The 57,671-nt window shown below is 28.2% G+C and carries 57 protein-coding genes, 1 pseudogene and 3 other annotated features (1 of these 61 only partly in view); of the genes and pseudogenes, 7 read left to right on the top strand and 51 right to left on the bottom strand.

Annotated elements, in window-relative coordinates; all coding sequences use genetic code 11:
* Positions 1-131: 131 nt before the first annotated feature.
* Positions 132-338, bottom strand: coding sequence for a helix-turn-helix domain-containing protein (locus tag IC175_RS03135; RefSeq protein ID WP_227433028.1), 207 nt, complete (start codon positions 336-338; stop codon positions 132-134).
* A gap of 158 nt (positions 339-496) precedes the next feature.
* Between IC175_RS03135 and IC175_RS03140 the strand changes: the two genes are divergently transcribed.
* From IC175_RS03140 to IC175_RS03150, 3 genes are all read left to right on the top strand, one after another.
* Entirely contained in the window at positions 497-715 is a 219-nt protein-coding gene (locus tag IC175_RS03140; protein ID WP_227851092.1) for a hypothetical protein, read from the top strand.
* 578 nt (positions 716-1,293) lie between these two features.
* Entirely contained in the window at positions 1,294-2,262 is a 969-nt protein-coding gene (locus tag IC175_RS03145; RefSeq protein ID WP_227482384.1) for a CPBP family intramembrane glutamic endopeptidase, read from the top strand.
* Between the two features lie 31 nt (positions 2,263-2,293).
* Entirely contained in the window at positions 2,294-2,611 is a 318-nt protein-coding gene (locus IC175_RS03150) for a hypothetical protein (RefSeq protein WP_227836074.1), read from the top strand.
* 84 nt (positions 2,612-2,695) lie between these two features.
* Here the strand turns inward: IC175_RS03150 and IC175_RS03155 are convergent, their stop codons facing one another.
* The 27 genes and pseudogenes from IC175_RS03155 to IC175_RS03285 all read right to left on the bottom strand — a co-directional run bounded on the left by IC175_RS03155 (position 2,696) and on the right by IC175_RS03285 (position 29,750).
* Positions 2,696-3,349, bottom strand: a complete 654-nt coding sequence (locus tag IC175_RS03155; protein WP_227851093.1) for a hypothetical protein — start codon at positions 3,347-3,349, stop codon at positions 2,696-2,698.
* Positions 3,350-3,448: 99 nt separating this feature from the next.
* Positions 3,449-3,691: a hypothetical protein gene (locus IC175_RS03160; protein ID WP_227836072.1), complete on the bottom strand. Its 243-nt coding sequence runs from the start codon at positions 3,689-3,691 to the stop codon at positions 3,449-3,451.
* Positions 3,692-3,894: 203 nt separating this feature from the next.
* Positions 3,895-4,005 (bottom strand): annotated as a pseudogene (locus tag IC175_RS03165) (cell wall hydrolase); the annotation flags it as partial.
* Between the two features lie 109 nt (positions 4,006-4,114).
* A complete protein-coding gene (gene epsC / locus IC175_RS03170) occupies positions 4,115-4,705 on the bottom strand; it encodes a serine O-acetyltransferase EpsC (protein WP_227834567.1) in 591 nt (196 codons plus the stop codon).
* Between the two features lie 26 nt (positions 4,706-4,731).
* Positions 4,732-5,640 (bottom strand): cysteine synthase A, encoded by a 909-nt coding sequence (gene cysK, locus IC175_RS03175; protein ID WP_227433021.1) that lies wholly within the window; start codon positions 5,638-5,640, stop codon positions 4,732-4,734.
* A gap of 237 nt (positions 5,641-5,877) precedes the next feature.
* On the bottom strand, positions 5,878-6,504 hold the full coding sequence (locus IC175_RS03180; RefSeq protein WP_227433020.1) for a K(+)-transporting ATPase subunit C: 627 nt from the start codon (positions 6,502-6,504) through the stop codon (positions 5,878-5,880).
* 18 nt (positions 6,505-6,522) lie between these two features.
* On the bottom strand, positions 6,523-8,580 hold the full coding sequence (gene kdpB / locus IC175_RS03185; RefSeq protein ID WP_227845866.1) for a potassium-transporting ATPase subunit KdpB: 2,058 nt from the start codon (positions 8,578-8,580) through the stop codon (positions 6,523-6,525).
* A gap of 24 nt (positions 8,581-8,604) precedes the next feature.
* Positions 8,605-10,281: a potassium-transporting ATPase subunit KdpA gene (kdpA, locus tag IC175_RS03190; RefSeq protein WP_255615799.1), complete on the bottom strand. Its 1,677-nt coding sequence runs from the start codon at positions 10,279-10,281 to the stop codon at positions 8,605-8,607.
* A gap of 45 nt (positions 10,282-10,326) precedes the next feature.
* A complete protein-coding gene (gene kdpF / locus IC175_RS19575; RefSeq protein ID WP_413926919.1) occupies positions 10,327-10,419 on the bottom strand; it encodes a K(+)-transporting ATPase subunit F in 93 nt (30 codons plus the stop codon).
* An 8-nt stretch (positions 10,420-10,427) separates the two neighbouring features.
* The gene (locus IC175_RS03200; protein ID WP_227823772.1) at positions 10,428-10,571 is read right to left on the bottom strand and encodes a hypothetical protein; all 144 of its coding nucleotides are present in this window, start codon (positions 10,569-10,571) and stop codon (positions 10,428-10,430) included.
* Positions 10,572-10,739: 168 nt separating this feature from the next.
* Positions 10,740-11,384: a YitT family protein gene (locus IC175_RS03205; RefSeq protein WP_227823771.1), complete on the bottom strand. Its 645-nt coding sequence runs from the start codon at positions 11,382-11,384 to the stop codon at positions 10,740-10,742.
* 368 nt (positions 11,385-11,752) lie between these two features.
* Complete coding sequence (locus tag IC175_RS03210; protein WP_227845867.1) at positions 11,753-12,715, bottom strand: sugar ABC transporter substrate-binding protein; 963 nt, start codon at positions 12,713-12,715, stop codon at positions 11,753-11,755.
* Positions 12,716-12,738: 23 nt separating this feature from the next.
* Positions 12,739-13,689 carry an ABC transporter permease gene (locus IC175_RS03215; protein ID WP_227433013.1) on the bottom strand — a complete coding sequence of 317 codons (951 nt, stop codon included), beginning with the start codon at positions 13,687-13,689 and terminating at the stop codon, positions 12,739-12,741.
* A 24-nt stretch (positions 13,690-13,713) separates the two neighbouring features.
* Entirely contained in the window at positions 13,714-15,210 is a 1,497-nt protein-coding gene (locus IC175_RS03220; RefSeq protein WP_227851094.1) for a sugar ABC transporter ATP-binding protein, read from the bottom strand.
* Between the two features lie 12 nt (positions 15,211-15,222).
* The gene (locus IC175_RS03225) at positions 15,223-16,407 is read right to left on the bottom strand and encodes a hypothetical protein (protein ID WP_227851095.1); all 1,185 of its coding nucleotides are present in this window, start codon (positions 16,405-16,407) and stop codon (positions 15,223-15,225) included.
* The gene (locus IC175_RS03230) at positions 16,400-17,350 is read right to left on the bottom strand and encodes an N-acetylglucosamine kinase (RefSeq protein WP_227823768.1); all 951 of its coding nucleotides are present in this window, start codon (positions 17,348-17,350) and stop codon (positions 16,400-16,402) included. The genes IC175_RS03225 and IC175_RS03230 overlap by 8 nt, the downstream gene beginning before the upstream one ends.
* Before the next feature lies 1 nt (position 17,351).
* Positions 17,352-18,446 carry an ROK family protein gene (locus tag IC175_RS03235; protein WP_227823767.1) on the bottom strand — a complete coding sequence of 365 codons (1,095 nt, stop codon included), beginning with the start codon at positions 18,444-18,446 and terminating at the stop codon, positions 17,352-17,354.
* Positions 18,447-18,664: 218 nt separating this feature from the next.
* Positions 18,665-19,930, bottom strand: coding sequence for a histidinol dehydrogenase (gene hisD / locus IC175_RS03240; RefSeq protein WP_227823766.1), 1,266 nt, complete (start codon positions 19,928-19,930; stop codon positions 18,665-18,667).
* Between the two features lie 223 nt (positions 19,931-20,153).
* Positions 20,154-20,762: a hypothetical protein gene (locus IC175_RS03245; RefSeq protein WP_227851096.1), complete on the bottom strand. Its 609-nt coding sequence runs from the start codon at positions 20,760-20,762 to the stop codon at positions 20,154-20,156.
* Positions 20,763-20,875: 113 nt separating this feature from the next.
* Positions 20,876-22,093: a homoserine dehydrogenase gene (locus IC175_RS03250; RefSeq protein ID WP_227433002.1), complete on the bottom strand. Its 1,218-nt coding sequence runs from the start codon at positions 22,091-22,093 to the stop codon at positions 20,876-20,878.
* A gap of 84 nt (positions 22,094-22,177) precedes the next feature.
* Positions 22,178-22,416: a binding site (T-box leader), on the bottom strand.
* Between the two features lie 69 nt (positions 22,417-22,485).
* Positions 22,486-22,726 (bottom strand) — a binding site (T-box leader).
* An 80-nt stretch (positions 22,727-22,806) separates the two neighbouring features.
* The gene (locus IC175_RS03255; RefSeq protein WP_227851097.1) at positions 22,807-24,660 is read right to left on the bottom strand and encodes an ATP-binding protein; all 1,854 of its coding nucleotides are present in this window, start codon (positions 24,658-24,660) and stop codon (positions 22,807-22,809) included.
* Between the two features lie 127 nt (positions 24,661-24,787).
* On the bottom strand, positions 24,788-25,723 hold the full coding sequence (locus IC175_RS03260; protein ID WP_227836068.1) for a sugar-binding domain-containing protein: 936 nt from the start codon (positions 25,721-25,723) through the stop codon (positions 24,788-24,790).
* Between the two features lie 116 nt (positions 25,724-25,839).
* On the bottom strand, positions 25,840-26,151 hold the full coding sequence (locus IC175_RS03265; protein WP_227432999.1) for a hypothetical protein: 312 nt from the start codon (positions 26,149-26,151) through the stop codon (positions 25,840-25,842).
* A 44-nt stretch (positions 26,152-26,195) separates the two neighbouring features.
* The gene (gene lsrF / locus IC175_RS03270; protein ID WP_227432997.1) at positions 26,196-27,080 is read right to left on the bottom strand and encodes a 3-hydroxy-5-phosphonooxypentane-2,4-dione thiolase; all 885 of its coding nucleotides are present in this window, start codon (positions 27,078-27,080) and stop codon (positions 26,196-26,198) included.
* A gap of 23 nt (positions 27,081-27,103) precedes the next feature.
* Positions 27,104-28,105 (bottom strand): dihydroxyacetone kinase subunit DhaK, encoded by a 1,002-nt coding sequence (locus IC175_RS03275; protein WP_227482369.1) that lies wholly within the window; start codon positions 28,103-28,105, stop codon positions 27,104-27,106.
* A 55-nt stretch (positions 28,106-28,160) separates the two neighbouring features.
* Positions 28,161-28,781 carry a dihydroxyacetone kinase subunit DhaL gene (dhaL, locus tag IC175_RS03280; protein ID WP_227831117.1) on the bottom strand — a complete coding sequence of 207 codons (621 nt, stop codon included), beginning with the start codon at positions 28,779-28,781 and terminating at the stop codon, positions 28,161-28,163.
* A gap of 129 nt (positions 28,782-28,910) precedes the next feature.
* Positions 28,911-29,750 carry a YihY/virulence factor BrkB family protein gene (locus tag IC175_RS03285; protein WP_227432991.1) on the bottom strand — a complete coding sequence of 280 codons (840 nt, stop codon included), beginning with the start codon at positions 29,748-29,750 and terminating at the stop codon, positions 28,911-28,913.
* A gap of 626 nt (positions 29,751-30,376) precedes the next feature.
* On the opposite strand from IC175_RS03285, the gene IC175_RS03290 reads away from it, so the two are divergent.
* Entirely contained in the window at positions 30,377-30,571 is a 195-nt protein-coding gene (locus IC175_RS03290; protein WP_227432990.1) for a DNA-directed RNA polymerase, read from the top strand.
* A gap of 291 nt (positions 30,572-30,862) precedes the next feature.
* Positions 30,863-31,039, top strand: coding sequence for a hypothetical protein (locus IC175_RS03295; protein ID WP_227823761.1), 177 nt, complete (start codon positions 30,863-30,865; stop codon positions 31,037-31,039).
* Positions 31,040-31,334: 295 nt separating this feature from the next.
* Here IC175_RS03295 and IC175_RS03300 read toward each other — a convergent pair whose 3' ends face one another.
* The 5 genes from IC175_RS03300 to IC175_RS03320 form a co-directional block, all read right to left on the bottom strand.
* Positions 31,335-33,032, bottom strand: a complete 1,698-nt coding sequence (locus IC175_RS03300; RefSeq protein WP_227851098.1) for a phospho-sugar mutase — start codon at positions 33,030-33,032, stop codon at positions 31,335-31,337.
* 62 nt (positions 33,033-33,094) lie between these two features.
* Entirely contained in the window at positions 33,095-33,685 is a 591-nt protein-coding gene (locus IC175_RS03305; protein WP_227432984.1) for an SGNH/GDSL hydrolase family protein, read from the bottom strand.
* A gap of 110 nt (positions 33,686-33,795) precedes the next feature.
* Complete coding sequence (locus IC175_RS03310; RefSeq protein WP_227432982.1) at positions 33,796-34,593, bottom strand: 3D domain-containing protein; 798 nt, start codon at positions 34,591-34,593, stop codon at positions 33,796-33,798.
* Between the two features lie 298 nt (positions 34,594-34,891).
* Entirely contained in the window at positions 34,892-36,103 is a 1,212-nt protein-coding gene (locus IC175_RS03315; protein WP_227823760.1) for a helix-turn-helix domain-containing protein, read from the bottom strand.
* A gap of 127 nt (positions 36,104-36,230) precedes the next feature.
* Positions 36,231-37,172, bottom strand: a complete 942-nt coding sequence (locus IC175_RS03320) for an alpha/beta hydrolase (RefSeq protein ID WP_227851099.1) — start codon at positions 37,170-37,172, stop codon at positions 36,231-36,233.
* Between the two features lie 280 nt (positions 37,173-37,452).
* On the opposite strand from IC175_RS03320, the gene IC175_RS03325 reads away from it, so the two are divergent.
* Positions 37,453-38,019: a MarR family winged helix-turn-helix transcriptional regulator gene (locus tag IC175_RS03325; RefSeq protein WP_227432977.1), complete on the top strand. Its 567-nt coding sequence runs from the start codon at positions 37,453-37,455 to the stop codon at positions 38,017-38,019.
* A gap of 637 nt (positions 38,020-38,656) precedes the next feature.
* On the opposite strand, the gene IC175_RS03330 is transcribed toward IC175_RS03325, so the two are convergent.
* The 17 genes from IC175_RS03330 to IC175_RS03410 form a co-directional block, all read right to left on the bottom strand.
* Positions 38,657-39,430 carry an ABC transporter permease gene (locus tag IC175_RS03330; RefSeq protein WP_227482363.1) on the bottom strand — a complete coding sequence of 258 codons (774 nt, stop codon included), beginning with the start codon at positions 39,428-39,430 and terminating at the stop codon, positions 38,657-38,659.
* A gap of 10 nt (positions 39,431-39,440) precedes the next feature.
* Entirely contained in the window at positions 39,441-40,178 is a 738-nt protein-coding gene (locus tag IC175_RS03335) for an ABC transporter permease (protein ID WP_227432975.1), read from the bottom strand.
* Positions 40,171-41,094 (bottom strand): ABC transporter ATP-binding protein, encoded by a 924-nt coding sequence (locus IC175_RS03340; protein ID WP_227851100.1) that lies wholly within the window; start codon positions 41,092-41,094, stop codon positions 40,171-40,173. Before IC175_RS03340 ends, IC175_RS03335 begins: the two co-directional genes overlap by 8 nt.
* A 146-nt stretch (positions 41,095-41,240) precedes the next feature.
* Positions 41,241-42,158 carry a sensor histidine kinase gene (locus IC175_RS03345; protein WP_227851101.1) on the bottom strand — a complete coding sequence of 306 codons (918 nt, stop codon included), beginning with the start codon at positions 42,156-42,158 and terminating at the stop codon, positions 41,241-41,243.
* Between the two features lie 7 nt (positions 42,159-42,165).
* Positions 42,166-42,867, bottom strand: coding sequence for a response regulator transcription factor (locus tag IC175_RS03350; protein ID WP_227432970.1), 702 nt, complete (start codon positions 42,865-42,867; stop codon positions 42,166-42,168).
* A gap of 384 nt (positions 42,868-43,251) precedes the next feature.
* Positions 43,252-45,288 carry a thioredoxin domain-containing protein gene (locus IC175_RS03355; RefSeq protein WP_227851102.1) on the bottom strand — a complete coding sequence of 679 codons (2,037 nt, stop codon included), beginning with the start codon at positions 45,286-45,288 and terminating at the stop codon, positions 43,252-43,254.
* Between the two features lie 177 nt (positions 45,289-45,465).
* The gene (locus tag IC175_RS03360; RefSeq protein ID WP_227432965.1) at positions 45,466-46,143 is read right to left on the bottom strand and encodes a manganese catalase family protein; all 678 of its coding nucleotides are present in this window, start codon (positions 46,141-46,143) and stop codon (positions 45,466-45,468) included.
* 220 nt (positions 46,144-46,363) lie between these two features.
* Positions 46,364-48,052, bottom strand: a complete 1,689-nt coding sequence (gene ilvB / locus IC175_RS03365; protein ID WP_227851103.1) for a biosynthetic-type acetolactate synthase large subunit — start codon at positions 48,050-48,052, stop codon at positions 46,364-46,366.
* 50 nt (positions 48,053-48,102) lie between these two features.
* Complete coding sequence (gene ilvC / locus IC175_RS03370) at positions 48,103-49,122, bottom strand: ketol-acid reductoisomerase (RefSeq protein WP_255606542.1); 1,020 nt, start codon at positions 49,120-49,122, stop codon at positions 48,103-48,105.
* A gap of 295 nt (positions 49,123-49,417) precedes the next feature.
* Positions 49,418-49,657: an ACT domain-containing protein gene (locus IC175_RS03375; protein ID WP_227432962.1), complete on the bottom strand. Its 240-nt coding sequence runs from the start codon at positions 49,655-49,657 to the stop codon at positions 49,418-49,420.
* Positions 49,658-49,770: 113 nt separating this feature from the next.
* Positions 49,771-50,028 (bottom strand) — a binding site (T-box leader).
* A 154-nt stretch (positions 50,029-50,182) separates the two neighbouring features.
* Positions 50,183-50,944, bottom strand: a complete 762-nt coding sequence (locus IC175_RS03380; RefSeq protein WP_227432961.1) for a SprT family zinc-dependent metalloprotease — start codon at positions 50,942-50,944, stop codon at positions 50,183-50,185.
* Positions 50,944-51,771, bottom strand: a complete 828-nt coding sequence (locus IC175_RS03385) for an XdhC family protein (RefSeq protein WP_227432959.1) — start codon at positions 51,769-51,771, stop codon at positions 50,944-50,946. Before IC175_RS03385 ends, IC175_RS03380 begins: the two co-directional genes overlap by 1 nt.
* A 41-nt stretch (positions 51,772-51,812) precedes the next feature.
* A complete protein-coding gene (locus IC175_RS03390) occupies positions 51,813-52,568 on the bottom strand; it encodes a DUF3298 and DUF4163 domain-containing protein (RefSeq protein ID WP_227432957.1) in 756 nt (251 codons plus the stop codon).
* Positions 52,569-52,610: 42 nt separating this feature from the next.
* On the bottom strand, positions 52,611-53,480 hold the full coding sequence (locus IC175_RS03395; RefSeq protein ID WP_227831123.1) for a DUF3298 and DUF4163 domain-containing protein: 870 nt from the start codon (positions 53,478-53,480) through the stop codon (positions 52,611-52,613).
* A gap of 11 nt (positions 53,481-53,491) precedes the next feature.
* Complete coding sequence (locus IC175_RS03400) at positions 53,492-53,974, bottom strand: sigma-70 family RNA polymerase sigma factor (protein ID WP_227432953.1); 483 nt, start codon at positions 53,972-53,974, stop codon at positions 53,492-53,494.
* A gap of 51 nt (positions 53,975-54,025) precedes the next feature.
* Positions 54,026-54,982 carry a peptidylprolyl isomerase gene (locus IC175_RS03405; RefSeq protein ID WP_227432952.1) on the bottom strand — a complete coding sequence of 319 codons (957 nt, stop codon included), beginning with the start codon at positions 54,980-54,982 and terminating at the stop codon, positions 54,026-54,028.
* A gap of 68 nt (positions 54,983-55,050) precedes the next feature.
* Positions 55,051-55,884, bottom strand: coding sequence for a polysaccharide deacetylase family protein (locus IC175_RS03410; protein WP_227432951.1), 834 nt, complete (start codon positions 55,882-55,884; stop codon positions 55,051-55,053).
* 503 nt (positions 55,885-56,387) lie between these two features.
* Between IC175_RS03410 and IC175_RS03415 the strand changes: the two genes are divergently transcribed.
* On the top strand, positions 56,388-57,236 hold the full coding sequence (locus IC175_RS03415) for an MBL fold metallo-hydrolase (RefSeq protein WP_227851104.1): 849 nt from the start codon (positions 56,388-56,390) through the stop codon (positions 57,234-57,236).
* Between the two features lie 93 nt (positions 57,237-57,329).
* On the opposite strand, the gene IC175_RS03420 is transcribed toward IC175_RS03415, so the two are convergent.
* Positions 57,330-57,671 carry the final stretch of an APC family permease gene (locus tag IC175_RS03420; RefSeq protein ID WP_227432948.1) on the bottom strand. Its footprint extends 996 nt past the window's final position, so only the last 342 of its 1,338 coding nucleotides appear in the window; its start codon lies off the right edge, out of view; the stop codon is at positions 57,330-57,332.

A 57,671-nucleotide genomic window follows, 5' to 3' on the forward strand; every position in this document is an offset into this window, starting at 1 on the left:
TGTGTTATGATTATTTTTCTTTATAATCTGATAAAACCTCGTCCATTGTATAAAACTTAATCTATTATTTCTATATTTTCTAATGCCCTATAAAACATATTAGTACCATATACTTTTTAAGATAAATATTACTACTCAATATCTTTTTTAATCTCAACAATATCTTCTATGTTACAATCTAATGCCAAACATATTTTTTCCATTGTAGCCATAGAGACAACTTTATCCTCGTTCAATTTACTAATACTTGAACTTCCTAGTCCTGTCATTTCTTTAAATTCCATTTTTTTTATTTTTTTATCAATTAATAATTTCCATAAGCGATTGTATGAAATCATTTTATCACCTCTTTTAATTTATTTTATCATAATTAACCCATTAAGGGCAATATTTCTCTTTTATAGTTAATTTTTCTTGACTTTATTATGAAATAGTAATATTATTAAATTAACCTTAAAAGGTTAATATTAACTATTTAAGGATTGGAAAGCATAGTATGGCACCTTGTTTTAATGCTGAAGGCTTAGTTATAGAAGATAAAGAAAATGTATCTACTGCAGAAAAATATTTCGTAATAAGCAGATACTATTATGATGGCAAAACTATTGCTTTTATAGAAATAAATAACACTAAATACAAGACTGAATATGTTAGAAACTTTGACCAGTATGTAGACGAATTTTTTATTTTGGAAGCGCTTACAAGAATGCCTTAGTGCTTAAGGGGTGATATAGATGTGTTTTAATACTTACATACTGAAAAGAGTTTTAAACAACAAGTAACTAGAATTAACTCGTAGTTTTGACCTAGATAATCTTATTGATACTGCAACAGAGATTTTGAAAAATAATAAGATTAATTTGATAATTATTGATGAAGTAAACAAGGTTGTTTGGAAAAATGAAAAAAGCACTCCCGCTCATGAGAATGCTTAGTTATAGCTATAGAAGTGTACTACCAATACACTTCTATTTTTTTATTATATCATATAATTTTGTGTATGAAAAAGACTCATTTAAATCAATTTTAAGATGTGTTAAGTAACGCTCTTGATAGTTTTATACATTAATAAATATACAATATAATTATAACATGTCTTATGTTTTAGTATAATAATTTTCGTTCGTTTTATTATTACAACTTCTACTATAGTTTTATATAACCTGTTAATATTTGTAATATTTTAGATACTCTTTATACTTACATTGCTGCTATACTTTTATTAAGAAAATTAATACAATATGAATTTGTTATTATAGAAAAGAAAGTAATATGTTAAAGGAGGTTTTTGTATTGAAATTACAAGAAAAATGGATTGATTTATTAAATCCAAGATATATTGAAAATGAAGAAAAAAGAAAGAAAATACAGATTATAATATTTTTTTCTATAACTTTTGGCTTAACTTATTTATTAGGTTTTCTATTATATTTCAATAAGTTTATTGACCCAGGAAATTTTGCATCATTCATAATGATATTGCCTTTATCTTCTGTCGCTATTGCAAAATTTTACTCAGAAGGAAAAACTAATAATGAGTATAAGTTTTATTCATTAGTAATATTACTTTTTCTTAGTTATTTTTTATTATTTATTGCTAAATCATTTAACTTAATAAACCTCAATCAATCTCAATTAGTGAATTCTATATTAATTTTAATAAGCAGTTTATATCTTATTATTTATTCTTTTAAATCAAAAGAACTGTATATTCTAAAAAATGTAAGAACAGGTGCTTTATTAATTATCTACTTTATATTTTCTCAAGTTATCCTTGGATTAATAATAAGTAGAAATAATCTTAATTATAATGGTATTTTATTTTATCTGAACCTTACTATAATATCATTAATATATATTTATCCTTTTTTGTCTGAAGAATATGGCTGGAGATGTTTTTTACAAAGTATTTTCTTTGATAAATTTGACAAAAAAATAGGTGTTATAATTGTAGGTGTTTGTTGGAGTTTATGGCATTTACCTCTACAATTTACATTCTATAGTCCAGATGCTCCAATACTGGGAATTGTAATTCATTTAATTTATGGAATCGGACTTTCTATATTTTTAGGTTATGTTTATTTGAAAACTAAAAATATATGGATTTGTTCTATAATTCATGCTTTAGTTAATAGTTTAGATGTTATTTGTAATAGTTCTGAAATGCCACTTAGCTATTATGTTATTTTAGAGAGACTTATATTTGTATCACTATTTTATCTTCCTTTCCTCTTTACAAAAGAATATAAACAACATACATAAAAAAATTATTATGCTAAAGGAGGTATATACTATGAACTTTGGAAATATCAATCTTATACTTATTGGAGTAGGAATTATAATATTAACTACAATAATATCTTTAATTAAACCTAAAACTAGTTTTTGCAGTGAAAAATATTTTAATAAATTAGAATCAACGTATGGAAATATAGATAAGAAAAGAACTGTTAAACTAGAAATACTTTCTCGCTATGTAATGGGTCTTGAATATATAGCAATAGGTTTATTCACAAGAAAATTAGACATTACAATAATAGCAATGATAATAGCGGCCATTATAACAACAGCATTATATTATCTAATTAGAAAGAAATATATAGCTATATAAAATCTAATAGGATTAATAGCAAAAGAAGGTAACAACTAACTAGTTGCTACCTTCTAAAATATACCTGATTTTATTGGGGGGTCTTTAAATTAAAGTATCTATATAATTTTTTTGCCCATTAATATTTTGATTTTTCTTGTATTTTTCAGCATCTTTATCTAACTTTTCTATTCTTGACTCAATTTTCTTTATTTCCTCTTGAGTCATACTCATAAAATCTTTAAGCATATTTTCAAGTTCTTCGCGAGTTTTACCTTCTAAAAATAAATTTTCAAGTTCTTTATCTTCTTTATCAATATGTTTTTGTTCTAGTTCTTCTGACTCTTTTTCATTATCGACGCCTTTTTGATCTAATTCTTCTACCTTTTCTTCATTTTTATCATTAAGTTCATCTGTATTTAATGATTCCTCTTTTTCTCCTGTATTTAGAGAAATTGGATATTCTTCCAAAATAGTATTTTTATTTTCTTCTTCTACATTACTATTTTTATTTTCTTCTTCTGATTTAAATAAATTTCTGATTGCTTCATTTATTTTTTTAGAATAAAGTTCTTGTTTATCTTTTAAATCTTTAATTCTATTATCAAGTTCTTGTTTTTGTTTCATGATATTAGATAAATAATTATTTTTTTCTATAGTTTCATTTTTCTTAATAATATTTGTATTTTTTTTTGTATTTTTTATGTTACTTTCATTATTTAATAAATATTGGCTTCTATATTGACTAGAAATTTTCATTATATTTACCTCTCCAAAATAAATTTATTCTTATATTAAAAAAGTAATTATATGTTAGTTTTAAAACCATTCATATAATTACTTTAAAACATACATTAATTACATATGTTGAGATATAAAAACACCAGAATACTTGCTTAATACATCTGCAAAATCATAATTTCTTCCATCTATAAAACATTTATCCTTCCATGTACTTGTATTCCCAGAAATGCTTATTGTATCTCCATTCTCAAGTCTAATATTTTTCTCGTTTTTTAAATTTATGTCCTTTTCCATTGCGTTTGAAATAACCAGATTAGAAAACGATAATGCTAAAATACTAATTGTTGCTAATGACATAGATGTTATTTTCTTAAAATTTATACAATTATACCCCTTCAATTATCTTATATTTAATCATATCCTAGCACTATAGAGGTAAATTTACAAGAAATCTGCATAACTAGTCAATAAACACGCAAAATCGGCTAATATTTTTAAAAAATTATTTTTTTTCATAAAATAGTAATAATTTATACAAATACCTTATATATTTTAAAATATTATCTATTTATGAAATCTAATGCTTTGTAAAGCGTATCATTCCCCTTTATCATAGTGAACTTTTCTTTAGTCATAGAACCTATCTTTTCACATGCTCCACCACCAACAACAGCACCTACTCCTCCAAATAAAACTCCTTCTGCTAAAGCTCTTCCTATCCCACCTTTAGTCACAGTTTCACCATTTTCCAAAAGTTCATATTCTATAACATCACTATGACTATATATAATATACATTGTCTAACTCTTCGTATTCGTAGGATACTTCTCTTTTATTCTTTTTTACAGGTTCTAGATTTCTTATTTTCACTATTTTTGCTGGTATACCAACAACTGTGGCTCCATTAGGTACATCTTTAACAACAACTGAATTTGCACCTATTTTTGAATTAGAACCGATATTTAAAGCTCCTAGTATTTTTGTTCCAGCTCCAATTAATACATCATCGCCAACAGTTGGATGTCTCTTGCCAGTATCCTTTCCTGTAGCACCCAAAGTAGCTCCTTGATATATTGTTACTCTATTTCCCACTTCAGCTGTTTCGCCAATTACAACACCCATTCCATGGTCTATCAAAATACCTTCTCCCATTTTAGCTCCAGGATGTATTTCTATACCAGTCATAAATCTGGATATCTGGGATATTAATCTAGCTGAAAAAAGCATCTTCTTCTTATAAAGAAAATGAGCTATTCTATGCATTATCATTGCATGCACTGATGGATATAGTAAAAAAACTTCTATCTTAGATCTAGCTGCTGGATCATTCTTCATTATATATTCAATATCTTTATTTATTTTTTTAAACAAAGTATTCACTCCCTCAAATAAAATTATTAAAATATTCCCATGGACATATATTTATCTACTCCATCTGGAGCTACTGTTACTATTTTTTTATTTGGATATTTTTTCGCCATTTCCATAGCTCCAAATATATTTGCTCCAGAAGATATACCTACCAAAATCCCTTCCTTTGATGCAAGTAATTTAACTGTATCAAAAGCATCTTCATCATCAACTAATATTACTTCATCAACTACACTAGAATCATAATTTTCAGGAACAAAGTTAGCTCCTATTCCTTGTATTTTATGAGGTCCAGTTTTATTTTCTGATATAGCTGGAGATTTTTTTGGCTCAAGTGCAACTACTTTTATATTTGGATTTTGCTCTTTTAAATATCTTGCAGTCCCTATTAAAGTACCACCTGTTCCAACTCCACATACAAATATATCTAAATCTCTAACATCATTCATAATTTCAACTGCTGTTGTTTTATAATGTGCATTTGGATTGTCTTTATTTTCAAATTGTTTCAAACTTTTATAGTTTGGATTTTCTCTCAATAGTTCATTTGCTTTTTCTATAGAGCCCGACATTCCAGCTTTTCCATCTGTAAGTACTAAATTTGCTCCATAAGCCTTCATTAAATCTCGTCTCTCGATACTCATAGTCTCTGGCATTACTATTACTACTTCATATCCTTTTAATCTTCCTATCATGGATAATGCAATACCAGTGTTGCCACTAGTTGCTTCTACTAGTACATCACCCTTTTTTAATTCTCCTCTTTTTTCTAATCCTTCTAGCATTTCATAAACTGCTCTATCTTTTATACTTCCTGCTGGATTTACTTTTTCTAATTTTACATATATGTTAGAACACCCGTTAGTACATCCTAAATTATTTAACCTTACTACAGGTGTGTTTCCTATCAACTCTAATGCGTTATTATATAACATACTACTTCCTCCTATATGTCCAATTCTATTATCAAATTGATAACGATAAATATATTATAGTATTATCATTTTGATAATGCAACCTTTTTTTGGATTTTATCCCTTCAATTGTTTTATTTCTAATATTAATAATATTCAAACAAAAAAAGTGAAAATCATTATCGATTTTCACTCTTCAAACTTCAAGCTTTATGCTAAGTCATACACAATACTTCACTACAAAAATTCTACGAAATACTATATAAGACCTAATATTTTTGCAACCTCTACATTAACCTTTAACACATTAACTCTATCTTCACCTAAAACTCCGAAAAGTTTTTTTGAAGTATTATCATCTACAATTTTTTGTAATTTACTCTCTGATATTCCTGATACTTTTGCTATAGCAGGTATCTGAACCTTTGCAGAAGCGGGACTTATATTAGGGTCAAGTCCTGAACCTGATGCTGTAAGCAAATCTGTTGGTATATCTTCTTTTTTTACACCTGGATTATCCTTCAAAAACTGTTCAATGTCTTTTTGAACTCTATCATGAAGCTCTGGATTAGTTGCCCCATAATTAAAAGAACCCGATGAAACACCGCCATAAACTGTATTTCCATCCTTATCTGGTATTAAATCTTCTTTTGTATAAGTATTATAGTTTACTGATGAAACTCTTCCCTTAAAAAATCTTGCATCTGTAAAACTTTGACCAATAAGCTCTGAACCAACCTTTACGCCATTTACTTCTATCATACTTCCATTAGCTTTATCTTTAAATGCAACTTGACTTACGCCTGTTAAAACAAGTGGATATACAAGTCCGCAAACAAATAACAATACAAGACTTACAAGCAATGCTGGTTTTAATGTTTTCATTTTTATATCCTCCATTTATTAACCTAAATTAAGAACCATTACTAAAGGTGTAATTAATAAATCAATTACTTTTATTCCTAAAAATGGTACTATAACCCCACCAAGACCAAAAATAAGCATATTTCTCATTAGCATAGCTTGCGATTTCATAGGTCTATATTTTACCCCTTTCATAGCAAGAGGTATTAAACATGGGATAATTATAGCATTAAATATTAAAGCTGATAATATCGCACTAAATGATGTAGAAAGCTTCATTATATTTAATATCTCCATTTGAGGTATTGCAAGGGTAAATATAGCTGGTATAATTGCAAAGTATTTTGCAATATCATTTGCTATACTGAATGTTGTTAAAGCACCACGTGTTATTAAAAGCTGTTTTCCTATTTCAACCACTTCTAATATTTTAGTTGGGTCTGAATCTAAATCTACCATGTTTGCTGCTTCCTTTGCAGATGTTGTACCACTATTCATAGCAAGACCCACATCTGCTTGAGCAAGTGCAGGAGCATCATTTGTTCCATCCCCTGTCATAGCAACTATTTTACCTTCAGATTGTTCTTTTTTTATTGCCTCTATCTTATCTTCTGGTTTACATTCTGCAATAAATCCATCTACTCCAGCCTCTCTTGCAATTGTGGCTGCTGTTAAAGGATTATCTCCTGTACACATGATTGTCTTTATTCCTATCTCACGAAGTCTAGCAAATCTTTCTACAAGACCTGATTTTACTGTATCCTTTAAGTAGATAATACCGTATATCTCATTATCGACACACACTACTAGAGGTGTACCACCTAATTTTGCTACTCTATTCACACTTTCTTCTAAATCGTCTGGTACTAATCCACCAGAAGATTTTACTCGATTTATTATACTGTCATAAGCCCCTTTTCTAATAGCTGTTCCATCAGATAAATTTATACCACTCATTCTAGTTTGTGCAGAGAATTCTACAAACTCAGCTTCTTCGGCCTCTTTTGTTTTTCCTGTTGAACCTAGTTTTATCCCTAAATCAACTATAGACTTTCCTTCTGGTGTGTCATCTTTTAATGAGCACATAACAGCATAGTTTATTAAATCTTTTGAATCTGCATTTCCAACTGCTATAAATTCTGATGCAAGTCTATTTCCATAAGTAATAGTACCTGTCTTATCCAAAATCATAGTATCAACATCACCACAAGCTTCCACTGCCTTTCCTGACATTGCAATAACATTGAATCTAGTTACTCTATCCATACCTGCAATACCAATAGCTGACAATAATCCACCTATCGTAGTTGGTATTAAACACACCAAAAGTGCTATCATAGTAGAAATTGGAATCTTTACACCTGCATAATTTGCCATTGGATAAAGAGAGATTAAAACAACCATAAATATAAGTGTTAATCCCACCAATAAAGTATTTAAAGCAATTTCATTTGGTGTTTTTTGTCTTGAAGCTCCTTCTACAAGAGCTATCATTTTATCTAAGAAGGATTCTCCTGGTTTTGTTGTTATTTTTATTTTTAGCCAGTCACTTACAACTGTAGTTCCTCCTGTAACAGAAGCGAAATCCCCTCCAGATTCTCTCATAACAGGTGCAGATTCTCCAGTTATTGCTGACTCATCCACAGAAGCTATACCTTCTATTACTTCTCCATCATTTGGAATAACTTCTCCTGCATTGACTAAAACAATATCTCCCAGTTTTAGCTCGCTTGCAATTATCATTTTTTCATTTCCTAATTTATCTAAAACTCTTGCAACTGTATCTTTTCTAGTTTTCTTTAATGTATCTGCTTGTGCTTTTCCTCTACCTTCAGCTACAGCTTCAGCAAAATTTGCAAAAAGAACAGTTATAAATAGTATTATTGTTACAATCCCATTATAAGCTCTTAAGTTATTACCTTCATCTCCAAACAAACTAGGTACTATTGTAAGTATCAAAGTTACTATAAATCCAATCTCTACAACAAACATAACTGGATTTTTCATCATATATTTAGGATTTAATTTTTTAAAAGCTTCTATAATGGAAGTTTTGAAAATATCTTTTGTAATAAACTTTGTTTTTTTAGTTTCCATAAAATTTTACTCCCTCCCAATTTTTTAGTGCCATAATACTAGATGCTCTGAAATAGGTCCAAGCGCTAAGGCTGGGAAAAATGTTAAAGCACCAACAATTAAAACAACCAATACTAAAATTATTGTAAATGTGAAATTATCAGTTCTAAGTGTTCCTATGCTTTCATTTACAGAGTTCTTAGATGCTAATAAACTTGATATTGCAAGTAATATTATAATAGACACATATCTTCCAAAAAACATAACTATACCTGTTGTTATATTCCAGAACATAGTATTATCTCCTAAACCTTCAAATCCTGAGCCATTATTAGCTGCTGAAGATGCAAACTCATATAAAACCTGTGATAATCCATGGAATCCAGGATTTGAAATTCCCTCAAGACCTGCTGGTAGTGCTACTGCAAGTCCAGAGAACATAAGTATCAAAAGTGGATGTAATATAATAAGTAAAGCTATAAGCTTCATTTCTTTTCCTTCAATTTTCTTAGTTAAGAATTCTGGTGTTCTTCCTACCATTAATCCACATAAAAATACTGCTATTATAGCGTACATTAGCATATTCATAAGACCTACACCTTTACCACCAAATACGACATTTAACATCATATTTAAAAGTGGTACTAATCCTCCTAGAGGAGTTAAAGTATCATGCATATTGTTAACTGTACCAGTTGTAAAGGAAGTCGTCACTGTCGTAAACAATGCTGATTGAGCTATACCAAATCTAACTTCTTTACCTTCCATACTTCCCATGCTTTGATTAAGTCCTAATTGTGATAAGATAGGATTTCCTGCACTTTCTGCTCTAAAACAAACCATTAAACCTATTAAAAATATGATTGACATTGCACCAAATACAACCCAACCTTGTTTTTTATTCTTTATCATATGTCCAAATGCAACAACACAAGCTCCTGGTAATATCATCATAGATAACATCTCTACTATATTTGATATTATTGTTGGATTTTCAAATGGATGTGATGAATTTGAACCAAAAAATCCTCCTCCATTTGTTCCTAAGTGTTTTATTGATTCAAGTGCTGCCACAGGACCTTTAGCTATATCTTGAAGTTTTCCTTCTATAGTAGTTATTGTTTCTGTACCAGCAAAAGTTTGTGGTACTCCTTGTGTAACTAATATAACACCAACAATTAAAGCCCCTGGTAAAAGTACTCTTGTTGTTATTCTAATTAAATCTACATAAAAGTTGCCTAATGTTTTCTTTTTGCCTACTAACCCTCTTACAAATGCCATGGCAGCTGCATATCCTGTTGCTGCTGATGTAAACATCATGTATATTATCACTGTCATTTGACTAAGATATGAAAGCCCTGTTTCACCTGAGTAATGTTGAAGATTCGTGTTTGTCATAAAACTTATTATTGTATTAAATGATAAACTTTGTTCCATACCTTTAATTCCATTAGGATTAAAAATATGCATGCTCTGAGTTCTAAGTATTACATATCCTATAAACACCATGACTGCATTTGTAACTAATAAAGCTAAAGCATATTGCTTCCAATTCATTTCTTTTTTCTTATCTATGCTACATACCTTATATATGCCATTGTCTATTTTATCAAACACTTTATCTCCAAATGTTTTTTGGTTAGTGGATATATGATATAAATATTTACCCATAGGTATTACTAAAACCATAAATATCACCAATACTATTACTATCTGTACCATAAAAATTTTCCCCCCAATTCAACTTGCTTATTACCTCTATACTATTTAGAATTTTTCAGGATTAATAAGCGCATACACCAAATATACTATCAACATTACAATTACAACTGCCAGAAACCACATAGGTAATACCTCCATACATTACATTATTTTTTTTCAGTTTGTTTCCCACACCAGCCAGCAAGCAACTTCATGGAAATAAATCCTATAGCCAGTGACACTATCATCACTATATCTAACATTTCGACTCCTCCATTTACTTTAGTTTCTTTGATACGTTTTGGTTTCATATTGCTACTTCATTTATCTTATCATTTTAGGTATAAAGATAGGGTTAAGATACATCTATTATTGATTAGTATTGCATAAATATAAAATTAGCTCTTCTCTACTTAATTTAGACATAAAAAAAGGAGGCAAGTTTGCCACCTTTCAAAAATACTGTTATTTAGTTTATATTAACATTCTGGAACTATTTCATTACTCATATCCATACTCATATCCATATCTAAATTTTTACCATGATAGTAAATAAAATCAATTACTTTACCACTAATCGTAACAGCAATTAAAGAATAAAAAATATCAAATGCGGATAGGTAAACTAATGATAACAACAATACAATAACATCTGTTGCTAGATAAACTTGCCCTATGTTCAAAGATGTAGTCTTAGAAATTACTAATGCTAAAGCATCGTCTCCTCCCGATGCACAACCTGCTTTTACTATTATCCCTACTCCTACTCCTACAGTTATACCTGCCAAAATAGTTGATAAAAGCATATTTTGTGATTGTGGTACAAGAGGTCCTATAGCTTCAAATAAATCATATAATACTGAAAAACTTATAGAAGCTACTATTGAATATATTAGGAATTTTTTACCGAAAAATTTATATCCTACTAAAAGTAGTAAACCATCAATTACAATATTTGCTATTGCTGGTTGTATGTTGAATAAATTTTTTAACAGTAGTAAAATACCTAACACTCCACCTTCTGTTATGTTGTTTAGATAGTAAAAATTATAAACTCCAAATGCTAATATTGCTGAACCTAATAATATAAGTCCAATTCTTTCTAAAAATAACCGCCTGGCCATACATATCCCTTCCTTTTTCTTAATTTATATATATTATATACAAAAGAATTGGCTTTGTATACCACACTTTTTAAAACTTTAATTATACAAAATTTTTTTATTTTTTTCAATAGTTTTTTTATGTTTTTTTATGTTTTTTTAATAATTCTTTTGAACCTTAGTATTTTCAATCCTTTAAATGTTTTCTCATTTTACATAAGTTTATATTAATTTGACTTATAATTTAGTATAAATAAGTCTTTGTTTATATTAATTTTTTATTTGTTTAGAAATACTATCCAATAACTTATTACTAGGTTGGATTTAAAGAGAGAGTTACTTTAGAAACTATATAAAGTAACTCTCTCAATTTTAATGTATGTAATATCTTACCATTCACCCTTAAATTCTGAAATATTATCCTTGTTGACTTCAACTTGTTTAATTTGTGTAACAGGTTCAACTTTTTCGCCTTTAAGGAAATTAGATGCCTTTTCTATGACTAATGCACCTTCTTCAACAGCAGACATATAAGTTGTACCATCTATTAACCCATCAGTTACAGCTTTTAATCCGTCTTTACTTCCACCTAAACCTATAACTTTAACTTTATCTTTAAGACCAGCATCTTTTAAAGCTTGTCCTGCTCCTGTAGCAGAGTTATCATCTTGACATATTATAACATTAAAATCAGTTTTCTTTTGAATTAAATCTTCTGTTACCTTTAAGGCTTGCTCTTTCTCCCAATTTGAAGTTTGGTTATAAACTATTTGTATGTTACTATCTTTTAATTCTTTTTCAAGACCTTTTTTTCTTAATACTTGTGGAGTAGTTCCTGGAACACCTTCTATTAATACAGCTTTTCCACCAGCTTCTCCTAATAAGTTTTTAGCAATTTTACCTGTTAATGCTCCTGTTTCTTCCTCATTTTGCCCTATATAGGTAACTAAGCCTTTAAATTCTCCAGTTGAGTTACTTCCTATAGAATTTGTAAATGCTATTATAGGAACTTCTGAATCATTAGCAGCCTTAACTATTCTCTCGCTTACAGCAGAATCAACTCCACATAATGCAATCATATCTACTCCTTTAGCCATAAAATCTTCAGCTTGTGATAATTGTTTACTAGCATCCCATTGAGCATCTGCATATTCTACATTTACACCTAATTCTTTAGATTTTGCATCTATACCTTGTTTAGTTGCTACAAAATAACCTGTTGAACCTGGCAACAATACGGCTATCTTTTTTTCTCCATCTTTTCCTTTTCCACTATCATTTGAGCATCCAACTAAACTGAATATCATAGCAAGTGATAGTAATAATGCTAAATGTTTCATTAATTTTCTCATAAAAAATTTCCCCCTCTTATTTTTTATCTTGAAGCAAGCTTTTTCTTGCTATAAGAATCAAATCCAACTGCTGCTAAAATTATTAAACCTTTAAATATGTATTGGAAATATACATCTATTCCAAGAAGATTAAAACTGTTGTTTATAACACTCATAAGTAACACACCTATAACAGTTTTAAGTACAGAGCCAGAGCCTCCTGCTACTGATGTCCCTCCGATTACAACAGATGCAATAGCATCCATATCATAGCCTTCACCTGCAATCGCAGTTGCCGTTCCAAGTCTTCCAGTTAGTACAATCCCAGCTATTCCTGCAAGTACAGCATTAATAATAAATACTTTTATTTTATGGGAATCCACATTTATACCATTGAGTTTACTTGCTTCTTGATTACCTCCTACAGAATAAACATATCTACCAAACTTAGTTTTATTTAGTACAATAAATGCAACTAGTACTACTATAAAGAAAATTACTACTGGTATTGGTATATTAAATAAATATCCATTTCCAATATAATCGAGTATTGGTATATTTTCAGTAATTGGATATCCTCCTGTAAGCATCAAAAGCAATCCTCTTACAATAGTAACCATAGCCATAGTAGCTATTAGCGATGGTACATTTATCTTTGCAACTACTATCCCATTTATTAGTCCTATTACTGCACAAATTGCTATACCTAAAAGCATAGATACAAATAAATTGGTTCCACCAGTCGCAAATTTCATCGTTATAGCACCTGCAAGAGCTGCTACTGCCCCAACTGATATATCAAAGTTTCCAGATATTATAACAAAAGTCATACCTGCCGAAATTATTCCAATTATAGAAGATTGTCGCAAAAGATTAAGTATATTTTGTTTACCTAAAAATGATGGAGTTGCAACACTTATCGCTATACATAAAGCCAAAAAACCTAGTAATACTCCATAATCTCTTAAATTCAATTTCTCAAAAGCTTTTTTCATCTCAGTCCTCCATTTTCATTTCTTTTATACATTAAATATACTGTTCATTATATCTTGAACTTTTATATTCTCATTTTTTAAATCATCTACAATAGAACCTTCTCTTGTCACTAAAATTCTATCACTTACTCTTATTACTTCTTCCAAATCAGAAGATATAAAGATTACTCCTATCCCTTTACTTGAAAATTCTTTTATTGTATTAAAAATATCTTCTTTTGCAGCAATATCTATTCCCTTTGTTGGTTCGTCATATATTATTAAATCTAAGTCTTTGTCTAACCATTTAGAGACTACTACTTTTTGTTGATTTCCACCACTAAGTTCTTTTACTTCTTGTTTTACATCACTAACGTTTATTCCTAGTTCCTTGACACCCTTTTTAGAAAACTCAATTTCTCTATTTTTATCTATAAACAAGAATTTCTTAAATTTATCAATTTGTACTGATGCCGAATTAGTATATATAGCTTGTTCCAAAATTAGCCCAAGATTTTTTCTATCTTCAGGGATTAACCCTATTTTATTTTTTATAGCAACTTTAGGAGAAGTTATATCTACATTTTTACCATTAATAAATATATCTCCACTATCTTTATTATCTATCCCAAATATTAAATTTATAATTTCAGTTCTTCTTGAACCCACAAGACCTGCAAGACCTACAACTTCACCTCTATAAACTTTAAATGAAACATTTTTTATTTTATTAGACCAACTTACATTCTTAACATCTAATACAGGAGCTTCTTCATATTTTGCAAATGTATAATCCTTCTTCTCAATAAGTTTGTGATTATCATTTCCTGTCATAAGTTGAGTTATTTTTAATTTAGTTAAATCTTTTACATCATAAGTTCCAATCATAGTTCCATTTTTCATTATACTTGCACTATCACATATTTTAAAAACTTCCTCTAGTATATGAGAAATGTAAACTATAGTCTTACCTTTAGATTTCAATCTGTTTATTATTTTAAATAATCCTTCTTTTTCATTATTAGTAAGTGATGTTGTAGGTTCATCCATTATGATGATTTCAGAATTACATGAAACTGCTTTCATTATCTCAACCATTTGTTGATTTGCTACACTCAAATTAGACACTACTACATGTGGGTCTATATTAAAGTCAAAATCTTCACAAATTTTCATGTATTCTTCTAGCATATCTTTCTTATTTAAAAACACAATTCCTTTTAAAGTCTCTCTACCTAAAAAAATATTTTCAATAACTGTAAGAGTTGGTATTAAACTTAATTCTTGATAAATTATACTAATACCATTTTCTTTAGAATGATGTGGGTTTTTAAACATTATTTCATTGCCAGCTAAAATCACTTTACCTTTAGTTTGAGAATGGACTCCTCCTAGAATCTTAATAAGTGTAGATTTTCCTGCTCCATTAGCTCCTAAAAGGGCTCTTACTTCTCCTTTTTCTAGTTCAAAATCTATACCATTTAAAACGTCTACCTTTCCAAAACTTTTGTATATTTGTTGCATTTTTAGTATCTTACTCACTATATCACCTCACTAATTCCTAAACCAATTTATAACTTCATCAATATTTTCTTTTGGTGCTGATAACAAATCCCAAGATAGTACATACCCTTTTACTGTTGTCTTATTTATGTTTGAAATATTTTCACTTATATATTTAGGTGTAACAGGAGCTATAATTTCTTTTTTATTTATTTCAATACCTACATATATATCTTTGATAAGATTTTTTGTTATAAAATCGATTTCCTCTAGCACAAATTTTATAGGATATATATCTCCTTCATACTCTCTAATTCCTAAAATATCTAATAAATTTCTTTTTGCAATCTCTTTATTTTCATGTACTGATTCATCAATTAATCTTTCAAATTCAAATGGCAAACCTGCTGGAGCTTTAGTAATTCTATACATCATTGGTTTTATAAAATCTGCTACTTCTTGTAATTTTTCTAAATCTTGACCTACAAAGTAAGAGATAAAAGGGGAAAAAGTGTCTGTCCCTATTTTCAATCCTTTACTTTTAAAATAACTACTTATATCCACTAGTGCGTTATATATATTTTGACTTTTCATTTCAAAAAAATCTTCCCATATTTTATTTTTAAATTTGTATTTTCCATTAATGTATTCTGTTATACCAAATGGAGTATCTTCACTAACTATAACTTCATTAGATACATTATCCATTTCTATCATTAATGACCTTTTATCAATATTATTTTTTTCATATATATCTAAACAATCTTTACAAAAACAATTAAAAACACCATTTAATTTATTAGAAAAAGAGCCATACCTTATCTTATCTAAAAAAATTCCATCAAACTCAATTTCACTAAAATAAGTACTATATATTTTCTTTATGTTTTCTATATTTCCCTTATTATTTGGACAATAAAATTCAAAGTTTTCATCTTCTTGTAATGCATATCCTTTAACTTCTTTTCCAGTATAATCAACTAATAGATTACTTTTTTCAAGTAATCCTACTTCCGAAAAGCATGGGAACCAAAGATATAATTCAACATTATATTTTTTTAATAGTTTTTTAGTCTTTACATATAGTTCTTTGTCTACACTCCAACCCATAATGACCTTTTCTACATCAATACATTCCATTAATTCTAATAGCTTACATTTTATATCATTAAATTTTATTTCTTTATTTTTGAATCCACCTGTAAAGATTTGTACAACTATTTTTTTCCTATCCATGTTTGACCCTCCTATTAGCTAACGCCATAGCAAGTCTTATCCCTCCATATACTGGCTGATTTTCTTGAAGTATAAATTTTAACTTTTTATCTGTATTTTCTTCCCTTAAGTTGTCCATTAACATTTGAGCATATATAGTTTTGTTTAATGTACCACCAGATAAAACTATATCTATTTCACTTTTATTGTTTTTCATTGAATTAAATATTTTACTTAATATTACTTGAGCTAATTTGGACAGTTCAATCGATGACTCTCTCAGTATTTCAATAGCTAATTTATCACCTCGTTTAGCACAATCAATCACTAATGAAGCTAAGTTTGCTATTTCAACATTGTTATTTATTTCAGTAATCATATATGTAAGTTTCTTAAAGCTATCTGCATTAAAGAAATCTAAAACACAATCAAATAAATCACTATATTCATGGCACTCATCACAATAAAGTAAAACTTTCTTTAGTACTTTTCTTCCTATATCATATCCAGAACCCAAATCGCTAAAATTATATCCCCATCCACCAACTCTATATATGTCTCCATCTTCCCTAATTCCTAATACAATTGAACCTGTACCAGCTACAATTACTAAGCCAGGAGCATCAGTTTGCGCATAAAAGGCTAAAACTGCATCATTTACTAAATATATTTTTTCTTTGTTAAACCCAACTTTTAATATTTCATCCATTATAATATTATAATCATTTGGAGAATCACATCCAGATATACCAAATACAGTGTACTCAATATCGTTATAGTCAATATGTAAATCTTTTAATATTTTCTCAAATCCATTATTAATATTTTCATATGTTTTTTGAACTCCAACTGACTTATAATTAGTTGAACCAGTAGTATGTTCTTTAAGTATATTTCCATCTAAATCACTTACACAAAATTTTGTTTTTGTTCCCCCTCCATCTATTGAAATCAAATATTTCACATTAATATCCTCCTTTTTTATTAGATAGGGAATATTGGTAGTCAGTTTCTTTTAAACACATACTAATTACCCCATTTATACTTCCCTCTCTCAATGACTCCACTTTTATTAGTCTAGGGAAATTTTCTCCTCCAACACTTTTATTTACATCTTCTTCTATAAATTCCATGTCACTTTTAGTTAATATATTGCATTGTATAATCATAGCTTCTGGATTTAAAACACAAACAAGAGTCCTTACAAAATTTGATATTATAGATAAAATTTCTTTCTTAAATTTATTATCTTTGCTCTTTAAATATCTTTTTCTTAAACTCATAATGTAATCTTCAATATTTAAGTTATCATAGTTATACTTGCTAAACTCTATATTTAGATAGCTTAGTTCACCAGCAAAATTTGTAGAACCTAGATATAATTCACCATTTATAACTATACCTGAGCCAATACCATCATCTAAATACATAAGTGCCATATTTTTATATTCGTCTTTGTACTGTTTTTGATAAATTCCAATAGTGGTAATATTTGTATCATTTTCTATAAATACTTTAGTGTTATATTTACTCTTTATTAAATTTTCTAAATCTATACCTTCCCAACTTTTTATTGTTGGAATGTTTTTGACTACACCTTTTTTTACAACTCCTGGAACACCAATTCCAATCGCTCTTATATTGTTTCCCCTTACTTTTTCAATCAAAGTATCTATAACAAAAAAAGTATCGTGGTTAACGTTTTCATATGTATCCATTCTTATATTGAACTCTTCTTGATAAGTTATTTCACCTAATAAATTTGCAACTACTCCTATACAGCTGTTTCTATAATAATACAAGGCTATTATATGTTCTAAGTCTGCATTTATTTCAAATAGTTGAGCTCTTCTTCCTCCAGTAGATTCATTTAATCCACTTACTTTAACTTCATTTTTCAAAGCTAATTGTTCTACAATTTTATTAACTGTTGCTAAACTCAATTCAGTAATGCTTGAAATTTCTGGCTTTGTTATAGGTCCATCATTTTTTATAATATTTTTTATTAAGTCTTCATTTACTTTTTTTATCGTTTGTGGCTTTCCAACTATATTTTTCATAAACAACACCTTACTTTATAAACTTTATTTATTAAGTTTAGTATAATAGTTACAGGTTAAATTTGTCAATATTATTCCAATAAAAAAGAAATAAATTTAAAATAGGTTATTTCTAAATTTATTTCTTTTAAATTCTCAACTATAATATAAATAATTGTTTCTAAAATTTTATTTTTTATTGCAGTATACATTTTTATAACAATTAAAACTCTCTTTATCTACTTCTTAAATCTAACTTCTGCTGCCTTTGCATGTGCATATAATCCCTCTTCTTTTGCTAGCTTCTCTGCAACAGGGGCTAACACTTTTATAGCTTTTTCATTTAATATTTGCTTTGTACAAGTTTTTATAAAAGTACCAACCCAAACACCACCAGTATATCTTGATGCTTTTAATGTTGGTAGTGTATGATTTGTACCTGAAACATAATCACCAAATACCTCAGCAGATAAGTTTCCAATAAACAATGAGCCATAGTTAGTTAATTTATCACAAATTTCTTCATATTTATTTACTGCTATTTCTAAGTGTTCTGGTGCATAAAAATTACTTATTTTTATTGCTTCATCTATATCATCAACCAGTATTATTTCACCATTATTTTTCCATGAATTATATGCAATATCTTTTGTTGGTAAATCTTCTAACATGATTTTCATATTTTTTTCAACCTCTTGTGCTATTTCTAAACTATCAGTTAATAATATACCTCTTGCATTTAAATCATGCTCACATTGTGCCAACAAGTCAGCTGCAATATAGACTGGATTTGAAGTTTCATCAGCTATTATAAGAACTTCACTTGGACCAGCTACAAAATCAATTCCGACTTGCCCATAACATTGTCTTTTAGCTTCTGTTACAAACTTATTTCCTGGTCCTACAATTATATCAACAGGTTTAACCTTTTCTGTACCATATGTAAATGCTGCTATAGCTTGAACTCCTCCAGTTGCATATATTTCATCAGCTCCTGCTATATCCATAGCTACTAATGTTTTAGGATTTATATTTTTAGTGTTTTTCATAGTTGGTGAACATGCCACTATTCTTTTTACTCCTGCAATTTTTGCAGGTATTATAAGCATAAGAGCTGTTGAAAATAAAGGATATTGTCCACCTGGAACATATGCAAGGCATGACTCTATAGGAATATTAGTTTGACCTAAAATAACGCCTGGATAGATTTCCTTTTCAAAAGAATTTTCGAAACTAGCCTTTTGGGCTTTTGCAAATTCGCTTATATTTTTAGCAGCAATTTTCAAATTGTTTATAAACTCCTCATCTACATGTTTATAGGCTTCTTTTATTTCTTCTTCAGTAACTCTGAATTCATCTCTTGTGTTTTTATCAAACATTTCATTATATTTTTTCAACGCAGTCTCTTTATTATTTCTTATATCTTCTATTATAGAACTTACTTGTTCTCTTAGTATTTTTTCATCTACCTTTTCTTTTATATTTGATTTTTTTATAATCTTCATCTTTTCCCTCCTAGTTTTATAATGTTATCATTCTAGCAATAAATAAAAACTCCCACCCTCTATCAATAACTAGAGGATAGGAGTTTAATCATATTGTACTCACCTCACTGACTGAGCACTATTTGTCTAATAACTATACTATATTTCAGTTAATCTTTCTGAATTTTCTCTTTATTATACATAATATGATATATTTTAACTATTAATTTGTCAATGAAATTTTTTATCTTCTACAGCAATTGCAATTGCATCTATCACATTTGCATTTGTTGCATTTGTCACATTTGCATCTGTCACAATTACACTTATGACATCTACATCTATCACAATCATGGTTATTATGGTTGTTTCCATTTCTTCTAGCTTCACATTCCATACCTTCGTCAAAGAATCTTCTAGACTCTTCTAGAGATTCTATACCTTGATAATTATAAGCTGAGTGTTCATTCCAAGATTTTTCTGCTTTTTCCCACATTTTTCTAGCTTCATTTTCAAATTTTCTTGCTTCTCTTCCTCTTTCTTCAGCTTCACAGAATGCTTCTCTTGCTTCTCTTTCTCTTTTTTCTGCTTCTCTTCTAAATCTATCACAATTTCTATCTCTGTCTCTATCTCTATCTCTATCTCTGTCTCTGTCACAATCTCTGTCTCTGTCACAATCTCTGTCTCTGTCACAATCTCTATCTCTGTCACAATCTCTATCTCTGTCTCTGTCTCTGTCTCTATCTCTGTCTCTATCTCTGTCTCTATCCCATGAATTATTATCATCTTGGAACCATCTTGATGTAGAATAACTTCTTCTATACCAATCTCCTGAACATTTATTATTTCCCATATAGCATATCTCCTTTTAATTTTAATTTTTTATGAGATGTTTTGTTTCATCTCATACTATATAGTATTAAAATTTCCAAAATATGTTACATAGAAACCTATATTCTTTTCTTTTTAGCTTATTTTCAACATTTTATTCATTTTTTCACAATATCCTTTGTCTTTTATTAGACATAAACTGTTATTTATTTCATACTCAGAGTCAGCATAAACCATAATAGCAAGCTCATCATCATCATTTAAAATATCATAGTTTACTAAGCAATTTCCAACTATATTCAATATTTCATCTTTATTACATTTTTTAAATCTAAGAAGTGCTCCACATTTTTCTCTAACTATTTTATTTACTTGTATTCTATCTTTAGTAAAAGAATCTATACTAGAAACTCTGTTATCTATTATATCAATAACATCTGAGTAAACTGCACTTCCTGTTGCTAGACTTCCAGCTCCCTTACCTACAAAAGAAACTTCTCCTACTGAATCTCCATTTACTATGACAGCATTAAACTCATTGTCTATTCTAGCAAGTATGTTATCTTTTTCCACTAAAACAGGTCTAACAAATGCACTTACTTTATCATTTTCATATTTACTTTGCCCAATTAATTTTATTTTACAATTTAGTTTTTTAGCATATTCTATGTCTTTTTCATCTATATCTGTAATTCCTTCTAGATATACATCTTTCCAGTATACTCTATTATCATAAGCTAGAGTTGACAATATTGATAGCTTTCTAGCAGCATCATATCCTAATACATCTGACTCTGGGTTTGCTTCAGCAAAACCTAATTCTTGAGCTTGTTTTAATGCCATGTCATAAGACAAATCCTCATCATACATTTTAGATAATATAAAGTTAGTAGTTCCATTTAAAATAGCATTTATGCTGTCTATATTATTTCCTTCTAATGATTCTATTATTGGCTTTAATACTGGTATACCTCCAGCAACTGAAGCTTCAAATTTAATACTTACTTTATTTTCACTAGCTAATTTTGCAAGTTCATCTCCACATTCAGCTAGTAAATCTTTATTTGCTGTAACAACATGAATTTTATTATTTAATGCTTTTTTTATATAAGATAGTGTTGGTTCTAAACCACCCATAACTTCAACTAATATATCTATATCTTTCTCAAATATATCATCTATATTATTAGTTATTATATTAGAGTATTTTTTTTCTTTATGCTTTTCTAAATTATTAACTAATATTCCAACTATTTCTATATTTCTTTTCTCTTTATTATTATCTATTATATCTATAAGTCCACTTCCTACAGTTCCATATCCTAGTACTCCAATTTTCACTTTATTTTGCATTTTATTTTCCTCCTAAATTTATAATTTTCCGATTTTTTTTAATTTTCAATCTTTTATTGTAATAAAAATAGACCCATCCCTATATAAAGGGACGAGTCTATACTCGCGGTTCCACCCAATTTGATTTTTGTCAATTATTGACAAAATCCACTTTGTACTTTAACGCAGTTAACGGTTAATCTTACTAAAACTCTTTTTAGAGTAACTTCAGATAACAGCTCCTAGGTAGTTTTCAATCCCTCTAATTTAAAAAGTCTTTCAGCCAATGGACTTTTCTCTCTGATAATCGAATTAGATTTACTCTTCCTATTCATCGCTTTTATAATTTTTTATAATTCCTTTTTATACTTTCAAATAATATTTTAAATAACAAAAAACTCCCATCCTTATAACATAAGGACGAGAGTATAATTCCCGCGGTTCCACCTAATTTAGTTTTCATTTTTTATGAAAACCCACTTTAAACTTTAACGTAGTTAACGACTATTCTTACTAAAATCTATTAATATAGATAACTTCAGAAAGTAGCTCCTAGGTAGTTTTCAATCTCTCTAATTTAAAAAGTCTTTCAGCCAATGGACTTTTCTCTCTGATAATCGAATTAGATTTACTCTTCCTATTCATCGCTTTTTTATTTATTATATTGTAATTTATTTTAAACCCTTACAAATAAATTGTCAATAGTTTTTTTAATTTTATTTTTTATACTTAATCTATAAATCCGAAAATTCTATTTCTAATTTTTTACTTAGCTCACTACTGAGCTCTCTTTTATAATTGCATTTTTCACTATTATTGCTTCTAACTGGCAACGAGACAATAAATTCACTTCCAACACCAAGTTGACTTTTTAAAGATATACTACCATCATGCAATTCAACTAAAGATTTCACTAATGAAAGCCCAATTCCACTGCCTTTAACTCTATAAGAAAGTTCATTGTCAATTTGTTCAAACCTATTAAATATTTTATCTATTTTTTCTTTTGGTATACCTATACCACTATCAGATATTTTCATTTCAAACATATTATCTTTCACATATAAAAATATATTTATTTTCCCATTTTCTTTGTTGTACTTAATTCCATTAGAAAGTAAATTCAATATTATTCTTTCCAATTTTTCTGAATCAAATAACATTGAAAATTCCTCTATTTCTGTATCAAATGTAAGTTGTATATTATTTTGACTTGCAAAATCAGCTACAGACATACATATATCTTCCACAAATGATATTATATCAGACTCTTTTGGCTTAAAATCCAAATATCCCGACTGCATTTTTGTAAAATCTATAACATTATTTACTAATCTCAATATTCTATTTCCATTTTGTTTTACTATACCTAGATTTCTTTTTAGAGTATCATTTGATTCTATTAAGTCTGCCTCTTTCTTTTCTATTACTTGTAATGAAGATGATATTAAATTTATAGGAGTTCTAAGTTCATGAGATAGATTTGCAAAAAACTCCATTCTATTTTTATCCATCTCTTCTTCTAGTTTTTTTCTTCTACTTATATCTCTTGCTGTACCAATTATTCCAATGACACTACCATAACTATCAAAATATGGTCTTTTTGTAATCTCAATACATTTATTTTCGTTATGTATAGTCATATTTGATTCAAATGTAACAATCTTTTTATTTTCAACTACATCCTTATCACTTTTACATATCTTGTCTATAAGAGATTCTTCTGTTGATAACTTATGACTATTCTTACCTAGTAATTCTTCTTTATTCATACATGCTAGATTCAAAAATCCTGAATTAAATCCAATATAATTTCCATATACATCTTTATAAAACATATTCTCTGGTATTGAATGTTCAATCATCTTCATTAAGTTTTTTGAATCATAGTTTTTATTATTATATCCACTGTATATTATATTATCTATTATTCCTATAGTACCTAAAAGTTCACTTTCATCATATAAGAAATATTTTTCAACCATAAAAAATGTTTCTTCGTATTCAAATAGTTTTTGTAAAAATCTTTTTTTACTAGATATTCCTTCTAAATAGTCATCTCTAAATAATTTCCCAGTTCGTTCTCCCCATACCTCTATATCGTTTTTTCCAAATATATCTTTTGTAGTTTTAATTTTGTTATTTAATATTGATATTAAATTTTCACTACAATCTATATATATTCCTTCTTCATCTTTAACATAAGCTAATTTTTCTTTTTTATCAAATGAATCGATTATCTGTCTATAATCGAATACTATTTTACTAAAATACAAAACTACGTACGAATCTCCAACTATTTGTTTTCTTATGTTTATCCAATTTTTAAGTGCTGGAATATATCTTTTTATACAATCTATATTATCTGAGAACAACTCTTTAGAATATTTTTTTGCTCTAAATATAGGTAATACATCTAATATATCTTTATCGCAAATTCCCTCTTCTAGTTTAAATACTTGACTCATACCTTTACTTATATATTCCACTCTATATTCTATATCTTCATGTTCTCTTATAATCTTACAGTATAAAAAAGGCACAGGTATATTTTTTATAAAATTCACATATTTATTATGGATATCCATATCCTAACCACGACCTCTCAATGTTATTTATAATAATACTTCTTAAGTAATTATATGACATTTTTCTATTAATTATAACATATTTCATAACAAATATTTTCAAATAAATTTAATTTTATGTAATTTATTATTTGTTTATAATTATTTGTGTCGCTTTTTTTTCATCGGTAATGACATGTGTTATGTATCCAGTCTTCAGTGCACCTGTTATTGAATCTATACTAGAATCTGAACATATAGCTATTACTTTTTTTGCCTTTTTTAATTTTTCAAGAGGTATTTGTATGACATAATCACTATCACTTTTAATTATTTCTCCATCTTTATTAAAATAATAAGATAAAAAGGAACCTATTGCTTTTTCTTTTGTAAGCTTCTTTCCAAATCTAATCGCAGTAGCTTGGTCTGGAACCTGAGGATAATTATCAACAGATAAAATTATTGTATCTATATTATCCCATTTTTTCTCCATACTCTGATAATTTTCAGTTTTCAAATAGATATTTCGCTCTTCACTACTAGTTGGAAATGCAGGCGCATATAAAAATACAGGACTAAATCCTGTACTATTTGAAAATACAGATATTAATTCATTAGGGTGATATCCTTTATTTGGTATGTTAGCCATTCCAACCAATGGATATACTTCTCCTGTAAACGTAAAAGTATCCTCACTCTTTTGTATTTCTTCTATTATATTACCTATAGTATATCCCCATCCTATACCGACATTACTAACCTTAGGTAATTCTTCTTTTATATATTTTATTCCATGACTTAGTATAGTTTGTTGAGTTATATATTCGGTTTTAGCTTCTGGTACTATTAGTCCACCTCTAATGTTAAATATCTCTTTCATCTGATTCATCAGCAAATCATTACTAGAAAATAGTTCCCTAATCTCTATCTTTACTATTCCAATTTCTTTTGCTTTATTTAACATTTTACTTATCAATGGTCTTGATACTCCTAAAATTTTTGCAATCTCTGCTTGAGTTTTATTATCTTCATAATACATTTTTGATACTTCTACTAATTTCAACATTTCGTTTTCAATAGTCATATTTTCATCCTTTCAAAGCTAATTCTAAGATAAAATTATCTCATTAGATAAAATTTGTCAAGTTGTATAAAAAATTTAAAAAGCCCAGAAAAATTCTGGGCTTTTTAGCTTAATTATTAACATTCTTGCATTAATTCAATTATAAAACCACCATTAATTATAAATGCACATTTTAAGTTATCTCCTACTTTAAAAGGTTCTACAATTACTTCATTCTCACTCAGATATTTGTCCATATTTTTTACTTTATATGCAACATGAGGATTTTTTTGCATTATTTCTGGAAGTGGACTTCCTTCAACAAATCTTAAATATTCATATTTGAAATCTGTGTATTTTGGGTCTGTTATATACACCTTCAATTCTTCATTAAACTCTTCATGCTCTTGTGGCTTATCTGTTATAACACCTATATGTACAAATTCCATAAATTCCCCTCCAATTATATTAAAACCTATATATTAAACTTATACTACTTATACTCTTCTTTTAATTCTTCAAATAACTTGTATGCTTGTTCTGGAGTATTGTTTTCATGAACTACAGCCTTTATTGCCTTTATCATAGCTTTTGGATTTTCTGATTGGAATACATTTCTTCCCATATCAACTCCTGCTGCTCCTTCATTTATAGCTCTATAAGCCATTTCTAACGCTTCTTTTTCTGGAACTTTTTTCCCTCCTGCTATAACTATTGGAACTGGACAAGCAGATGTTATTTTCTCAAAATCCTCACAATAATAAGTCTTTACTATACTTGCTCCAAATTCAGCTAACATCCTAGTGGCTAATAGAAAATATTTTGCAGTTCTTTCCATCTCTTTACCTACTGCAACGACACCCAAAACTGGTATTGAATATCTATTTCCCATATCTATTGTTTTGACTAAATTTTCTATAGCCTTACACTCACCTTCAGCCCCCATAAATGTCTGTATAGCTAGGCATGATGCATTCATTCTTATAGCATCTTCTATATCAACTCCTATAACCTCCCTACTCATATCCTCTCTGAGTACGGAACTACCAGCCGAACATCTAAGTGCTATAGCTTTATCTTGAGTGGGATTTATACACGTTCTTAAAGCTCCCCTTGTAGCCATAAGACAATCTGCATCTTCTATAAGTTCAGGTATTGAAAGGTCTAATCTTTCTAATCCTTGAGTAGGACCCATTATATATCCATGGTCAAAAGCTAACATTAATGATTTTCCTGTTTTAGGATTAAATATCTTTGATAATCTATTTTTCATTCCCCAATCTACATTGTCCATTCCTTTTAAATAAAAACTTTGTTGAGGTGGTTTTATCCCTATTCCATAATCTTTTGGTAATATTATTCCATCTTTATCTGCCATTTTTTATCTCCCTTTAATTTAGTCTAATTTTTTTTAAAGTAAGGCGTATTACATGGTGAATTGAAGTATCTCAATAATTCATCATCCATTCTAGCTATAAATAGTTGGAATCCAGCTGTTTCTTGAGTAGTCAAAAGTTCTCCAACACAATTTGAAACTATTTCTATATTTTTTTCTTGTAATATTCTATGGCACTTTCTATAAACTATTAACATTTCCATTAAAGTAGTAGCTCCTGAACCATTAACTACTAACATTACTTTTTCACCATCTTCGATATCCAAATCCTTTATTAAAGCTTGTGTCATTATTTCAGCAGTTTCATCAGCAGACTTCATTTCCATACGTCCACCTCCACCTTCTCCATGCTGCCCCATTCCTATTTCCATCTCATTTTCTCCAAGTTCAGAAATTACCATACCTGTAGATGGATGAGTTGCTCCTTTACATGCAACAGCTATAGTTGCCATATTATCAGCAAATTTTTGTGCTATTTCTGCAACTTCATCTAAAGATTTTCCTTCTTTAGCAGCCCCTGCAGCTATTTTATATAAAGGTATACATCCAACCAATCCTCTTCTATCATCACTATTTTCTCTCGGTGCATTTGCTATATCTTCTTGAGTAACAACTTTTCTAACATTTAATCCTTCTTTTTTAACTTGTTTCATAACAAGGTTTCCTGTCAACATATCTCCTGCATGATTAAGAACTACAAATAATACACCTTTCCCTTTGTCTGCCATCTTTATAGCCTCTAAACAAGAATTTGGTCCTGGAGCGGCAAATACATCTCCGACTACAGCTATATCAACCATTCCATCTCCAACAAATCCACTCAAAGCTGGTTCATGACCTGCTCCTCCTAAAGTAACTATTGTTACTCTGTCTTCTTCTTCCAACTTTTTGTTTATTACTAAATTTGAATCTGTAACTCTTAGTAACTCCGAATTTGAAAGTTCTAAACCTTCTAAAACTTCTCTAGTTAAATCTTCTGGTTGGTTAATAAATTTTTTCATTGACATGATAAATTCCCCCTATTAAATTTGTTATATTGATTAATTGCTGTGTTAATCTCTTTTATAATGCGTCATATAAACCTTTAAACATTAATGATATAGAAACAGCGCCTGGGTCCATATGCCCTAAACTTCTTTCCCCTATACTTTTTGCTCGTCCAAATTTTGCTATGTAAGTTTTAGTGCTTTCTGCGCCTTCTACTGCTTTCTCATAACCCACTTTAAAAACATCTTTTATGTTGTCACTTTCAATAGTATGCATAGCATCTATTGCTGGGTATAATGCATCTACTAGTGTTTTTTGACCTACTTTAGCAGTAGAAATAAGAGATAAATTTTCTCTTGCTTCAATAAACATATCTTTTACTTCTTCTATTTTAAGTTCTTTTTTATCTTCTATTCCTTCAGCCATTCCCTCAAATATAGTTCCCCATAAAGGTCCTGCTGACCCTCCATTTACATTCATACATAAAGTACTCAAATCTTCATTAATTGATTTTATACTATCATCATCATGCTCTTCTAGAGCCCTTTTTCTCATACAATCAGCTATTCTATCTATAGTAACTCCATGGTCACCATCTCCAACTATACCATCTAATTCACATAAATATATCTTATTTTCTTTTAATATTTCTGCTGCACTTATTAGCATTTTTCTCCATGTAACTGTTGACAACATTGAATCATCTCCTTACCAATATCTTAACTCAATATTATCATATGTAATAACAAATGTAAATTATTTTCAGAAAACGTTTTTACAAAATTTACATTTGCAATATCAAATACCAATTTTTATTTTAATATTTTACTTTAACATTTCATTTCTTATCTTTCTAAAATACAATCTTGAATTTAATTCATAACCTACAACAATAACCCAACTACTAAAATATATCCATGTCATAAGTACAATTATTTCAGCTATGCTTCCATAGATTACTTCATAGTTAGCATAATAGTTTGTATAATAAGAATAGAAAAATGATACTACAAACCAAGCAAACGTAGCAAAAATAGCACCTGGAGCAGATTCTTTCATAGTCAAACTCTTATTAGGTGTATACTTATACAAAAATGTAAATATTACTATTATTGTTGCAATACCTACAGTGTATCTTAGAATATCCCATATTTTTATGAATATCTCATCTAATCCTATAAAGTTAAAAATAAAATAACCTATCTTCTCTCCATAAACCAAAAATATCATAGATAAAAAAATCAATACCAAAAGCATAATCGTAAATAAAAATGATATAGATAAGATTTTTAAAAAAGACCTAGTTTCTTTAACTTTATAAGCTCTATTCATTCCTTTAATAAGTGCTTTTACTGCCCTTGAAGATGTCCACATCGTAAGTACAAAACTGACAGCTAAAAAATTTAAACTTCTATTGTCTATTGCAGAAACTATAATTGAAGATAATACATCAAAAGCACTCTCTGGCATCATGTTTCTAAATAAGGCTATATATTTATTTAAATGAAGAACTGGTATATATGCTATAGAACTTATTGTAAATATTAAAAAAGGAAATATAGACAACATTAAGAAAAAAGATACTTCTGCTGATTTTGAACTTAACTCACTATAATTAGATTTTGCTACTATATATTCAATTAATTTCTTATCTATCCCAAACATAAATATCCCCTTTTCTCTAATATTAATTTCATTATACAATATTAATTATACTCAGATTCATACCATAATATAATTATTTAAACAAAAATAAAGTAAATAAAAGCTGAAAATAATAATTCTACTAATATTTTAATTTTTTAATCACTGAAAATAAAAAGTATAATCTTGAATTAAATATATATTATTGGACTATAATTATGATTATATACAAGCTTCTAGTGGTATTAATTTAAAAGGATAAAATTCGAGATGTATTTTCTAATTGAATTGACAACACAAAAAGGTTTTTTAAAGTAACAACAAATAAAAATATTAAACAAACTAGTATTAGCAGGGTAACTTTTAAATTTATTATATTTTCTTCTTAAACAATTATTGATTATATCAAATCAATATTAATCTTATGCTTATAATTTAAGAAATATGTAATAAAAGTTAAGTATTTATGGTTATAATGTTTATCTTTTGAATAAAATACATTATAATTAAAAGTAAAGTTGCAAATTTGCTATAATTTTAACAAGTTAATTTTCAGAATTATACAAATTTTACATTAATTGTTAATGCAAATTCTATTTAAATAATATTTTTATATTCAAAAATAAATAAAACGGAGGTCTTAAAATATGAGTAACTTTATAATATGTAATTATTGTGGAGACAAGATAGACAAATCTAAAAATAAGTATATAACTTACTCTGAAAAAGATAGTTGTAATGAAGTAAATATTTGTACTAATTGTGCTTTAGACTTATTAGAAAAAACTAATGAAAAATCAAAGATTAAATCTGCAAAAGCTTTAATAAAACAAATAGGATAAAGACACAATATAAATTGTATAAATAAGAAAAGCACCTTTTAATTATAGGTGCTTTTTCTATATATAGGTAACTTCATAAGGTATTAAGGTAGATTAAATACAGATATATATTATAATTTATTCCATATATTTATACTTAACTTTTTTGTTTCTTTATTTCTTATTGTAATATTTTAGTAACTCTTTATTCTTATTCTCTTGTTATACTTTGATTAAGAAAATCAAATATAAGTTACTGATTATTTTATGAAAAACATTTTAAAATATTAATATTTACAAGGAGGAAATACAATGAATAAAAGAGCAAAACAAGCATTCTTTCAAACAATCCCAAACTTAATAATTGTATTATTAGCACTCATATTTGCATTTTATACTAATACTTTTGACCTTGATTTAAAAGTATTACTCTTATTACCTATAGTATATATTATTTTATTTTTATATTATTATACAAAACTGAGATAGATTAGTAGTAAGTATGAAAAATAAATCTATTTTCAAAACAAATGTCTTTAAAGTTTACATGCTAAGAAAATATACTGTTGTATAAAATTTAATAAATCATTTATTACAAATATAACAAAAACTGTCAAAACAAATAATTAAAATAATAATTTTCGTAAAATACTTTTTAATTAAAAAACTGGCTAACTTTCAGTTAAATGTCAACCAGTTTTTTATAATGCTTTTATTTAAATACAAATAAAATTGCATCTTTAATACTTATTTATTATTCTTTTATGTAGCAATTTAGTCTATTTTATTTTAATTTTGATACCATAATATCTATATATTCTTTTAAACCTCTAAGCTTTTCATCTGCTTCAGCATCACTAGTTCCTTTTACAGCTATATAAAATTTCAGCTTTGGCTCTGTCCCAGATGGTCTTATAGCTACCCAAGACTCATCTTCCAAGAAATATTTTAAAACATCAGACTTAGGGAGATTATCTACACCATTTTTGTAGTCTTTTTTATCAATTACCTTTATATTATTTATACAATCAATTTGATTTTCTCTAAAATAAGATATTATCTCTTTTATTTTTTCCACACCTTCTATACCTTTTAAAGTTAAAGATATAGTCTGTTCTTTAAAGAATCCATATTTCTTATATAGTTCTATTAAGCCTTCATATAAGCTCATGCCTTTTGAATAGTAAAATGCTGCCATTTCAGATATTAATAATGATGAAACAACACCGTCTTTATCTCTTGCATGAGTTCCAACTAAATAACCATAACTTTCTTCATATCCAAATACATAATTTCTATCTTTATTTTCTTCAAATAATTTTATTTTTTCACCAATAAATTTAAAACCTGTAAGAACATTTAGTACATCAACATTATTTTCTTTTGCTATATCCGCTCCAAATTCTGATGTAACTATAGTTTTTATCATTGTAGGATTTTCTTTTAATTGATTATTTTCTTTTAAGCCTTCTATTATATAGTGTGTCAACATTCCACCAATTTGATTCCCTGTAAGTAATACATATTCCCCTGTAGTGGTTCTTACAGCTACACCTACTCTATCACAATCTGGGTCAGTTGCTATTACAAGGTCTGCTCCTTTTTCTTTTGCAAGCAATATTCCTCTGTTTAAAGCTTTTTTCTCTTCTGGATTTGGGTAGTCAAGCCCTGCAAAATTTGGGTCTGGATTTTCTTCTTCTGGAACCACTAATATGTTTTCAAATCCTACTTCTTTTAATGCTCTTCTTATTGGAATATTGCCAGTTCCACAAAGAGGTGTATAAACTATTTTAAAACTTTTACCTACGCTTTTTACTAAATCTTTTCTTATAACTTGACTTTTTACAGCTTCTATAAATTCAGTATCCTGTGTTTCGTCCAATAAGACTACTAAATTTTTATTAGCTTCATTTAAAGTTGGTATTATACTATAATCATGTATGCTATTTACTTTTTCTGTTATTGCATTTGCAATATCTGGCATAACTTGTGCCCCATCTTCCCAGTATACTTTGTATCCATTGTATTCAGGTGGATTATGGCTAGCTGTTATAACTATCCCTGCTATTGCATTTAGATTTCTAACAGCAAAGGACAATTCTGGAGTAGTTCTTAAACTATCAAATATATATGCCTTTATACCACACGCTGCTAATGTATTTGCAGATTCTATACAAAATTCTCTAGATTTATGCCTATTATCATGAGCTATTACTACGCCCCTATTTTTTTCTTCCTCTGTAGTATTTTCTAGTATATAGTTTGCCAATCCAAAAGTAGCTCTTCTAACTGTATATTTGTTAATTCTATTAGTTCCTGCTTCAATTACACCTCTAAGACCAGCCGTTCCAAATTCTAAATCTTTATAAAATCTATCTTCTATCTCTTTTTCATTATCTTTTATTTTATCTAATTCTAGTTTTGTATCTTCATCAAAATATGAACTCTTTACCCATTCTTCATAAGTTTTAGTATAATCCATAATAAAATCCTCCCTATTTTATCCATTTATTATAATTGCATAGATAAACCTTTTTTATATAATTATGACTCTTCTATATACTTATTAATTGACTTAATAAAAATATTTGCAATTATTCTATGACCTTCCTTAGTTGGATGTAATCCATCAAAATATAATTTTTTATATCCTTCTTTTTCCATACTCTTATTATATTCAGAATAAAAATCTACAAAATCAGTATTAAATGTCACACTAAATTTTTTTATCCAATAATTATATGACTCTAACTTTTTTGATACTGTATTAAAATCCGTAAAGCTACTCCAATCTTCCCTAACATTTGGAATATCTGGTCTCAGTGGTATACCTATTATTGGTATAATATTTTTTGCATATGCTTGATGTACCATAGCCATTATATTAGAATTAATAACTTCATTTCCTGCTCCAGCAATAAAATCATTAGTACCACCCATTATAAAAACCATATCGGGAGAATTCTGTAAAACATCTTCATTAAATCTAACTAACATACCACTTGTTGTATCACCATTTATACCCTTATTTATTATTTCTAAACCAGTCTCCTGACTCACAATGTTTGTCCATGAATTACTTCGTGATACTCCAAATCCATATGTTAAACTGTCTCCTAAGCAGACTATTTTCATCTTATCCCCCCTTAGCTATGTTTTTTCTGTTTTAAGAATAATCTAACAGTTTAATTAATTCATATTTTATACTTTTTTTCCTTCTAAGTAAAGTTATTATATTCACTAAATTAATACACATATACATCTAGACTCTGTCTCCCCCAATTAGATGCTTTTCCTTCACTATTCATAAATATATCTATTCTGTTCCCTTTAATTGCACCTCCACAGTCTTCTGCAACAAATGTCATACCTAATCTAGGTATATATACTTTTGTTCCATATGGTATTATATTTGGGTCAACTGCAATTACCCCCCATCTTGGTGTTGTACCAGTAGATGTTATAGTATCTCCTGCATATGCAGTAGCAACTACTCTCATATGTTTTCCTCCTCTTGTATTTGCTCCTCTTGATGCAATTAATACTTTTTCTTTAGTTCCATTTTTTATAATTTTTGTAGTTGGTTCTTTAGAAATCACTTCTTTTGATAAGACTTTTTTGACTAGCTTTCCATCATGGTAAGTTAAATTATAGACTAGTTTTTTCTCTCCCTCTATTCCCTCCTGATAGACTTTAGATTTTCCTTTTACTAAATTGCTATCATTCATATGTTTTGTGTCAAATGGTATTTTTTCAAATTCTTCTTTTTGATTTTTAGTTACTTTAACAACCTTGATTTTCATGTTATCCTTTAATTCTGTATTCAAACTTGGATTAATTTTATCTTCAGAATTGTATTTCACTCCCTGTTCATCCAAAAGTTCTTCAACTGTCTTTTTAAATGAAGACACTTTTTGTTCTTGGCCTTTAACAGTTAGACTTATCTCTTCTTTATTTAATATAGAATATATACTTACTAAACTCATTAAAATTGATACACTTAATAAAGATGATATTATTATTTTCTTTTCTCTTTTCTCCATAATATTTCCCCTTTCATGTTCAAATTTTAAATTAACTTATTTATTACAGTTTTAATCTTATATTATATATGTATATTATAACTTTCTAAATTTATGTAACTTTTTTGTAACTTCTAAATTTGTTTTATTCATAATTTTTTTATATTCTACGGTTAATGACTTATTTCATACAAATTAAATCTCTATGTTTGATAACTTATTTCATGCAAATAAAAAGCTAGAAACAAGATATTTACTTTATTAAGTATCCTGATTTCCAGCTTTTTATTTACTAATTTCAGTTCGTCACACTAAACATTTATTTATCTTTTAACATTTTCTCCAATTCTGAAACCTTTTTAATTATAGATTCAAAAATTGGTTCTTCTCTTAATTCATTAAAACTATTATCATTAAACATGATAAGTAGATTAGTATATACATTAAAAGTATATGAATTTCTAGATTTTACTTTATCAAAAAACATCATTTGACTTGTATCTGAACTTTCATGTAGGTGATATTTTTCTAATATTTCATTTAAACCATATAAAGCTTCTTTAGCTTCTTCTTTCATATTAAAAAATAAGAAATTTAAAGATAACTCTATGTAGTCCATGTATATTCCAAAAAAAGCTCCTCTATTTTCACTAAATTTCTTCTTTATTTCTAAAGATATATTTGCATATCCTAATGATTTATTTTTTATATATTCCATTTCTTTTTCTGTTGTTTTTTTGTTATAGCTTCCATCATCTAATTCTTTCTTTAATTCTTTATATTTATTTTTACATACATTAATTAATCCTTTACAATCCAGAGTTGCATTAAATACATCGCTAAATAATTTATTTTGAAGTAATGTTTCTGCTTCATCCAATCTATTCTGACTTAAATATATCATAGCTAAATTAACACTTGTGTCTCCTATTGCTTTATGTATCATATTTAAATATAATTCTGCCTTTTCGTAATCGTCTAACATATAATATGCATTTGATAAAATAAGAAGCGCTGTTTCTTTAATCTGAATATCATCTGTATTTCTAACTATATCTTCAAGAATATTTGTTGTTTCTTTAATTTTACTATTGAATTTATCTTTACCAAATTTATATGAATACATTTGGTATAGCGAACTTATTTTTAACTTTAGCAGATAACTTTGAGGATATTTCTCCATATACATATTAGCAAGTCTTTCTACAGATTCTAAATCTTCTTTAAATTCTTCTAATGGTTCCTCTATTAATAAATCAATTTCTACTTTAGCAAGAGTTGCTTCTAGTTCTTTATAGACTTTCATTACTTCTTCTTCACTTAAATCTACTTTATAGTTTAAAAGTTTATCAACAGATACATTAAAAAAATCTGCTAATACTGGCAATAGTTCTATATCTGGATAAGAGTTTCCACTTTCCCATTTAGATACTGCTGGTGTTGACACTCCTATAAACTTTGCTAATTGTTCTTGTGTTAAACTTTTTTCTTTTCTCAATGTTTGTATGACTTCACCTATTTTAATTCGCATATATACCTCCTTAATGTATATCTCTTAATTTAAGTATATTAAAAAAGCATTTATTAGTAAATCGAGGCAAAGTTAACAAAAAACCTATAATTTAACTATTGGTTAAATTATAAGTTAAAAGCTTATTTCATTGACTACAAAATTCCCATTTTTCATTTAGCCAACAAATAACATCCTCAAAAACTTCCTCTTTATTTATCTCATTCAATAATTCATGTCTTCCATCTTTATAGAGTTTACATGTTACATCTTTTACTCCTAATTTTATATATCTATCCCTTAGCCTTAAGACACCCTTACCATTTTTACCTATAGGGTCTTTATCTCCAGATATTATATAAATAGGAATATCAAGTGGTATCTTTTTTAAGTTTTCTTTATCCTCTATTTCTTTTAATCCTTGTACTAAATCATAAAAAAAGCCACAAGTACATACCACCCCACAAAATGGGTCATTTATATATTTTTCAACTTGTTCTTTATCTCTACTTAACCAATCAAATTTAGTATTTTTATTTCTTCTTATGCTTTCTCCACCAAATATTAAATCATTTATTTTATTGCTTCGAGAATTTCTTCCATGCTTTTTAATCTCATGATTAATTATTAGATGAGCCAAATTTAGAATAATACCTTGTTTTCCATTTGAACCACATAATATAAGACCAGATAAATTATCACTGTAATCCATTATGTATCTTTGACTCGCAAATGACCCCATACTATGCCCAAATAAATAAATTGGCAAATCTTTATTTTCCTTTTTTATAATACTTGTTAAAGTATTCATATCTTCTACAAGGCATCTAAAACCTTCTTTTTCAGCTAGATGCCCAACATTCTCTACTGTCTTTGCGGTTTTTCCATGTCCTCTATGGTCATTTATATATACTATATATCCATTTTTAGTAAGCTCTTTAGCAAAAACTTCATACCGTTGTGCAGTTTCTGCCATTCCATGGGCAATTTGTACAATTGCCTTTGGGTCTTCTATACTTTCATCTTCCCATTTATATGTATATATATCTAAATCTTCTTTTCCCTTGAAAGTAAAATTTGTACACTTCATAATTACTCCTCCAGCCTGAATTTATTCAACATATTAACTTATATACTATATTACTACAATTTTCAAGTCAAAACGTTCTATATAAGTTTCTTACTTATTAATTATTAGCATAAATTGCTATACAAGTGTTGCTCTAAATAACTATATAATAATTTAGTTATTGAATATTAATTATTTAGAGAGAACATTTAACTATACTTGGACATCATATTGACATTATATTCAATTCGTGATATTCTGTTTTCGTCAAAATAATATCTAAATACAAAGGAGATATTTTATGGATTATTCAAATGAATTGAAAGAATTGTTTCTAATGAATCAAACATATGCAACTCTTTTTACTCTTACAAACAAAATACAAATAGAAGGCGATAAGTATTTTGATGTACTTACTTCAAGACAATATATGACTATTTTATCTATTCTTCACTTACCAGAAGAAGAAACAACATTAAATAATATTGCACGAAAAATGGGTACAAGTAAACAAAATATAAATAGAATAGTTGCTAACCTTGAAAAAAATGAATATGTTCAGGTAGTTCCAAGCCCAAATGATAAAAGAGCAATTAATGTAAAGGTTACCGATTTAGGAAAACAAGTCATGATTAAATGTAGTAGAGTTGGAATAAATTTTATGGCAGATGTATTTCATGAGTTTACTCAAGACGAATTAGAAACCTTGTGGAGTTTACTAAAAAAAATGTATCGTTTTAATGGCGAAGAACAAGATGGATTTGAAGACGATGCTAATTTTATGGAGGATGAAGAACTTGATAAAATTAAAGCTGAAGCACTTAAAGAATTCTCAAGAAGAAGAAATAAAGTAAATAAAAAAGATTAATATTATAATGAAAAAGCTATCTATAATATCACAATATTTTTAAATGCTCATGAGATTAAAGATGGAGGTTTGAAATATAGATATTTGTATAATATAAATCAAAACATGAAAACGGCGACTTTAATTTTTTCAAAATCGCCGTTAAATCTATTTATCCTTTTATAAATTTGAATAACTTTTATAGTCTTTTGTTGACTGTATTAAGGTCATTGAACTTGAAATCATGCGAGATTATGAAAATCAGATTATAGTAAGTTGCTTAGATAAGATTCTCAAACATTATAAGCTTATTCTTACATTAAAATACATAGATGAATTATCTATAGATGTAACCAAACTGGTTTTCTATGATTGTCTGAAATTTCAAATGGCTTCATCATTTCTGATAGGAATTTCTACTTTTCACTCTTAGTCGCCACACAGAAATGATTCCAGTTGCATTTTCGAATAAAAAAATACACCCATCACATGATGCAGACCAATCTGGTCAGTCCACTCATCTATTAGTTCTATTATCCCTTTAGGTGAGTCATTGTTGAATTTCCATTCGATATAACAGTGTAGCATATCAAAGAGTAATAGAAATACAATAAGCATAATCAGCTTTTTCATCTTCTTCATTTTGATATTACCTATTTCAATTTTCTTCACTATGTTTTAGCCCTTTCAGTATAAAGGCAGAAAGACAGATGCACAGCAACAATATTATAGTACTCCCCATTATTTTTCCTACAGTGGTTATGTGGTAACCAGAAAAGTTAAATATAGCTGAAATAGGATAAAAGGTTTTTAGAGTATTTGACATACTCGCAAATAGTCCAGTAACAGAATAAATTTCAGTAAATACTAACGCAAGCCAATACCCTTTTTTCATACGTGATACCAGCGCGATAATGGGTGAAATTGCAAGGAATACACCTACACCACCTAAAAAATATTCTTTCAAAGAACTTAAAATCAGTTCTACTGATAAATCGGAAAGATGTAAAATAACTTCAGTCAAAAATGTTATGGCAAAGAGCAACAAATAAAGGAGTATGCTAAATGCAAAAGTAACAATCATTTTTGCAATGGTTAATTTTGCTTCATTTACAGGAATTAGGCGCAGAGATTTTATGGTATCATCATCTTCTTCACGACAAATCATATAACTCCCTAAAAGGGCAATGACTGCTGGAAGAACAAAAAAAGTTGCCCAGGGTTGAACTTCGTCCATATACCACCCTGCATTGTCTATATACCGAGAGCCCTCATATACAGTTTTTAATCCATAATGTAAATCTGGTCCATCATGCACACCTTGTCCTCCTGCAAAAATCATAGTAGCTACCATAACTATTGCAAAAACTGCAATCCAAACAACCTTTGAACGGCGAAGCTTTTGGCTTTCAGCCCAAAGTAATTTTTGCATGATTCATACCTCACTTTCTTTTTCTTAATGCTATATTTACAAGTACTATTGAAACAATATCCCAAATGCAAATACAAAGAAATGCAAGTGGAATGTTAATTGCCTGTGTATATACAAGACCTGGGATATCTTTATTTCGCATAACGATAACTGCCATACTGGATAACGGGTGTAAATACATATTTACTGTCATTAAGATAAAACCAGAAAAGGCATACACCAATGTTATACAAGTTGGGAGAATGTATCCTTTTTGCGACACAGCGATTGCTAAAATCGGTAGCATTACAAAAGCAATAATAACACCAAATTCCAAACATTTTTTCAGTAAATATAAAACGCTTCCCCATTCAAATACGACATATCCAGGAAGTATACTGAATATAATAGAAGCAATGGCTGTAATCAGCATGAAACAAATAGAGTAAATCAAAACCACAAAAAATTTACTGAAAAAGTATCCCATTTTGCTTATAGGCACAATCAAAAGTTGTTTGAGTATATCATACTGATTTTCTTCGCGCATAAGTATCGTGCAAAGCATTCCCAAAACGACAGGCAAAATAATAAAAATAGTATAACTGAACGCAGACCATTTATAAAATTGTATTGGGTCAACATCAGTTTCTCCCAAATGCTTGAAATATAATAGTGCGAAAAATGGCATAATGAGAGTAGCTAACAACATTAACCAAATAAGTTTCTTGCGGCGCAGTTTAAGAAATTCTGTTTGAATAAATTTAAGCAATGCCTTCTCCTCCTGTAATTTTTTTGAAATAGTCCTCTAAAGTATCATTACAAATCCCCGAACTAGTTACAGTAACATTCTGCATAACAAGGGCTTTATTTATTTCACCCATATTCAGATTAGTGTCGTAAATACGTAAGCTATGGCTGTCTTGAGCAGAATAATCTTTTAAGTTGAATTGACGCTCTAAAATCAGTAAAGCTTTTGGAGTATCTGACACTTGCAGCAGTATATATTTACGATTTTTCTTTTCTAGTTGGCTCATGCTGCTTTCTTCCAAGAGGACACCATTGTTGATGATTCCAATATCATCAGCCAATAATGAAATTTCCGAAAGAATATGACTTGAAATAAGAATCGTTTTTCCACACTCAACACTTAAATGTTTAATAAAATCTCTCATTTCAGCAATGCCAATAGGGTCAAGACCATTTGTAGGTTCATCCAAAATCAGCACTTCTGGGTCATGTAAAATAGCATTTGCAATTCCCAGACGCTGTTTCATTCCAAGTGAATACTTACCAAACAGCTTTTTGTCTTTATAATGCAATCCTACTATTTTCAATGCGTTTTCAACTGCGTGTGGGCTGGCTGTGCCGCGCAGCTTCGCAAAAATTTCAAGATTTTCTGTTCCAGTTAAATTTGGATAAAATCCTGGTGTTTCAATAATTGCGCCAATACGGGGATATATTTGCTTTTCTCTACCTTTGATATTTTTTCCGAATACAGTTACTTCGCCAGAAGTGATAGGCGTCAGTCCTAAAATCATTTTCATAATCGTGGTTTTACCAGCGCCATTGCGTCCTAACAAACCGTAAATTTGACCTTTTTTAATATGGAGATTGACTTTGCTAACCACTTCCTGTTCTCCATAAACTTTTGTCAGATGTTTTGTTTCAATCACAAAATCATTCATATAAAATTTCCTCACTTTCCATAAAACTACTTTTGTCATGTGATAACTGATAGAATATCAGAAACAATCACAATTAGAAGTATACAACATAAACCTTGCCAAAACCTTGCTTTTATCTTGTTTTAGCAGAAAGAAAGCCCTGCATTTTACAGAGCTTTCGGAAGCAATATTGTAAATATAGTCCCCATATCAATGGTGCTGTTGGCGGTAATCGTTCCTTTGTGAACATTGATAAGTTCTTTTACAATCGCCAATCCTAAGCCATTACCTTTTGATGACCTAGAATGGTCACATTGATACATTCTTTCAAAGATATGTAGGAGATTATCAGAAGATATTCCTTTCCCGTTATCTTCTACTACAATTTTGACTTGCTGTTCATTTTCAAAAATACGTAGTGTTACTTTATCTCCATCACTATGCCTAATGATATTTTGTAATAGATTATTAAGAATGCGGGTATATGCGTTTACATCTATGTGCATAGCATACTCAGTTTCAGGTATATCAATTTCATATTCAAAATGGCATTTTTCTAAAATAGGAACCCAATCAGCTATAATATTACGAGATAATTCATTCAAATCGAAAAGTTCAAAATGAAAAATCTGTTCCCTAGAATCCAATTTCACCCATTCAAATAGATTTTCTACAAAATGTTTTAAGTGTTGGGCTTTATTATACGCAACATGTATATATTCGTCCTTTTCTTCTCCTACAACAATATCAGTTTCGATTGCCTCCAAATAACCAACCAAAGAAGCAAGTGGAGTTTTTACATCATGGGAAAGACTTGTCATTAGCTGTTTGTATGCTTGTTCCGATTGTTTCTGCTGGATAAGCTGTGATTGACTGTTGATTGCAATTTTGTTAATATCATAGCAAATTTGTCTTGTTATATCACTCTTCCTTGTTAAAACACGTCGGTTAAGGTTCCCGTTTTTTATATCTTCTAAAGCATATTTTATAAGTGCAAGCTGTGTTCGGACACGCCACAAAATAGAAACGAGATACACTATAATAATTAAAGCAAGAGCAAATGCAAAAAGCAGATAAACATTCATATTTAGGTTATGCCTCCTTATTAAAACGATAGCCAACACCTCGGACTGTCAAAATATAAAATGGATGTCCAGGGTCTGCTTCAATCTTTTTCCGTAATTTACTGATAAAAGACATAATATTACTATCGTCAAAAGCATATTCTTCTCCCCACACTTGCATATAAATCTGTTTTTTGGTAAACACTCGTCCTTTATTAGAAGCCAGAAAAGAAAGTAAATCAAATTCTTTGCTTGTAAGCTGAACAGGAATATTGTCAACGGAAACAACGCGATTTGTTCTGTCAATAACCATGCCTTTTATTATTATGCAATCTGTATCTGTTACAAAAGTAGGGTTTAACATAGTATAACGGCGAATAAGAGAATTGATACGAGCCATAAGCTCATTTATGCAGAATGGCTTTGTTAGATAATCGTCAGCACCTAGACGCAACCCAGAAACTTTATCATTCTCGTCACTTTTAGCGGTAAGCATAAGTACTGGGACATTACTTGTTTCCCTAATTTTTTTCAGAACTTGAAACCCATCTATGTCTGGCATCATTACATCCAAAATCACAAGAGAGCAGCTATTTTTGTTTTCATCAGTCAGGCGTAATCCCTCCACACCTCCATGTGCAATAATAGCAGATAAATTTTCTTGCTCTACACATTTTTTCATAAGAGCACAAAGCTCTTTGTCATCGTCTATAATCACAACATTATTCATATTATAGCTCCTTTCTCCTCTTTGTTCTACTATACGACTTTTTAGAGTCTTTTAGTATTAGCCACATATAATCAATTTTTGAAAATTCCAGTATATTTTGCACCATCTTTCAGAAATGCCCCATTTTATCGTCACTTAGGGGCAAGACATATATTCCATATTCAAATGGTTCTTTCGTTATAATATATCAGCATATATTATATATGGAGAACCAAATAAAATCAAGAAATGGAGTGCGAATACCATGATTTATTTTGCCTAATAATAAGAACTACGTAAATATCCCTAAAAAGAAAAGAGAACAGTAAAATGTAACTGGGTGAATAACTATTGCAAAAAGAACTCAGTATCAAATATCAATACTGAGTTCTTTCAACATTATAATTAGTCTCTCATAAAAATTATATCATTTAGCTTTTGTAAATCATTAAATGGTTGACTACAACCATTATTTTGACATACATAATAAGTAGTTTTGTCGTTTTTTAATCTATAATTATTTAAAAAATCTATCTTAGTATTTTCTTCATTGTATTTTTTTACTAAAAAAGTTGAATTTGGTAAAAAATTTTCACTTACTAAAGTCTTAAAACCAATTAAATCAGAGTTTTCCTTTAAAATACATATGATTTCTTTTGTAGGATAAAGTTCATACATTAATGAAAGCATATAAAAACTATATCCTGTTGGTGAATTTTTTACACTATCTGAATAAAGCTTTAATTGCTTGTATGACAATTCTTCAAGTTTATTGTCACCAGTAATTTTTGCAAGTCTTATAAGATTATATAATTGTACAGAATTACCTGATGGAATAGCTCCATCATATAAGTCTTTTGGTCTTGCTATTAAATTTTCACTATCTTTACCATATAGGTAAAATCCACTTTTTTCATAGTCCCAAAAAAGCTCAATACAACTTTCATTTAATTTTAATGCCTCTTCTAAATACTTTATATCAAATGTTGATTCATAAAGTTCTATATATGCCCATATCAAAAATGCATAATCATCCAAATATGCTAAATAATCAGCACTACCATCTCTATATCTAGCTAATAATCTACCTGCTTTATTCACAAGATTACTATTTATAAAATCAATACACTTATTTGAATACTCTAAATATCTATCCATTTTTAGAGTTTTATAAGCCTTTGCTAAAGCTACTACCATCAATGCATTCCATGATGTCAGAATTTTATCATCTTTATGCAAAGAAGTTCTTTCTCTCCTATATTCAAATACCTTTTTACTCAAATTAGCTATTCTTTCATTATACTTATCATATTCTTTATTTTCTATGAGATTAGGAATACTTTTCCCCTCAAAATTTCCACTATTAGTTATATCAAAATAATCATTAAAGAATTTTCCATCTTCTTCACCTAATATATCAATTATTTCAAGTGGATTAAATGTATAAAATTTACCTTCCTCGCCCTCACTATCTGCATCTTGTGCTGAATAAAATCCACCTTCTTTATCTTGCATCTCTCTAATTACATAATCTATAGTTTTTATAGCAATTTCTTTATATAACTCTTTCTTGGTTATCTTGTATGCATCTAAATATGCAACTGTAAGCATAGCATTGTCATATAGCATCTTTTCAAAATGAGGTGCTAACCATTTTTTATCAGTGGAATATCTTGAAAAACCAAATCCAATATGGTCAAATAGACCTCCTCTGTACATTCCATCTAAAGTTTTTTCCACCATTTTTAATACATCTTCATCTTTTTCTATACTATAGTATTTCATCAAAAACATAAGATTTTGAGGACTTGGAAACTTAGGTGCATTACCAAAACCACCATATTTATCATCATAAATAGTTTTAAATATTCTAACTGATGAACTCAACATATCTTTTGATAAATCACCATCTGTATTTTTCACTCCAAAATCATCTTTAAGAGCCTCTACTATTTCATTTCCAGATTTTATAAGCATATCCTTATTTGTATTCCATTTGTCAGATACATTTTCCAATAAATCTATAACACCTGGTCTATTATATCTTGAGTATTTTGGAAAATAAGTTCCTGCAAAAAAAGGTTTTTTATCAGGAGTCATTATTATAGTCATTGGCCATCCACCACTACCTGTCATTGCTTGACAAACTGTCATATACACACTATCTATATCTGGTCTTTCTTCCTTGTCTACTTTTATTGCTATAAAGTTTTTGTTCATTATTTCAGCAACTTCTTCATCTTCAAAAGATTCATTTTCCATAACATGACACCAGTGGCAAGTTGAATATCCAATACTTAAAAATATCGGTTTATCTTCTTCCTTTGCCTTTTTAAAAGTTTCGTCGTTCCAACTATGCCAATTTATGGGATTATATGCATGTTGCAGAAGATATGGAGATTTCTCACTTATTAAATTATTAGGTTTTTTATTCGTTGCCATGATACCACCTCATTTATTATTTTGTTATATGTTTTGCAATAAAAAAATAGATATACACTTATAATAAGCATATACCCATTTTTAACTGTATATATTTAAGTTTTTATCTACTTAATTCCTCTAGGCAAATAATTTTTAAAATACCTACCAAAACAAAACAATACAAGAAATATCAAGCTATTTCTTTAAAGGTTTTTCAAAAGAAGGAGGATTGATATCTATCTTAGTATCATGATTTGGTCCTGGAGTTGATAAATCGAAGTATAGCTTAGAATCTTCTGTAACTCCAAAATCCTTGTTTGAACCTGTATCTTTAACCTTGTTTAAAGCATCTCTAAATAAAGCATTATGTGCTTCTTCTCTATTAAGTAAAAAATCAATTGTTTCTTTTACATATTTATCATCAATTTGTCTATATAGATGCTCATAAACTACCTTTGCTCTTTGTTCAGAAGCTATATTTGAAAGTAAATCAGCTACTAAATCACCTGTAACTGTAACATAATCAGCAGTCCATGGAGCTCCTGATGAATTTATTAATACTGGTGATAATCCAGTTAAAACATGAGTTTCGATTTCCCCTGTATCAACTGCTTTGTAATCAACATCATGCCCATTTAATAAATTTATAGTTTGACCTACCATTTCCATATGACTAAGTTCTTCTGCTGCTATATCAAGAAATAAATCTTTTATTTGAGGGTCTTTTATTCTAAAGCTTTGAGCTAAATATTGCATTGCTGCTTTTAATTCTCCATTTCCACCACCTAACTGTTCTTGCATCAAAACGGCATATTGAGGGTTTGGTCTTTCTACTTTTACTTCTTTTAATAAAGCTTTATCATGCTTAAACATATAAATACCTCCGTAAATTATTATTCAGAATTATTATTTACTTAAGTTACATTATTATTCTAAATTCCATCATTAATATTTAATCAATACTTTATCATACATGAATTAAATTATTATAAAACTAAAAAATATTAATCTATACTTGAGATTATTGTAAAATAAAAAACTGAATATCAATAAAAGTTTAATAAAAAACTTTATCAATATTCAGTATCAATTTTTAGTTACATATCAAATTTTCTAATGCATCATTAGGAGCTACAATAGGATAAACATCATAGTCTTTATCTATATCACATTGTAAAAACACAGGTTTATTAAAATCTATTGCATCCAAAATTCTTTCTAATCCTTCCATATCACATGCTTTATATCCATCTATATTATAAGCATTTACAAGCTTAACATAGTCTACATTTTCATTAATATCAGTTTGAGAGTATCTTTGATTAGAAAATAATTTCTGCCATTGTCTTACCATTCCTAGAGTTCTATTATTAAGCAATAAAATAAGCATAGGTACATTATAATTTGCAACTGTAGCTAACTCATTACAATTCATTCTAAAGCTTCCATCACCAGTAACTAAAACTACATTTTTATCTAAATTACCAACTTTAGTTCCAATAGCTGCTCCTAGACCAAATCCCATAGTTCCTAGACCTGCTGATGTTATAAAACTTTTATTTCCTTTAAAATCCCAATACTTTGCAGACCACATTTGGTGCTGGCCAACATCAGTAACAACTACAGTTGGATTTGCCAATTGCTCGTATTTTTCGTTTATTTTTCTAAGTATATTCTGTGGATGAAACTCTTTTTCCTCTACACCCTCACCTTTTCTAAAGGTCTTTATTTCCTCTTTCCAATTGCTATTGTCCTTACCTTCAACTCTTTCTAGTAGTAGACTAAGAACCATCTTTACATCTCCAACTAAAGATATATTGGACTTTATATTTTTACTTATTTCAGATGGGTCTATATCTATGTGTATTACTTTTGCATTTTTAGCAAATTCAGAACTTTTACTTATTACTCTATCACTAAATCTTGCACCTATCGCTATCACTAAATCTGAATTAGAAAGTGCTAAGTTACTTTCTCTACTTCCATGCATTCCAACCATTCCAAGAGATAATTCATTTTTTCTATCTATATTTCCAAGTCCCATAAGTGTATTTAATATAGGTGTATCTATCTTAGTTGCAAATTTTACAAGAACTTCTTCACTATTGGATGATTTAACACCTCCACCAGCATAGATTATAGGTTTTTTAGACTCTTTTATCATCTCCACTGCATCTTTTAAAAGTTTAAAGTTGTTTTCATCATCTAAGTCAAAATCATCCTTATAATCCATATACTCATCTATTTGACATAAACCATAGTCCTCATCATTAAAATCCATTTCTGCTAAAAACAAATCCTTTGGAACATCCACAAGTACAGGTCCTTTTCTACCTGAGTTTGCAACTTTAAAAGCTTCTTTTATTGTAGGTACTAACTCTTTAGTATTTCTAACTAGATAATTGTGCTTTGCCATAGATAAGGTTGCTCCAGTTATATCAATTTCTTGAAAAGAATCTTTCCCCAATAAACTAGTTGGAACTTGACCTGAAATTACAACCATAGGAGAAGAATCCATAAAGGCTGTTGCTATACCAGTTATAGCATTCGTTGCTCCTGGTCCAGATGTTGTAAAACAAACCCCCACTGTATTAGTGCTTCTTGCATATCCATCTGCTGCATGAACCAAACCTTGTTCATGTGAAGTCCTTATATGTTTAAAATAATCTGTATAATCATAGAGAGCATCATAAAGAGGTATTACTGCTCCACCAGGATATCCAAATATTGTGTCAACTCCCTCTTTCTTTAAACATTCTAAAATTACCTTTGCTCCGTTCATACGCACTACTATGCACCACTCTTTCCCTCAAACTAATCCATTTAATATATTTATTTCAAGAATGACATCATACTTCTTAAATTTCTACCAACTTCAGCTATTTCTGTAGCATATTCTGCTTCTCTAGTTTTTAGGAAGTTTTCACGCCCTTCTTCATTTTCTTTAATCCATGCCTTAGCAAATTTTCCATTTTGTATATCTTCTAATACATCTTGCATACCTTGTTTTGCTGCATCAGTTATTACTCTTTTACCAGATACATAATCTCCATATTCTGCTGTATCGCTTATGCTGTATCTCATTCTTTCAAATCCACCTTCATATATAAGGTCAACTATTAGTTTCATTTCATGTAGACATTCAAAATATGCTACTTCCTTTTGATACCCTGCATCTACAAGTGTCTTATATCCTAATTTTATAAGTTCACTTATACCACCACAAAGTACTGATTGCTCTCCAAATAAGTCAGTTTCTGTTTCTTCTTTAAAAGTAGTTTCTAAAACACCTGCTCTTGTAGCTCCTATTCCTTTTGCATATGCCAAAACTGTCTCTGTGGCTTTTTTAGTGTAATCTTGATATACTGCAAACAATGCTGGAACTCCACTTCCTTTAGTAAATACATTTCTAACTAAGTGACCAGGTCCTTTAGGAGCTACCATTACAACATCAACAAATTCTGGTGGTTGTACTTGATTATAGTGTATATTGAATCCATGTGCAAATGCTAATGTTTGACCTTCTTTTAAATTATCTCTAACGCTTTCTTCATAAACTTTCTTTTGCTTTTCATCAGGCATTAACAACATTGTTAAATCACTTTCTCTCGTAGCCTCTGCTACACTCTTTACTTCAAATCCATCTTCCTTTGCTTTTTGCGCTGACTTACTTCCATCATAAAGTCCTATCACTACATCCACACCATTATCTCTAAGGTTTTGTGCATGTGCATGACCTTGACTTCCATAGCCTAAAACTGCAACCTTTTTATTTTTTAAAACCTCTAAATTTACATCATTTTCATAATACATCTTTGCCATCTTTACTTCCTCCCAATATTTTCTCTCAATTATTTTGTGATATTTATTTTTATTAGAAATTTATACTCATTATCATTGATTCTATGCTACTTAACAAACTTTATTTTCTAATTTATAGAATTTTAATCTTCAGAATCTCAATATTTATAGTTTTAATAATCTTAATATTTATAATTTTCAGTTTTTAGAATTTGTAATAGGTTTATAATTTCAATAATAATCGTATTTTTAATCTAAAATTTTTCTCATCTAATATTTTTCTTTAGTTTTTATTTAAACATTAGTTTCTTCATACTAGTTTTTAATTTTTATAAGTCATATTTAATTAGTGTCTTACTTGTTCAACAGTTATTTCTCTTATATCATGTAGTTTCTTCATGTGATTTAAGACACTATCTAGAGATGTCTTTTCTTCATTTACTATCAATTTTATACCTGAATTATTCATATTATCTACAGTCATACTTATTGATTGTATATCAACTTCTCTTCTTCTAAGTGTCATCGCCACTCTTAAAAAAGAATCTATTCCTTGGTTTAATTTAGCATATACAGTATTTTCCATAAAAAACTCCTCCTTATTTTTTATTATTATTTTCATTAATTTTATATGGATTAATCTTTTATATCGCTCAAAATAAAAAAACTTTCATCTTTATAAGCAATATAAATATTACTTATAAGGACGAAAGTTAAATTCCGCGGTACCACCTTATTTGTAGATATAAAAAATATATCTACCACTCTTTTTCAGGTCGGGTAATTGATTACCTTAACCTTAGCCATATAACGTTGGCAGACGTTTGTACTTACTAAAATATATTCAGTACAAAAGCTCCAGAGTGATCATTATACTACTGTTAACACCAATTCTCAGCAACATTGGTTCTCTGTAGATAACTCTATTAGTATTGTTGTCTCTGTCATTGCTTTTATCTATCTAATTTTTTTAACTTTGTTTTGCTGTTAATATAGATTATATTATCTATCTTTTGGAATGTCAACGACTTTTTTAAAATTTTCAGATTATTTTTTTTCTTCACAATAATCACTTTTTTATATTTTAAATGAACATTTGAAATAATCGTTTTCATATTATTATCTTATATCCATTTTTTTTAAGCCAATTTTCTTTATCTTTATACTCTGGCATAATATTTTTTACCAAATCATAAAATTTTTTTGAGTGATTCATATGTAATAAATGACTAAACTCATGTACTATTATATAGTCAATTACATCTAATCTCGCCATAGATATTTTTGAATTTATATAAATATTTTTTTGAGATGTACAACTCCCCCATCTACTTTTTTGTTCTTTTACTTTTACATTAACTGGTGTTAGTTGCTTCATTATATCACAATTCGACTTAAGAAAATCGATTCTTTCTGAAACAATTCTTTGACTTTCATTTTTGTACCAACACTGTAAAGATTTTTTGATAAAATCTTTACTTAGGTCATTTGTTTTAACAATTATTTTATATTCTTCAAGATTTATTTTACACTTACTTTTTTTCACACAATCATCCAAAGTTTTATTTACAACTAAGCAATATTCTTCACCAAGATAAAGAAATTTGTCACCTGTCATAAATGTTCTTTGCTTGTATGCTTCCTCTCTGTCTTTATACTCACCAGATTTTTTAAGTATCCAGTCTCCTTTTTTAATTATTATTTCTTCTATTATTTTTTTAGAAACTTTAGGTGGACTTATTACAACTACTTTGCCAAATGAGTCTATTTTTATGCAAATATTTTTTCTATTTTTATACAGTAATACTGCTTCTATTTCTTTATTTTTAAAATTAATATTTAAAATCTGATAATCTTTGCTCATCATTTTCATTAATTTCTTTTTTCCTTATTTGCTCTACAATTTATAAGTTCAGCTGCTATACACACAGCTATTTCTGCTGGTGTTTGAGCATCTAATTTTATTCCTATTGGAGCATGTACTTTATTTAGTTCTTGCTTACTGAACCCCTTTTTCATAAGTTTTTCGTATGTCAATCCAATTTTTGTTCTACTTCCAATCATACCTATATAGCAAGGATTCGTTTTAAGAGCCCATTCCAATGAACTTGAATCATATAGATGACCTCTCGTTAAAATAATTATATAGCTATTCTCATCAATTGGAAAATCTGGTATATTTTCAAAAGAATCTAAAACTACCACTTCTGAGTGTGGAAATCTTTCAGAATTAGCAAATTCCTCTCTATCATCTATTACTATTGTTCTAAACTCTAGAAGTGATAATATTACTGCTACATCTTTTGAAATATGACCTGCACCAAATATATATGCTTTACTTATATTTTCTTTTAAGTTTTTATTAAATCTTTCTAAATTGCTTTTCAAATTACTATCAATAAAATCTATCTGTATTTCTCCAGTACCACCACATATCATTCCAAGCTTTGCTATATCAGTTTTATTTAGAGTAAATTTATACAACATTGACTCTCTATTTTTTATAACATTAATTGAATGTTTTATGCATGTTGCTTCTACACTTCCCCCACCTACAGAACCAAATATAGAGCCATCACTTTTTACAATCATCATTGCTCCAGTTTCACGTGGTGTTGAACCTGAGTGAGAAGTTATTGTAGCAAATGCAAAGTCCTCATTATTTTCTATTAACTTTATCGCTTGTTCATATATATTCATATATTTCTCCTTACTAGTCTATTTAAAAATCTTCTATATGTCTACTTTAAGTTTTTTATTACTTTGTCTGGTATTACAAACTCAACTGGCCCCATATACCCAGGAGCTACTTCATATTCATCAAAACTAATTACAAGGTTTCCATCTTTATTAAAATAGAAATCTTGATACTTATTTATAGACTTAAAATTTTTTACTGGGGAATCTTTTTCTTGGTCTATAAAATATGATTTTGTATTGTCTTTCTTAATTTGATTTTTCATCTGTCCTTTTATATTATCACTTATAGCATCCATATATCTACTATCTTTAAAAAATATTGGTAAGTTTAATAGTATTTCTCTATTTTTATCAATAGTATAATGTGTTTTAGTTACATATGAGGAAGCTTCTATCTCTTCTTTTTTAACTTCTATAGATAAAAAGCCCTTAGAATTATTTTTTACACTATAACTTACATTTAAGTATCTATGACCTTTGTTGTTTTCTTTTTTCATTTTATTTTGAAATTCACTATAAAGTTTTTTCCCATTTTCCATAAATTCATTGTTTAATTTATTCTCTAAATCTTTATCTTTTAAACCTTCTATCTTAGGAATTTTGATATTGACTTCATAATTATCTTGTTTCAAACTATAATTTTTAGCATTTATCACTTTTATCGGATTATTTTTTATAACTCTATCAGAAGAACTTCCTGCAAATATAGGATTTACATTTACTAATGCTACAAGTAGACACACTGAAATCACAGCAATTTTAAATATAGATTTTTTAAGTTTTTTATATGTATTCATATTAACCTCCTTAATATATTTATATATAAATTACTATTCTATTTACAAATTTTTTATTACTTTATATGGAATTACAAATTCTACTGAACCCATATAACCAGGTGCTACTTCAAACTGGTCAAAACAAATTACAAGGTCTTCATTTTTATTAAAATAGAAATCTTGATATTTATTTATTGTTTTAAAATCTTTAACAGGAGAATCTTTTCCCTGATCTATAAAATATGATTTTGTGCTGTCATTTTTCATTTGATTTCGCATTTGTTCTTTTATATTATTACTAATAACTTTTATATATTTATCATCCTTAAAAAGCATAGGTAAAGTTAAAACTATTTGTCTTTTTTTATCAACATTATAATGTATTTTGCTCACATATGATGATGCTTCTATCTCATTTTTTGTCATTTCTATTGATAGAAAATCTTTAGAATTATTTTTAACACTATAACTTAAGCTTAAATACTTATGTTCCTTATTTTTTGATAATTCTATTTTTTCCATTCTATTTTGAAATTCATCATAAAGCCTCTTTCCATCTTCCATAAAACTATTATTTAATCTCTTCTCTAAATTTTTATCTTTTAAACCTTGTATTTTAGGAATATCAATTTTAGCTTCATAGTTTTCGTTTTTTAAACTATAATTTTTTATAGTTACTACTTTTACTAATCCTCCAATTATAGGTAATTTAGAAAAGTTATCTGCAAATACAGGGCTAATATTTACTAATACTATAAACATACAGGCTGAAGCCATAATGACTTTAAATCTCCATTTATTTATCTTTTTATTTTGTTCGCAATATATATCTTTTATTTTTTTATGATTTATTATAGTATCTAGTTTCTTTGGTATTGGAATTTTATGATACTCATCTCTTAACTTATCTAACCTTTCTTTGTTCGTCATTCTTTTTATCCCTACTCTTCAATTTTTAATTTTAATTTTTTTAAAGCAGTGTATAACCTAGTTTTAACAGTATTCACATTTTCATCCAATATTATTGCTACTTCTTCAATCTTTAAATCCTCAAAAAATCTCAATATTATAATAGATTTATATTCAATAGGTAATTCTTCTAATGCTTTTTTTAAGTCTAAATCAGTATACTTATCACATTCTCCTGTCTCATCTATAAGAGTGATATCTGTCATATTATTATATTTGCGGTTTTTTCTAATAAAATCTATACTCGTTCTAACTAGAATTTTATAAAACCATGTTTTTATATAATTTACTTCTTTAAGGTTTTCTACTGAATATAGAGCCTTATACATGGCTTCTTGAACCACATCTAATGCGTCCTCTTCATTTTTTGTATAACTATATGCAATTCTATAAAAAGAGTCTTTATTATCGATAATGTATCTCTCAACTTTCCTTCTCTTTAAACTCTTAAACATTCCTGTAAAATCTCCCTCCGGCTACAGGCTAGGATTGAGTTTTTATAGATTCTATCTCTCTACTTTTGCACTTTCATTCAATTTTTTTATGTGCTCAATATATTTTTCGTTTAAAATAGATTCTCTTACTAAACTCTGACACTCATTAAGACTTTTTTGTCTTTCTCTTTTATCAGTAACTTTGACTATATGATATCCATAACTAGTTTCAAAAACACCTGAAACCTCATTTTTCTTTAATTTGAATACTTTTTTTGTAAATTCAGCATTTTTATCATTCTTTGAAAAATAGCCTAGCTGACCTCCATTTTTTCCAGTCGCTTTGTCATCTGAATATTTTTTAGCCAATGCTTCAAAACTTTCTCCATTTTTGATTTTAGTCAATATACTCTCTGCCTCTTTTTTTAAAGCTTCTTTTTTATCCTTACTTACTTCTTTTTTATTTTTGTCTAAAGTTGATATCAATATTTGAGAAGCACTTACTTCTTCTACGTTAAAATCTTTTTTATGATTTACATAATAAGATTCCATCTCAGCATCACTTATATTTATTTTATTTTCAAAGGCTTTTTTACTTTTGTCTATGGCTAAATCTCTAGATATTTCTTGCTTTAAATATTCCTTATCTACACCTGCTTTGTCCATTTTTTCTTTATAGCTTGTATTCAAATTCATTTCATTTTCTAGTTCTTGATATTTTGAGTCTATCTCACCTTTACTTGGAGTTAATCCTTTATCCTTAGCCTCTTGATATAAAAGTTCATTATCCACCATAAACGATATTATAACATTTTCTAATTTATTTCTACCTTTTTTATCTAAACTTTTTTCCATTTCATCTAAAGATTGACCATTTATATAACTGTTAGTAGCAGATAATACTGCCTTTGTTTTTTCATATTGCGCCTTTGTGATTTCTACATCATTCACTTTAGCTAAACTTTTATTACAACCAACCATCATTAAAGATAGTACTCCGACCATTCCTACACAAAGTTTTTTATTCAAAACACTTACACCTCACTCATTTTTTATTTTCAATTTTTAAAACTCTTAATCAACATTTTTTATTTTTACTATTCCAAATTACGTAACCAATAATTTTTTGGTATCTGATTTTGCTCTACTGCTGCAAATTCATAGCCTTCATCTGATAAAAATTTTAAAATTGAATCTAAAGCTTCTGCACTTTGTTTTTTCTCATGCATTAAAACTACAAGTTGATCCTTATCTTCACCTTTTCTATTCTTAATATGAGCTTTTACATTCTGTACAATTTGTGCAGAATTAGATTTCCAGTCTTCAGTATCTAAATCCCAATCCCAAATTTTATACCCTGCATCAACTAAGGCTTGATATGAAGCTTGTGGAGTATATGGTTTACTTCCATAAGGAATTCTTATTACTTTTGAATGTTTACCAGTTATACTATAAAGAGTCTGATCATTCGTATCAAATTCATCTTTTGCTGATGTACTAGTAACATAAAGTTTATGAATATCATGAGATACACTATGAAAACCTGCTGTGTTCCCATTTTTAATTATATTTTTAACTTGCTGTGGATATTCCTTCATATTTCCATCTATCATAAAAAAAGTTGCTTTAACATTATACTTATTTAAAGTTTTTATCATTTGGTCAGTAAATTTAGATGGACCATCATCTATAGTTATGTATGCTACTTTTCCAGAACTTTTACTAGGCCCTTTACTAACTTCTGCTGATGTATTAGATATTATATCTGTAATAGTAGAACTTGATAGTTTAGCATTTCTACTAATTTCATCTTCTTTCATGTTCATATAACTAACTCGTATGCCAATTATTATAAATGCTAAACAGACTACTATAGCACTTAAAAGCAAATACAATCTCTTTCTATTTATTTTTTTCTTTTTATTTCTCATCGTTCGACCTCCAATATTACTATATTTTTACATTTATATTTTTGTAGTATTTTAGAATCAGAATCTACACTACATATATATAGACGTTGAACTTCGACAAAAAGTTTTACTTAATTTTTAAAATTTGTTATTTTGCTGATTATTATGCTGTATAGTTTCTGTATAATTGTATAGAATGTTGAAAATTGAGTATTATATAGTGTTTTTTACAATTAATACTAGTTAAAATGTCGTTTCTAATTTTTAAAATTTATAATTTTTTTTCTATAAAATAGAAATTTAAAATAAGAAATATATTAAGAAAACAATATTATTTCTTGTTTTGACCTTAATATGTTATATATTCATATACATTTGTTTTTGTTATTAAATAAAAATTTATAAACTTGTCTACAAAGTGTTATACTTTATAGGAAACTTTTTACATTACAACATAATAATTTGTTACAATGTAAGTATTAATTGTATAAAAATTCTAAAAATATTATTGGGAGGTATTGTTTATGAAGGTAATTTCTTTAATTGAAAATATTTCTGGCTCCAAAAACTTAAAATCTGAACATGCTTTATCTTTATTTTTAGAAATTAATGATAAAAGCTATATATTAGATACAGGAAAAAGTGGAAATTTTATAGAAAATGCTAAAAATTTAAATGTTGATTTATTAAATTTAGATGCACTTGTAATATCTCATAATCATTCCGACCATATTGGCGGTATAGATAAATTTTTTGAAATTAATAAAGATATTAACGTTTATATAAAATCTCAAGCTAAATTATATGAATATTTCTACCATAACGAAAATCAGCAAGAAAACTACTATATAGGAAATAGAAAGGGCTTATTTGAAGATTTTAATAAAAACTTTATTTGGATAGATGATTTTTACAAACTTAGTGAAAATCTTTATATCTTCTCTGATAAAAACAATAATAAAGATTTCTTTTGTAGAGATAAAAATCTGTTAAAATTTAAGGACAATATGTTTATTGAAGATGATTTTAAACACGAATTATTCTTAGTATATGTGGATGGAGACTATGTATCAATAATAAGTAGTTGTAGTCATAGTGGAATTGTAAATATCGCTCATACTGTTAAAAAATACTTTCCAGATAAATCAATTAAGTTTATTATTGGAGGATTTCATATGGATAATTTATCAAAACAAGGTGGACTTAACTGTTCTACAGAATACATAGATGATGTCATAAAGGAACTTAACACAATTGGTTTTCAGAAAATATATACATTCCATTGTACAGGATTAGTTGCATTTGATTACATGAAAAAATTACTTGGAGACAAAATAGAGTATTTTAAGACAGGTGATTTTTTAGAGGTGTAATTATAAAAGCTAAAAATAAAAAAATAAAATCCCAATCTATCTACGTTATAGATTGAGATTTTATTTTTTATATAATCATAAAGTATTTATAAACTAGTTAGACTCATTTTTTGTTTTCTTAGTCATATAAGCATACACTGGCAAGCCTATAGCTGTTATTATAAGACCTCCAACAGATATCATAGTAGTTTTCATACCCGCGAAGCATAATTGATTAACTACGACAAATATACCACTCACTATAGCTATTATTGGAACAATTGGATATAGTGGTACTTTGTATTCTCTTGGTATATCTGGGTGAGTTTTTCTAAGCTTCATTACCCCTATAAATGTCAATACATAGAATATCCAAGTAGCAAATACTGCTAAATCAGTTAATAAATTAAATTGACCTGATAAAGCATAGATAGCTGCAAGAACAGATACTAATAC

Source organism: Clostridioides sp. ES-S-0123-01, assembly GCF_020658415.1.
Taxonomy (GTDB): domain Bacteria; phylum Bacillota; class Clostridia; order Peptostreptococcales; family Peptostreptococcaceae; genus Clostridioides.

Coding starts and splice junctions, on each gene's coding strand:
- hisD (WP_227823766.1), bottom strand. CDS start 19,930: ATGAAGATTATAAAAAAATCAAATATAAAAGAAAAGGTAGATGAAAAA.
- dhaL (WP_227831117.1), bottom strand. CDS start 28,781: ATGTTGTCAACAGTTACATGGAGAAAAATGCTAATAAGTGCAGCAGAA.
- IC175_RS03135 (WP_227433028.1), bottom strand. CDS start 338: ATGATTTCATACAATCGCTTATGGAAATTATTAATTGATAAAAAAATA.
- IC175_RS03250 (WP_227433002.1), bottom strand. CDS start 22,093: ATGCAAAATAAAGTGAAAATTGGAGTACTAGGATATGGAACTGTAGGA.
- IC175_RS03375 (WP_227432962.1), bottom strand. CDS start 49,657: ATGGAAAATACTGTATATGCTAAATTAAACCAAGGAATAGATTCTTTT.
- IC175_RS03210 (WP_227845867.1), bottom strand. CDS start 12,715: ATGAGAAAATTAATGAAACATTTAGCATTATTACTATCACTTGCTATG.
- IC175_RS03410 (WP_227432951.1), bottom strand. CDS start 55,884: ATGAGAAATAAAAAGAAAAAAATAAATAGAAAGAGATTGTATTTGCTT.
- IC175_RS03275 (WP_227482369.1), bottom strand. CDS start 28,105: ATGTCAATGAAAAAATTTATTAACCAACCAGAAGATTTAACTAGAGAA.
- IC175_RS03285 (WP_227432991.1), bottom strand. CDS start 29,750: ATGTTTGGGATAGATAAGAAATTAATTGAATATATAGTAGCAAAATCT.
- lsrF (WP_227432997.1), bottom strand. CDS start 27,080: ATGGCAGATAAAGATGGAATAATATTACCAAAAGATTATGGAATAGGG.
- IC175_RS03400 (WP_227432953.1), bottom strand. CDS start 53,974: ATGTTTAAGAGTTTAAAGAGAAGGAAAGTTGAGAGATACATTATCGAT.
- cysK (WP_227433021.1), bottom strand. CDS start 5,640: ATGTTATATAATAACGCATTAGAGTTGATAGGAAACACACCTGTAGTA.
- IC175_RS03340 (WP_227851100.1), bottom strand. CDS start 41,094: ATGAATGATTTTGTGATTGAAACAAAACATCTGACAAAAGTTTATGGA.
- IC175_RS03205 (WP_227823771.1), bottom strand. CDS start 11,384: ATGGCCAGGCGGTTATTTTTAGAAAGAATTGGACTTATATTATTAGGT.
- IC175_RS03300 (WP_227851098.1), bottom strand. CDS start 33,032: ATGGATTATACTAAAACTTATGAAGAATGGGTAAAGAGTTCATATTTT.
- IC175_RS03345 (WP_227851101.1), bottom strand. CDS start 42,158: ATGAATGTTTATCTGCTTTTTGCATTTGCTCTTGCTTTAATTATTATA.
- IC175_RS03225 (WP_227851095.1), bottom strand. CDS start 16,407: ATGGATAGGAAAAAAATAGTTGTACAAATCTTTACAGGTGGATTCAAA.
- IC175_RS03390 (WP_227432957.1), bottom strand. CDS start 52,568: ATGAATACATATAAAAAACTTAAAAAATCTATATTTAAAATTGCTGTG.
- IC175_RS03320 (WP_227851099.1), bottom strand. CDS start 37,172: ATGAAGTGTACAAATTTTACTTTCAAGGGAAAAGAAGATTTAGATATA.
- IC175_RS03315 (WP_227823760.1), bottom strand. CDS start 36,103: ATGCGAATTAAAATAGGTGAAGTCATACAAACATTGAGAAAAGAAAAA.
- IC175_RS03380 (WP_227432961.1), bottom strand. CDS start 50,944: ATGAAAATGATGAGCAAAGATTATCAGATTTTAAATATTAATTTTAAA.
- IC175_RS03180 (WP_227433020.1), bottom strand. CDS start 6,504: ATGAAAACATTAAAACCAGCATTGCTTGTAAGTCTTGTATTGTTATTT.
- IC175_RS03155 (WP_227851093.1), bottom strand. CDS start 3,349: ATGAAAATTTCTAGTCAATATAGAAGCCAATATTTATTAAATAATGAA.
- IC175_RS03415 (WP_227851104.1), top strand. CDS start 56,388: ATGAAGGTAATTTCTTTAATTGAAAATATTTCTGGCTCCAAAAACTTA.
- kdpF (WP_413926919.1), bottom strand. CDS start 10,419: ATGGAGGTATTACCTATGTGGTTTCTGGCAGTTGTAATTGTAATGTTG.
- IC175_RS03255 (WP_227851097.1), bottom strand. CDS start 24,660: ATGGATATCCATAATAAATATGTGAATTTTATAAAAAATATACCTGTG.
- IC175_RS03350 (WP_227432970.1), bottom strand. CDS start 42,867: ATGAATAATGTTGTGATTATAGACGATGACAAAGAGCTTTGTGCTCTT.
- IC175_RS03385 (WP_227432959.1), bottom strand. CDS start 51,771: ATGAATATATATGAACAAGCGATAAAGTTAATAGAAAATAATGAGGAC.
- IC175_RS03360 (WP_227432965.1), bottom strand. CDS start 46,143: ATGTTTAAGCATGATAAAGCTTTATTAAAAGAAGTAAAAGTAGAAAGA.
- ilvB (WP_227851103.1), bottom strand. CDS start 48,052: ATGAACGGAGCAAAGGTAATTTTAGAATGTTTAAAGAAAGAGGGAGTT.
- IC175_RS03140 (WP_227851092.1), top strand. CDS start 497: ATGGCACCTTGTTTTAATGCTGAAGGCTTAGTTATAGAAGATAAAGAA.
- IC175_RS03160 (WP_227836072.1), bottom strand. CDS start 3,691: ATGTCATTAGCAACAATTAGTATTTTAGCATTATCGTTTTCTAATCTG.
- kdpA (WP_255615799.1), bottom strand. CDS start 10,281: ATGGTACAGATAGTAATAGTATTGGTGATATTTATGGTTTTAGTAATA.
- IC175_RS03260 (WP_227836068.1), bottom strand. CDS start 25,723: ATGACTATTGAAAACGAAATGTTGAAATTAGTAGAAGTATCAAAAATG.
- IC175_RS03150 (WP_227836074.1), top strand. CDS start 2,294: ATGAACTTTGGAAATATCAATCTTATACTTATTGGAGTAGGAATTATA.
- IC175_RS03245 (WP_227851096.1), bottom strand. CDS start 20,762: ATGGGAAATAATAAATGTTCAGGAGATTGGTATAGAAGAAGTTATTCT.
- IC175_RS03265 (WP_227432999.1), bottom strand. CDS start 26,151: ATGGAATTTGTACATATAGGTGTTATAACAGATAAGCCACAAGAGCAT.
- IC175_RS03235 (WP_227823767.1), bottom strand. CDS start 18,446: ATGAAAAATATAGTTGGAAAGCCACAAACGATAAAAAAAGTAAATGAA.
- IC175_RS03310 (WP_227432982.1), bottom strand. CDS start 34,593: ATGGAGAAAAGAGAAAAGAAAATAATAATATCATCTTTATTAAGTGTA.
- IC175_RS03290 (WP_227432990.1), top strand. CDS start 30,377: ATGAGTAACTTTATAATATGTAATTATTGTGGAGACAAGATAGACAAA.
- IC175_RS03295 (WP_227823761.1), top strand. CDS start 30,863: ATGAATAAAAGAGCAAAACAAGCATTCTTTCAAACAATCCCAAACTTA.
- IC175_RS03325 (WP_227432977.1), top strand. CDS start 37,453: ATGGATTATTCAAATGAATTGAAAGAATTGTTTCTAATGAATCAAACA.
- IC175_RS03215 (WP_227433013.1), bottom strand. CDS start 13,689: ATGAAAAAAGCTTTTGAGAAATTGAATTTAAGAGATTATGGAGTATTA.
- IC175_RS03330 (WP_227482363.1), bottom strand. CDS start 39,430: ATGCAAAAATTACTTTGGGCTGAAAGCCAAAAGCTTCGCCGTTCAAAG.
- IC175_RS03200 (WP_227823772.1), bottom strand. CDS start 10,571: ATGAAACCAAAACGTATCAAAGAAACTAAAGTAAATGGAGGAGTCGAA.
- IC175_RS03395 (WP_227831123.1), bottom strand. CDS start 53,480: ATGACGAACAAAGAAAGGTTAGATAAGTTAAGAGATGAGTATCATAAA.
- IC175_RS03305 (WP_227432984.1), bottom strand. CDS start 33,685: ATGAAAATAGTCTGCTTAGGAGACAGTTTAACATATGGATTTGGAGTA.
- IC175_RS03355 (WP_227851102.1), bottom strand. CDS start 45,288: ATGGCAACGAATAAAAAACCTAATAATTTAATAAGTGAGAAATCTCCA.
- kdpB (WP_227845866.1), bottom strand. CDS start 8,580: ATGGAAACTAAAAAAACAAAGTTTATTACAAAAGATATTTTCAAAACT.